This is a genomic window from bacterium, from assembly GCA_035945995.1.
Classification (GTDB): domain Bacteria; phylum Sysuimicrobiota; class Sysuimicrobiia; order Sysuimicrobiales; family Segetimicrobiaceae; genus DASSJF01.
This window is the reverse complement of record DASYZR010000063.1, coordinates 1-53082: the sequence shown is the minus strand read 5'-3', so window position 1 is coordinate 53082 and position 53082 is coordinate 1. Positions and strand designations below refer to the sequence as shown.

At 69.1% G+C, this 53082-nt stretch carries 49 protein-coding genes; 18 read left to right on the top strand and 31 right to left on the bottom strand.

What is annotated here, in order from left to right:
- Together VGZ23_06330 and VGZ23_06325 are read right to left on the bottom strand one after the other, a co-directional pair.
- A partial coding sequence (locus tag VGZ23_06330; protein HEV2357213.1) for a molybdopterin cofactor-binding domain-containing protein occupies nucleotides 1–2070 on the bottom strand: 2070 nt, incomplete at its 3' end.
- Nucleotides 2071–2075: 5 nt separating this feature from the next.
- Nucleotides 2076–2558 (bottom strand): (2Fe-2S)-binding protein, encoded by a 483-nt coding sequence (locus VGZ23_06325; protein ID HEV2357212.1) that lies wholly within the window; start codon nucleotides 2556–2558, stop codon nucleotides 2076–2078.
- A 396-nt stretch (nucleotides 2559–2954) separates the two neighbouring features.
- Between VGZ23_06325 and VGZ23_06320 the strand changes: the two genes are divergently transcribed.
- Entirely contained in the window at nucleotides 2955–4028 is a 1074-nt protein-coding gene (locus tag VGZ23_06320) for a methyltransferase domain-containing protein (protein ID HEV2357211.1), read from the top strand.
- Between the two features lie 45 nt (nucleotides 4029–4073).
- Here VGZ23_06320 and VGZ23_06315 read toward each other — a convergent pair whose 3' ends face one another.
- From VGZ23_06315 to VGZ23_06295, 5 genes are read right to left on the bottom strand one after another with little or no spacing between them, the layout of a single operon-like run.
- On the bottom strand, nucleotides 4074–5135 hold the full coding sequence (locus VGZ23_06315; GenBank protein ID HEV2357210.1) for a LacI family DNA-binding transcriptional regulator: 1062 nt from the start codon (nucleotides 5133–5135) through the stop codon (nucleotides 4074–4076).
- A 12-nt stretch (nucleotides 5136–5147) separates the two neighbouring features.
- A complete protein-coding gene (locus VGZ23_06310) occupies nucleotides 5148–6542 on the bottom strand; it encodes a hypothetical protein (GenBank protein HEV2357209.1) in 1395 nt (464 codons plus the stop codon).
- A gap of 36 nt (nucleotides 6543–6578) precedes the next feature.
- The gene (locus VGZ23_06305; protein HEV2357208.1) at nucleotides 6579–7421 is read right to left on the bottom strand and encodes a carbohydrate ABC transporter permease; all 843 of its coding nucleotides are present in this window, start codon (nucleotides 7419–7421) and stop codon (nucleotides 6579–6581) included.
- Nucleotides 7422–7427: 6 nt separating this feature from the next.
- Nucleotides 7428–8390 carry a sugar ABC transporter permease gene (locus VGZ23_06300; protein HEV2357207.1) on the bottom strand — a complete coding sequence of 321 codons (963 nt, stop codon included), beginning with the start codon at nucleotides 8388–8390 and terminating at the stop codon, nucleotides 7428–7430.
- A gap of 15 nt (nucleotides 8391–8405) precedes the next feature.
- Complete coding sequence (locus tag VGZ23_06295) at nucleotides 8406–9701, bottom strand: extracellular solute-binding protein (protein ID HEV2357206.1); 1296 nt, start codon at nucleotides 9699–9701, stop codon at nucleotides 8406–8408.
- Nucleotides 9702–9838: 137 nt separating this feature from the next.
- Between VGZ23_06295 and VGZ23_06290 the strand changes: the two genes are divergently transcribed.
- The 3 genes from VGZ23_06290 to VGZ23_06280 are packed head-to-tail and all read left to right on the top strand — an operon-like array spanning nucleotide 9839 to nucleotide 13028.
- Nucleotides 9839–10990 carry a Gfo/Idh/MocA family oxidoreductase gene (locus VGZ23_06290; protein ID HEV2357205.1) on the top strand — a complete coding sequence of 384 codons (1152 nt, stop codon included), beginning with the start codon at nucleotides 9839–9841 and terminating at the stop codon, nucleotides 10988–10990.
- A 33-nt stretch (nucleotides 10991–11023) separates the two neighbouring features.
- On the top strand, nucleotides 11024–12193 hold the full coding sequence (locus VGZ23_06285) for a dihydrodipicolinate synthase family protein (GenBank protein ID HEV2357204.1): 1170 nt from the start codon (nucleotides 11024–11026) through the stop codon (nucleotides 12191–12193).
- 4 nt (nucleotides 12194–12197) lie between these two features.
- Complete coding sequence (locus tag VGZ23_06280; protein ID HEV2357203.1) at nucleotides 12198–13028, top strand: sugar phosphate isomerase/epimerase family protein; 831 nt, start codon at nucleotides 12198–12200, stop codon at nucleotides 13026–13028.
- A 222-nt stretch (nucleotides 13029–13250) separates the two neighbouring features.
- Here VGZ23_06280 and VGZ23_06275 read toward each other — a convergent pair whose 3' ends face one another.
- The 7 genes from VGZ23_06275 to VGZ23_06245 all read right to left on the bottom strand — a co-directional run bounded on the left by VGZ23_06275 (nucleotide 13251) and on the right by VGZ23_06245 (nucleotide 20911).
- Complete coding sequence (locus tag VGZ23_06275; GenBank protein ID HEV2357202.1) at nucleotides 13251–14066, bottom strand: methyltransferase domain-containing protein; 816 nt, start codon at nucleotides 14064–14066, stop codon at nucleotides 13251–13253.
- Between the two features lie 9 nt (nucleotides 14067–14075).
- Complete coding sequence (locus VGZ23_06270; GenBank protein HEV2357201.1) at nucleotides 14076–14687, bottom strand: LysE family translocator; 612 nt, start codon at nucleotides 14685–14687, stop codon at nucleotides 14076–14078.
- Nucleotides 14688–14720: 33 nt separating this feature from the next.
- Nucleotides 14721–15314: a hypothetical protein gene (locus VGZ23_06265; GenBank protein ID HEV2357200.1), complete on the bottom strand. Its 594-nt coding sequence runs from the start codon at nucleotides 15312–15314 to the stop codon at nucleotides 14721–14723.
- Nucleotides 15289–17121, bottom strand: coding sequence for a PASTA domain-containing protein (locus tag VGZ23_06260; protein ID HEV2357199.1), 1833 nt, complete (start codon nucleotides 17119–17121; stop codon nucleotides 15289–15291). Before VGZ23_06260 ends, VGZ23_06265 begins: the two co-directional genes overlap by 26 nt.
- 413 nt (nucleotides 17122–17534) lie before the next feature.
- The gene (glgX, locus tag VGZ23_06255) at nucleotides 17535–19631 is read right to left on the bottom strand and encodes a glycogen debranching protein GlgX (protein ID HEV2357198.1); all 2097 of its coding nucleotides are present in this window, start codon (nucleotides 19629–19631) and stop codon (nucleotides 17535–17537) included.
- Between the two features lie 58 nt (nucleotides 19632–19689).
- Nucleotides 19690–20367 (bottom strand): hypothetical protein, encoded by a 678-nt coding sequence (locus VGZ23_06250; GenBank protein HEV2357197.1) that lies wholly within the window; start codon nucleotides 20365–20367, stop codon nucleotides 19690–19692.
- 130 nt (nucleotides 20368–20497) lie between these two features.
- On the bottom strand, nucleotides 20498–20911 hold the full coding sequence (locus VGZ23_06245; GenBank protein HEV2357196.1) for a hypothetical protein: 414 nt from the start codon (nucleotides 20909–20911) through the stop codon (nucleotides 20498–20500).
- Nucleotides 20912–21127: 216 nt separating this feature from the next.
- Between VGZ23_06245 and VGZ23_06240 the strand changes: the two genes are divergently transcribed.
- From VGZ23_06240 to VGZ23_06215, 6 genes are all read left to right on the top strand, one after another.
- Nucleotides 21128–22693, top strand: a complete 1566-nt coding sequence (locus VGZ23_06240) for a GMC family oxidoreductase (protein HEV2357195.1) — start codon at nucleotides 21128–21130, stop codon at nucleotides 22691–22693.
- 65 nt (nucleotides 22694–22758) lie between these two features.
- The gene (locus tag VGZ23_06235) at nucleotides 22759–24033 is read left to right on the top strand and encodes an ABC transporter substrate-binding protein (GenBank protein HEV2357194.1); all 1275 of its coding nucleotides are present in this window, start codon (nucleotides 22759–22761) and stop codon (nucleotides 24031–24033) included.
- Nucleotide 24034: 1 nt separating this feature from the next.
- Nucleotides 24035–24988 carry a sugar ABC transporter permease gene (locus VGZ23_06230; GenBank protein HEV2357193.1) on the top strand — a complete coding sequence of 318 codons (954 nt, stop codon included), beginning with the start codon at nucleotides 24035–24037 and terminating at the stop codon, nucleotides 24986–24988.
- Nucleotides 24989–24991: 3 nt separating this feature from the next.
- Nucleotides 24992–25825, top strand: coding sequence for a carbohydrate ABC transporter permease (locus VGZ23_06225; GenBank protein HEV2357192.1), 834 nt, complete (start codon nucleotides 24992–24994; stop codon nucleotides 25823–25825).
- Nucleotides 25826–25837: 12 nt separating this feature from the next.
- Nucleotides 25838–27160 carry a fucose isomerase gene (locus tag VGZ23_06220; GenBank protein ID HEV2357191.1) on the top strand — a complete coding sequence of 441 codons (1323 nt, stop codon included), beginning with the start codon at nucleotides 25838–25840 and terminating at the stop codon, nucleotides 27158–27160.
- The gene (locus VGZ23_06215; protein ID HEV2357190.1) at nucleotides 27160–29415 is read left to right on the top strand and encodes a TIM-barrel domain-containing protein; all 2256 of its coding nucleotides are present in this window, start codon (nucleotides 27160–27162) and stop codon (nucleotides 29413–29415) included. The genes VGZ23_06220 and VGZ23_06215 overlap by 1 nt, the downstream gene beginning before the upstream one ends.
- Nucleotides 29416–29464: 49 nt before the next feature.
- On the opposite strand, the gene VGZ23_06210 is transcribed toward VGZ23_06215, so the two are convergent.
- The 5 genes from VGZ23_06210 to VGZ23_06190 form a co-directional block, all read right to left on the bottom strand.
- Nucleotides 29465–30541 carry a 2-dehydropantoate 2-reductase N-terminal domain-containing protein gene (locus VGZ23_06210; protein HEV2357189.1) on the bottom strand — a complete coding sequence of 359 codons (1077 nt, stop codon included), beginning with the start codon at nucleotides 30539–30541 and terminating at the stop codon, nucleotides 29465–29467.
- A 42-nt stretch (nucleotides 30542–30583) separates the two neighbouring features.
- Nucleotides 30584–31471 carry an ABC transporter permease gene (locus VGZ23_06205; GenBank protein HEV2357188.1) on the bottom strand — a complete coding sequence of 296 codons (888 nt, stop codon included), beginning with the start codon at nucleotides 31469–31471 and terminating at the stop codon, nucleotides 30584–30586.
- A complete protein-coding gene (locus VGZ23_06200; GenBank protein HEV2357187.1) occupies nucleotides 31468–32391 on the bottom strand; it encodes an ABC transporter permease in 924 nt (307 codons plus the stop codon). Before VGZ23_06200 ends, VGZ23_06205 begins: the two co-directional genes overlap by 4 nt.
- A gap of 83 nt (nucleotides 32392–32474) precedes the next feature.
- Nucleotides 32475–34148, bottom strand: a complete 1674-nt coding sequence (locus VGZ23_06195) for an ABC transporter substrate-binding protein (protein HEV2357186.1) — start codon at nucleotides 34146–34148, stop codon at nucleotides 32475–32477.
- The gene (locus VGZ23_06190; protein ID HEV2357185.1) at nucleotides 34132–35394 is read right to left on the bottom strand and encodes an amidohydrolase; all 1263 of its coding nucleotides are present in this window, start codon (nucleotides 35392–35394) and stop codon (nucleotides 34132–34134) included. The genes VGZ23_06195 and VGZ23_06190 overlap by 17 nt, the downstream gene beginning before the upstream one ends.
- 133 nt (nucleotides 35395–35527) lie before the next feature.
- Between VGZ23_06190 and VGZ23_06185 the strand changes: the two genes are divergently transcribed.
- The 4 genes from VGZ23_06185 (at nucleotide 35528) to VGZ23_06170 (ending at nucleotide 40070) form a co-directional block, all read left to right on the top strand.
- On the top strand, nucleotides 35528–36268 hold the full coding sequence (locus VGZ23_06185; protein ID HEV2357184.1) for a GntR family transcriptional regulator: 741 nt from the start codon (nucleotides 35528–35530) through the stop codon (nucleotides 36266–36268).
- A complete protein-coding gene (locus VGZ23_06180; protein HEV2357183.1) occupies nucleotides 36265–37386 on the top strand; it encodes a Gfo/Idh/MocA family oxidoreductase in 1122 nt (373 codons plus the stop codon). Before VGZ23_06185 ends, VGZ23_06180 begins: the two co-directional genes overlap by 4 nt.
- A gap of 7 nt (nucleotides 37387–37393) precedes the next feature.
- A complete protein-coding gene (locus VGZ23_06175; GenBank protein ID HEV2357182.1) occupies nucleotides 37394–39094 on the top strand; it encodes a DUF885 family protein in 1701 nt (566 codons plus the stop codon).
- Nucleotides 39095–39257: 163 nt separating this feature from the next.
- On the top strand, nucleotides 39258–40070 hold the full coding sequence (locus tag VGZ23_06170) for an SDR family oxidoreductase (protein ID HEV2357181.1): 813 nt from the start codon (nucleotides 39258–39260) through the stop codon (nucleotides 40068–40070).
- 33 nt (nucleotides 40071–40103) lie between these two features.
- Here the strand turns inward: VGZ23_06170 and VGZ23_06165 are convergent, their stop codons facing one another.
- From VGZ23_06165 to VGZ23_06135, 7 genes are all read right to left on the bottom strand, one after another.
- The gene (locus VGZ23_06165) at nucleotides 40104–40661 is read right to left on the bottom strand and encodes a DcrB-related protein (GenBank protein HEV2357180.1); all 558 of its coding nucleotides are present in this window, start codon (nucleotides 40659–40661) and stop codon (nucleotides 40104–40106) included.
- Nucleotides 40662–40735: 74 nt separating this feature from the next.
- On the bottom strand, nucleotides 40736–41608 hold the full coding sequence (locus VGZ23_06160) for an ABC transporter substrate-binding protein (protein ID HEV2357179.1): 873 nt from the start codon (nucleotides 41606–41608) through the stop codon (nucleotides 40736–40738).
- A gap of 20 nt (nucleotides 41609–41628) precedes the next feature.
- The gene (locus VGZ23_06155; GenBank protein HEV2357178.1) at nucleotides 41629–42114 is read right to left on the bottom strand and encodes a dual specificity protein phosphatase; all 486 of its coding nucleotides are present in this window, start codon (nucleotides 42112–42114) and stop codon (nucleotides 41629–41631) included.
- A 3-nt stretch (nucleotides 42115–42117) separates the two neighbouring features.
- Nucleotides 42118–43779 carry an MFS transporter gene (locus tag VGZ23_06150; protein ID HEV2357177.1) on the bottom strand — a complete coding sequence of 554 codons (1662 nt, stop codon included), beginning with the start codon at nucleotides 43777–43779 and terminating at the stop codon, nucleotides 42118–42120.
- Between the two features lie 72 nt (nucleotides 43780–43851).
- Entirely contained in the window at nucleotides 43852–45105 is a 1254-nt protein-coding gene (locus VGZ23_06145; GenBank protein ID HEV2357176.1) for an RNA polymerase sigma factor, read from the bottom strand.
- Nucleotides 45106–45116: 11 nt separating this feature from the next.
- Nucleotides 45117–45479 carry a YciI family protein gene (locus tag VGZ23_06140; protein ID HEV2357175.1) on the bottom strand — a complete coding sequence of 121 codons (363 nt, stop codon included), beginning with the start codon at nucleotides 45477–45479 and terminating at the stop codon, nucleotides 45117–45119.
- Between the two features lie 96 nt (nucleotides 45480–45575).
- Nucleotides 45576–46283 carry an alpha/beta family hydrolase gene (locus VGZ23_06135; protein HEV2357174.1) on the bottom strand — a complete coding sequence of 236 codons (708 nt, stop codon included), beginning with the start codon at nucleotides 46281–46283 and terminating at the stop codon, nucleotides 45576–45578.
- 142 nt (nucleotides 46284–46425) lie between these two features.
- On the opposite strand from VGZ23_06135, the gene VGZ23_06130 reads away from it, so the two are divergent.
- From VGZ23_06130 to VGZ23_06115, 4 genes are all read left to right on the top strand, one after another.
- Nucleotides 46426–46854 (top strand): YciI family protein, encoded by a 429-nt coding sequence (locus VGZ23_06130; protein ID HEV2357173.1) that lies wholly within the window; start codon nucleotides 46426–46428, stop codon nucleotides 46852–46854.
- Complete coding sequence (locus VGZ23_06125) at nucleotides 46851–47207, top strand: YciI family protein (protein ID HEV2357172.1); 357 nt, start codon at nucleotides 46851–46853, stop codon at nucleotides 47205–47207. Before VGZ23_06130 ends, VGZ23_06125 begins: the two co-directional genes overlap by 4 nt.
- A gap of 10 nt (nucleotides 47208–47217) precedes the next feature.
- Nucleotides 47218–47631 carry a DoxX family protein gene (locus tag VGZ23_06120; GenBank protein ID HEV2357171.1) on the top strand — a complete coding sequence of 138 codons (414 nt, stop codon included), beginning with the start codon at nucleotides 47218–47220 and terminating at the stop codon, nucleotides 47629–47631.
- Between the two features lie 151 nt (nucleotides 47632–47782).
- Nucleotides 47783–48820 (top strand): sensor domain-containing diguanylate cyclase, encoded by a 1038-nt coding sequence (locus tag VGZ23_06115; protein HEV2357170.1) that lies wholly within the window; start codon nucleotides 47783–47785, stop codon nucleotides 48818–48820.
- Here VGZ23_06115 and VGZ23_06110 read toward each other — a convergent pair.
- The 5 genes from VGZ23_06110 to VGZ23_06090 form a co-directional block, all read right to left on the bottom strand.
- Nucleotides 48815–49777, bottom strand: coding sequence for an amidohydrolase family protein (locus VGZ23_06110; protein HEV2357169.1), 963 nt, complete (start codon nucleotides 49775–49777; stop codon nucleotides 48815–48817). The genes VGZ23_06115 and VGZ23_06110 overlap by 6 nt on opposite strands.
- Before the next feature lie 29 nt (nucleotides 49778–49806).
- Complete coding sequence (locus VGZ23_06105; protein ID HEV2357168.1) at nucleotides 49807–50628, bottom strand: carbohydrate ABC transporter permease; 822 nt, start codon at nucleotides 50626–50628, stop codon at nucleotides 49807–49809.
- Nucleotides 50628–51476: a sugar ABC transporter permease gene (locus VGZ23_06100; protein ID HEV2357167.1), complete on the bottom strand. Its 849-nt coding sequence runs from the start codon at nucleotides 51474–51476 to the stop codon at nucleotides 50628–50630. The genes VGZ23_06105 and VGZ23_06100 overlap by 1 nt, the downstream gene beginning before the upstream one ends.
- Nucleotides 51477–51574: 98 nt before the next feature.
- Nucleotides 51575–52867, bottom strand: a complete 1293-nt coding sequence (locus VGZ23_06095) for an extracellular solute-binding protein (protein ID HEV2357166.1) — start codon at nucleotides 52865–52867, stop codon at nucleotides 51575–51577.
- Between the two features lie 31 nt (nucleotides 52868–52898).
- Nucleotides 52899–53082 (bottom strand): argininosuccinate lyase (locus tag VGZ23_06090; GenBank protein ID HEV2357165.1); only part of this gene is annotated, 184 nt, incomplete at its 5' end.

Genomic DNA, 53082 nt, shown 5'->3' with positions numbered 1-53082 from the left:
CGTCGTGAGCACGGGATACGTATGCCAATCCACGCTGGTCACCCCGGCCGGGCCGAACCGCACTTCTTCCTTGAGGGCCCGGCTCACCGATTGAAGCAGATTCGCTTCGATCGTCCCCCGTAAGCCGTCCGGATTGACGATCAGTCCGCAGTCGTGCGCGATCACGAGACGGGTCACGCGGACCTCGCCGGTCGCCCGATTCACTCCCACCTCGGCGACCGTCGCGAGGCGGGTGTTGCCGCGGGGGGTGTAGGCGATCCCGCGCCCGGTGGCGAGGCCGGCGCGCGGCGCGTCCGCGCGAGGCGACGGGCGCGCGGTCCAGCGGGCCCGGTCCGCGGCGGCGCGTACCACGGCGATGTCCCGCGGCTCGCGCAGGTAACGCAGACGGAACTCCACCGGATCCGCGCGCAGGGCGGCCGCCACCTCATCCACGAACGACTCACCGCCGAACGTGGTCGCCGGTTGGCTCGGCGCCCGCAGGTTGGACGTCCGCAGCGGCGACGCGTCCTGCGGCCAGGGCACGACTTCCCCAATTTTGCGCTTGGACGCGAAGACGTAGTTCTCCTGAAGCGCGGGCGGCACGTCGACGCCACTCGCCGGCCGTCCCATCAACTGGCCGGCGAGCAGGTCGCCCGCCGTATCGGGTCTCGGGGACGTGCCGCTGCCGGAGAACCCGCGCGCGACGTAGTCCCACCCCAGCACGCCGCCGCGCGCGTCCAGGGCGGCGCGGGCGGCCATGACCACAGGAGGTCCTTTCGGATCCCAGCCCGTTTCATCGGCGCGCATCCACTGCACCCGCACCGGCCGTCCGGTGGCCTGCGAGAGGAGCGCCGCGTCGCCTGCGGCGTCGTCGCCGCCCGCGCGGCCGTAGGAACCGGAGCCCTGCACCCAGATGACGCGCACCGTATCGGCCGGGCGGCCGAGCAGCTCCGCGATCCCGTGCGCGAGCTGATGCGGATGCTGCGTGCTCGACCAGATCGTCGTGCTCCCGGCGCGCACGTCCGCCACCGCGCACGCCGGCCCCATCATCGCGTGCGACTGGAACGGCCATTCATAGCGGGCTTCGATTGTGCGCGCCGCCGACGCGAACGCCGCATCGACGCCGCCCGTCTCGGCCATGACCTTCCGGGTCGTCGGCGCCATCGCCCACATCGCGGTGTAGAGATCGGGCATCGCCGGCCAGCGCGCTTCGGACGTCGACCACGTGACCGCGATTTTCCCGGCCGCCTGGATCGCCTCCCATTCGGTCTCGGCCACGACCCCCACGAAGGTGCCCCTGGTGACGATCCTGACCGCTGGCGGCAAGTCCTGCCCCCGCTCGACACGGACGAGCCTGGCCTCCGGCACCGGCGGCCGCACGACGCGGCCGTGCAGCATGCCGGGCACGCGGACGTCGACGACGTACGTGAACCGGCCGGCCGCTTTCGGCGGGATGTCCATCCGGGGTACGGGCGTGCCGACGACCTTGTATTGATCCGGGGCTTTGGGCCGGACGGCGCCGGCGTCGGGCGTTCCGCCCGACGCTTTGAGCGTCACGTCGAAGCGCCGGCCGCCGATCAGGTCGCCGTACGCCGCGCCCTTCGCGGGGTCGTCGGTGCGCCGCACGATCCCGTCCTGCACGATCAGCCGGCCGGCGGGGACGCCGAGCCGGGCCGACGCGAGCTCCAGCAGGACGCGGCGGCCTTCCGCGGCCGCCTGGCGGATCGGCACGGCGCCCACCGAGATGGACGTGCTCCCGCCGACCCCGCCCTGATCGGGCGTCACCGCGGTATCACCCATCACCACCGAGACCGACCGCACCGGGACGTCGAGCTCCTCCGCTACGATCTGGGCAAACGCGGTGGAGACGCCCATACCGAGCTCGACCTTGTCCGTAAACACGGTGACGCTGCCGTCCCGCGCGATCGCCAGCCAGGAGTCGATCGGTCCTGGAGCGCGCACGGCGGCGGGACCGGGGGCGGCGTCGAGCGGCGCGCCGAGGAACGGCGGAATCCCAAACGCGACCACTACCGCCCCGGAGGTCTTCAGAAAGTCGCGCCGGGACAGGACGCGCGGACGGACGCGCCTCATCGCCGTCACCCTCGCGTCCGGGCCGCGCGCCGGACGGCCCGGAGGATCCGCATGTGCGCCCCGCACCGGCAAACGAGCCCCCGGAGCCCGGTCCGGATCTCGGCCTCGCTCGGATGCGGAGTCTTGGCGAGCAACGCGGCCGACGCCATGATCCAACCGTTGATGCAATAGCCGCACTGCATCGCCTGTTCGTCGATGAAGGCCTGCTGTACCGGGTGCGGCCGGTCACCGGTTCCGAGGCCTTCCAGGGTCGTGACGGGATGGCCGGCCGCGGCGGAGACGGCGATTCTGCACGAGCGGACCGCGGCCCCGTCGAGATGGACCGTACATGCGCCACACTGCCCAAGCCCGCAGCCGAACCGCGGTCCCTGAAGCCCGAGTTCATCGCGCAACACGTAGAGGAGCGGAGTGTCCGGGGACGATCGAATGCTATGTACGCTGCCGTTGACGGTCAGGCGGAGAGCGGTGACCGAGGAGGCACTGCTCATGGCGCTTCACCCCCAGCCGCGGAACAGGAGCGGGCCTGCGCCGATCCTGCCCGTCTTTCTTGCATTCTATCCTTGAGATTATGAAGATTTTGTCTCAAAGGAGCGCACAGGCGCTCCCGGGCGTGGACGGACCGGCGCGCTCTTGGTTAGAATCGGCGCAGGCGCGGCATACCGTCAGGCGGAGAGTTACCCGAACCCATGTCCCTAAAGCAACTCATGCCACCAGGATTGCACCGTGCGTACGGGCGCATCGCATCCGGGCGCGGGAGTTGGCGGGACCTTGTTCGGAGGACCGCGGTCAGGTCGATTGACCTGCGCCGAACACTGATCGGCGGCGAAGGGGCGTTCGACGCGGGGCGCTGGGCCGAGGCTACGGGGAACGCCCGTCGGGCATCGATGCTGATGCAAGATTCGCCGCACGCGCACCTGCTGGAACAGTACCGGACGCTGGGCGAGGAGCTCTTCGTTGGGAGCACCCTCGAGCAGACCCCGTACTTCAAGAACGCGGCGCAGGCGATCCGCCTGTGGGGAAGTTATTTCGGCCACCGGACGTCCGCGGGAATCGCCGCGCAGGCCCGCGCGTTTACACAGCTTTACGAACGGATCGCGCGCGGCGATGCGACGGAGGTGGAGTTCGCCCACCGGGGTCGGCATTCCGCCGCCGGATCCCTGCCGGTCGTCCGCGAATCGCTGACCTCCAACACCGTGCAGGTCAGCGACGGTCACCATCGCCTGGCCGTCGCCTGGGCCCTGGGACGCCACGAGACAGCGGCGGCCGTCGTGTCCCCGCGGTCGCCGACCGCGCTGCAATCCCTGGTGTTGGCCTGCGCGCAGACGCGGGGCCGCCGGGAATTGTACCAGCCGATCGAGGGCGTGGAATTTGACGGCACGTGGGACGTCGTGCGGCGGTGCGACGACCGGTTGACCCTGATGCTGCAATTCTTGGCGGCGGCCGGGCGCCCGCTCGCGACGTTGTCCGTGCTCGATCTTGGGTGCGCCTACGGCTGGTTCGTCAACGAGTTCTCCAAGCGGGGAAGCACGGCGATCGGCGTGGACGCGGATCCCGCGGCGTTGAAGGTCGGACGAACCGCGTACGGCCTGCGGCCGGAGCAGACGGTGCACGGTGACCTGCGGACTTACCTGTCCTCCTGCGGCCGGACGTGGGACGTCGTGCTGCTGCTGAGCGTGCTGCATCACTTCGTGCTGCGACCGAACGGGGGCAGCGCCGGGGACCTGCTCGGCGAGGTCGACCGGATTACCGGATCGTGCCTGTTCGTCGATACGGGCCAGGCACACGAACGATGGTGGCGCGGCGCCCTGCCGCGCTGGGACGACGACTTCATCGTCGAGTTCATCCGGCGGCACACCTCGTTTTCTCGCGTGGTGCGCCTAGGGGCCGACGTCGACCACGCCGGCCCCTACCGCGGCAACTACCGGCGCACGCTGTTCGCCTGCGTGCGGACGCCGTAGCCCTCCGGCGCCGGGCCGCCCCACCGTCGGGCGCGGACCCGAGGCTCAGCCCGCCCGCCGGCGCTGCTCGCGCCGTCCCGACGCGGTGCGCTCCGGCACGCGTCCGGTCGACGCGCGGGCAACCACCGACACCGGCAGGCGGCGTGACCGCACCGGTTCCCCGGCGAGGAGGGCGAGGGCCGCGTGCACGCCCTGCCATCCGATCTCGTACCGCGGGACGGCGACGGTCGATAGGGGCGGGTTCGTGTACGCGGCCATCCTGACGTCGCCGAAGCCGGCGACCGACACCGTCTGCGGCACGCGGATCCCCCGGCCGGCGAGCTCGTGCAGAACGCCGAACGCCATGACGTCGTTGGCGCAGAGGACCGCGGTGATCGCGGGGTCGCGGTCGAGAAGGCGCGAGACCGCCGCGGCGCCGCCCTCCGCGGTGAATTCCCCTGAAACGATCAGGTCGGGCGCAAGCGCCACCCCGCGTTCGGCCAAGGCGGCCCGGAAGCCGGCGACGCGGACCGTGCCGGTGCGAATCGAGGCCGGCCCGGCCACCACGCCGAGCCGCCGGTGCCCCAGATCCAGCAGGTGCCGGGCCATCGCGACGGCGCCGCCGCGGTTGTCGGCGGTGACGCTCGGCGCCCGGTACCCGTGCGGCGCCAGGGTCACCACGGCGCCCCCCGTCTTGCGGTACCCGTCCAGCAGCCGGCGCAACTCGGTGCCGTAGCGCCGGTCGTCGATGCCGCCCCCGCAGAAGAGGATGGCGTCGACGCGGTACGACAGCAGGGATCGGACGTACGCCAGTTCGCGCTGCGTCTCGCGATTCGAGCTGCAGACAAACATCTGATAGCCGTTCGCGTGCGCCGCGCCTTCGAGGCCACGCAGAACCTCGCCGAAGTACGGGTCGGACACGTCGTGCACGATGGCGCCGAGCGTGCGTGTGCGCGCCGTAACGAGAGCCCGCGCCACCATGCTGGGACGGAAATCCAGGATCTTCGCCGACCGCAGGACCCGCTCGCGGGTTCTCGCGCGCACCGGGTAGGACGACCCGGACAGCACGCGCGACGCCGTTGCCGGAGATACGCCGGCGCGCTGCGCGACGTCGTACACCGAGACCATCGTCGCGGGCCCCTAGGCGCGTCCGGACGCCGTCGGGTGCGACGCCGCGCGAGCCTGCCCCGCGCTTTGCGCGGGGCCGCCTCCTTCCGTGGCATGGACGAACGGCGCGTTGGCCGCCAGCAACTCGTCGAGCAATGGATCCACGATCGCGGGATCTCCGACCATCGGATCGACCGCCATCGCCGCCCGCGCCGCCGCCCGCCTCCCCGTGAGCGCCGCCTCGACGACGAGTTCCTGCCAGGCGAGATGCGGCGCGACCGCCGCGTACAGCGGAAGGGGCAGCGCCCCGACCGCCACCGGCCGGATGCCGAGGGCATCGACCTCGGCGACGCATTCCACGACCGCGTCCCGCGGCAGGTTGTCGATCTGCCCGCGGTTCGGGACGTTGACGACGAACCGGCCCGAGGGTCCGCCGGCCAGCGCGGCCATCACCGGCGCCAGGGTCTCCGCGGAATGCTGGAGCGTCGCCCGCTCGCCTGCGACGAAGCGCTCCGCCCACGCCCGCCGGGCCTGCCCGTTGGCCATCCGGTGCTCGACCGTAGTCAACAGCACGCCGTAGCGCGCGCCCCGGTCGGCGGCGTCGGAAATGAAGGACGGGAAGAACTCGGCGAGATGGCGATCGCCGGCCCCGAACAGCACGCCGAGCTGGTCGAACAGGGTCAGCTTGACGGCGAGGCGGTCTCTGAAGACGTCCCGGTGGGGCTCCGGGGCGTGGTCCCCCATGAACTCGAACGGACTGTGCCGGTCCAGCCACGCCCGCAGCGCCGCGATGCCGTCCTGGTCGCCAAGACGAAGGCCGAGGATCGCCGGGAGGTGATTGACGCCGGCGACCTCGACGGTGATCGTCTCGGCCGGCACCCCGAACCACGGCGCCAGCCGGTTGACGCGAAAGAGATCCACCTCGTGACAGAGTCCCACGGTGCGAATGGCGGTTGCCCGCGTGACGCCCCGGCAGATCGTCGTCATCGGGTTCGTCAAGTTCAGCAGCCAGGCACGGGGGCACAGTGCTTCCATCTCGCGGGCCACCTGCACCGCGAACGGGACGTGGCGCAGGCCGCGGGCCAGCCCCGCCGGCCCGACCGTGTCGCCGACCGTATGATGGATGCCGTGGCGCTGCGAGATGGCAAGGTCGCTCCCCATCGCGCGCAGGCCGCCGATCGCCACGCAGAGGATCACGAAATCGGCGTCGCGCAGCGCCTCGGCGCGCTCGGTGCTGGTGGTGATTGTCATCCGCCCGTCGAGTTGCTCGACGACCCGGCGGCCGGCCCGGGCCATCAAGGCCAGCGCGTCGGCGTCGATGTCGTGCAGGACCAGCTCCGCGCCGGCAAGCGCGCGGTTCATCGCCAGGTCCGCCACGAGCATGGGCGTCCACTGCACGCTGCCGCCGCCGATAAACCCGATCTTCATCGAAGTTTCCCTCCCGTCGTCCCGGTGATGCGGCCGCTATCCCCGCAAGCCCGTCGTGCTGATGCCCTGCACCAGGTAGCGCTGCAGCAGAATGAAGATCACGAACACCGGCGCAAGCGACAGCGCCGACATGGCGAACACCGCGCCCCAATCCGTCGCCCCGGCCGGATCGGCGTACGATCGGAGGGCCACCGAGATGGTGTACAGGTTCGGGTCGTTCAGGTAGATCAGCGGGTTCAGGAAGTCGCTCCAGGTGAAGTAGAAGGAGAAGATCGCCGCGGCGACGAGGACCGGCGTGATGAGCGGCAGCACCACCCGGAAGAAGATCCCCACCTTGTTGCAGCCGTCGATCGCCGCCGCATCGTCGAGCTCGGCGGGGACGCCGCGGATGAACTGCATGATCATGAAGATGAAGAACGCCTGGCCGCCCACCTTGGGGACCAGGAGCGGCAGGTAGGTGTTGAGCCACCCGAGCTTCGTAAACAGGATGTACTGCGGAACGATCTGGACTTCCACCGGCAGCAGCAGCGTCGACATCATCACCGCGAACCAGAACCGCCGCCCGGTGAACCGGATCCGGGCGAAGCCGTACGCCGCCGCGGCCGATGAGCAGACGGTCAGGATCGTACCGAGGCCGGCGTAGAAGAACGAGTTCTTGTAGAACGTGGCGAACGACACGCCGCCGAACCCCGCCCAGCCGCGGACGTAGTTCTCCCCGGTCGGCAATCTCGGGATGAGCGACGACACGTTGGTCCAGATCTCCGCGGGCCCTTTCAGCGAGCTGGCTAACAGCCACAGCAGCGGGTAGAGCATCACGAACCCGAAGCCGATCATGAAAGCGTGGTAGGCGAGGCCTCGGAGCGCGGTTCGTGCCGGCATCGTCGTCTACCCCTCGTCCTGGGCGTAAAAGACCCAGTAGCGGGAGGACTTGAAGATCAGCGCGGTGAGGCCGGCGATGACCACGAGCAAGACCCACGCCATGCCGGCGGCGTACCCCATCTCGAGATCCCGGAACCCCTTTTGGTACAGGTACAGGGGATAGAAGAGCAGGCTGTCGAGCGGCGAGCCCGTGCCGCCGGAGATGATGAACGCCGACGTGAACACCGTGAAGCCGAAGATCATCTGCACGACGAAATTGAAAAAGATGATGGGGCTGAGGAGGGGCAGCGTCACCCGCCGGAACCTCGCCAGGGTGCCGGCGCCGTCGAGCGCCGCGGCCTCGTAGAGCTCCGCGGGGATCTGTTTGAGCCCCGCGAGAAAGATGAGCATCGGCGATCCGAACTCCCACACCGCGAGCGCCACCACCGTCCAGATCGCCGTCGCGGGGTTTCCCAGCCACGCGGTGTGCGCCGGCATGCCGAGCGCCGCCAGGAGTGCGTTGACCACGCCGTCCGCGCCGAAGATCTGCCGCCACATCACCGCGACCGCGACGTTCGCCCCCACGATCGAGGGGAGGTAGTAGAGCGCCCGGTAGCCGCCCGCCAGCCGGCTCGGCCGGTTCATCAGCAGGGCGAGCGCGAGCGCAAACGCCAGTTTCAAGGGGACCGACGTGAACGCGAAATAGAACGTCTGCCTGACCGCGGTCCAGTAGCGCAGATCCTCCGTGAACATGCGCTGGAAATTTTCCAGGCCGACCCAGCGGAGCGTCGGCGAGAGGATGTTGTAGCTCGTGAAGGCCAGCCCGAGCGACGCGACGATGGGAATGACCGTGAAGGCGAGGAATCCGGCGAGCCACGGCGCGATGAACAGATAGCCCGCGAGGGTTTCGCGCCGCAGACGCAGGCGGCGGGCGCCGCGGTCGGTCGCCGGTCCCGTTCGGCGCGGGGCCTGCAGAAGGTCGGTGATCACGCGATCCCGGGGCGCCTACGACCTGGCCAGCACCTTGTTGCCCTCGGCCTTGAGGATCCGGGCGCCTTCCTCCGGCGTGATCTTTCCGAGCAGCACCGCGTCGCGCACGAGCGGTGTGAAGACGTTGTTCTCGAACGGCCCCTCGTTCCGCGGGTCGGGCGGCGGGAGCGGGCTGCCGTCGGTTTGGACGCGGGCCACGTAGCGGAACGTCTCGAGGTCGATCGGCTTCAAGAGCGGCTTGAGGGCCTCCTGGACTTTCGGCGCGATGGGCACGCCCCGCTCGGCCAGCAGCACCCGGTTGGCTTCGATCGAGTTGGTGAAAAAGTCGATGACCGCCGCGCTCTCTTTCGGATGCTTGGAGTGCGACGTGATCGAGAAGAACTGCGACGGCTTGAGGTAGTTCGACGGCCGGCCGCCCTTGGGCCGCGGCAGATGCGTGACCGCGTAGTGGCGGTCCTTGCCGCCGGCCGCATCCTCGGCCACGACCTGGTTGCTCCACTGATATGACGTCGCGGCCTTGGCCGGCACGATCGGCTGCGCTTCGATGTTGTCGTGATACTCGCTGATCTCCTGCTGGCGGGAGGGAACGGCGCCGGCCTTCTGCAGGCGCAGCAGCATCTTCAGGTACTCGACGAACGGCCCGTCGTCGACGGTGATCGACCGGCCGTCCTTGGCGAAGACCCACTGTCCCTGCCCGATGTAGACGGATTTCCACATTTGGGGATCGGAGAGCGCGTAGCCCGAGCCGAAGATCGCCGCCTTATCGTGGATCGCCATGCAGATCTGCTCGAAGTCCTGCCAGGTCCACCGTTGATTGGGCAGCGGAACGCCGGCCCGCTTGAACGCATCGACGTCCAGGAGCATGGACTGGGAGTTGTTGCCGAGGTTGATCGCGTACAGTTTGCCGCCGATGCGCCCGCCGTCGATGCTGACCTTCGGGACCCGGGCGAGGTCGATCGTGCCGTCTTTCACGTAGTCGTCGAGGGGGATCATAAGGCGGTTGGCCACCCACTCGTCGAGCCGCGCGTAGTCCTGCTGGATGATGTCGGGCAGGTTGCCGCCCGCGGCCATGGTGGCGAGCCGCGTCCAGTAGTCGTTGAACCCTGTGAACTCGTAGGTGAACTTGATCCCGGGGTTCTTCTCCTGGTACATCTCGAGCACTTTGATGGTCCGATCGTGCCGGGTCTTCGATCCCCACCACATGATGCGAAGCGTGAGCGGGGTCTGCGCCGCCGCGCGACCGAGCAGGGCGCCGCCGGCCGCGGCGAAGGCCGTCAGACGAAGGAACGCTCGCCGCCGAAGCCGTTGCATACCGTTCCACCCCCTCGCAGGTCCCCACGGGCATTGGGTAGAAATCGGTTTCTATCCCGGCCCCGAATCTCCTGTCGTCTCGCTGTGGCGGGCGGGGAAACACGCGTTCGTGGCGGGGCGGACGAAGGAGTTCGGGCATGGCGCGGCAGACGGTAGGCATCATCATGAACGGCGTGACCGGCCGCATGGGCACCAACCAGCACCTGGCACGGTCGATCATGGCCATTCGCGGCCAGGGCGGCGTCGCGCTGGCGGACGGCGACGTGATCTGGCCGGAGCCGATCCTCGTCGGCCGCGATTCCGAGAAGCTGGCCGCGCTGGCCGGTCGGTTCGGGCTCGAGCGGTGGAGCACCGATCTGGACGCGTGCCTGGGGGATCCGGCGGCGCACGTCTACTTCGACGCGCAGGTCACGTCCGCCCGCGCCGAGCCGACCCGCCGCGCGATCCGCGCGGGGAAGCACGTCTACGTCGAGAAGCCGCTCGCCGAAGACCTCGAGACCGGCCTCGACCTGGTGCGGCTCGCGCGCACCGCGGGCGTCCGGACCGGGATCGTGCAGGACAAGTTGTTCCTTCCGGGCATCCGGAAACTCCGGCGGCTCGTGGACGGCGGCTTCTTCGGACGGGTGCTCGCCGTCCGGGGAGAGTTCGGGTACTGGGTGTTCGAAGGCGACTGGCAGCCCTCTCAGCGTCCCTCCTGGAACTACCGGACGGCGGACGGCGGCGGCATCATCGCCGACATGTTTCCGCACTGGTGCTACGTCCTGGAGCGCCTCGTGGGGCCGGTGCGGCGCGTCGTCTGCGCCGGGGCCACGCACATCCCACGGCGGGTCGACGAGCGCGGCGAGACGTACGCCGCGACGGCCGATGACGCGGCGTACGCGATCTTCGAGGCCGGCGACGGGATTGTCGTCCAGTTCAACTCGTCGTGGTGCGTGCGCGTCTACCGTGACGAGCTGCTCAGCATCCAGGTGGACGGCACCGACGGCAGCGCCGTCGCCGGATTGTGGACGTGCCGGACGCAGCACCGCGCCAACACGCCGAGGGCCGTATGGAATCCGGACGAGGCGCCGCAGACCGCCTACCGGCAGCACTGGCTCGACGTGCCGGACAACGAACCGTTCGACAACGCCTTCAAGGTACAGTGGGAATTCTTTCTGCGGCACGTGGCCCGCGACGAGCCCTTCCCCTGGTCGTTCCCCGAGGGGGCGAAGGGCCTGCAGCTGGCCGAGGCCGGGATGCGTTCGTGGCGCGAGGGGCGCTGGATCGAGGTTCCGGCGCTCGCGCTCTGACGGTCGCCGGTAGGGGAAGACGTGGAGGAACGCATGGTCCGCGCGGCGGTGACGCTGCCTCGCGAGGACGGGACCCTGAGCCGCTACGAGCTGGGGCCCGCCTCGCCGTTCGGGGCGCCCGGTGTGGCGCTGCGAACCCGCGTGGCGTACGCGGCGGTCCACGTCGTCGCCGATCCGCTGGCCGAGAACACGCCGGACTCGGTCGCGCACCTGGACTGGGATGCGACCCTGGCCTACCGCCGGTATCTCTGGTCACTCGGGCTGGCGGTGGCCGAGGCGATGGACACGGCCCAGCGGGGAATGGGCCTGGACTGGGACGCGTGCCGCGAGCTCATCCGGCGGACCGCGGCCGAGGCCCGGTGCGCCGGGGGGAGGCTCGCCTGCGGCGCGAACACCGATCAACTGCCGGCCGGCGCACGGGTGGGCCTCGACGAGATCCAGGGCGCGTACGACGAGCAGTGCGCCTTCATCGAAGATGAAGGCGCCGCGGTCGTGCTCATGGCCAGCCGGCACCTCGCGTCACGGGCCAGGGGCCCCGAGGACTACCTGCGGGTGTACGGACAGGTTCTCTCGCGGGTCCGCCGTCCCGTAATCATTCACTGGCTCGGCGAGATGTTCGACCCCCAACTCGCCGGGTACTGGGGGTCGCACGACCTGGACGCGGCGACCCGGACGTTCGTCGAGATCGTGAGCGAGCACGCGCCCAAGATCGACGGGGTCAAGATCTCCCTGCTCGACCGCGGCCGGGAGGTCGACGTGCGGGGGCGGCTCCACGCCGCGGGAGTCCGCGTGTATACCGGCGACGATTTCCACTATCCGGAGTTGATCCGCGGCGACGGCCGCCTCCATAGCCACGCGCTGCTCGGTATCTTCGACGCCATCGCGCCCGCGGCATCCGCGGCAATTCAGGCGCTCGATCGCGGCGACACGGACGCCTACGAGGCGATCCTTGCGCCCACGGTCCCGCTCGCGCGGCATATCTTTCAGATACCGACCTGCCACTACAAGACCGGCGTGGTGTTTCTCGCGTACCTGAACGGGCACCAGAGCCACTTCCGCATGGTCGGCGGGCTGGAAAGCGCCCGCTCGGTCGGCCACCTCGCCGGGATCCTCGTGCTGGCGGATCGCGCCCGGCTGCTCCGGGACCCCGAGCTCGCCGCCGATCGCTTCCGGAGAGTTATGGCGGTGGTGGGGGTCGACTAGGGTCATGCCGGCCGCTCCGTCCGACGACGGCGTACGCCTCAGCCTGAACCAGATGACGATCCCCGCCTGGAGCGTCCCGGAGGCGGTGGAAGGATGCGCCCGCCACGGCCTTCGCTGGATCGGGTTGTGGCGCGAGAAGGTGGCCGAGGTCGGCGTCGCGAGAGCCGCCCGTGCCGCCCGCGAGGCCGGTGTGGGGGTCTCCAGTCTGTGCCGCGGGGGATGGTTCCCCGCGCCGAGCGAGGCGGAGCGGCGCGCGCGCATCGCGGACAACCGGCGCGCGATCGAAGAGGCGCGGGACCTGGGCACCGACACCCTCGTGCTGGTCTGCGGGGGGCTCGGCGGCTGCGACCTCGAGGCCGCGCGGCGTTGGGTGGAGGACGCCGTCGCCGATCTCGCACCCCATGCCGCCGCGCACGGCGTCCGGCTGGCGATCGAGCCGCTGCATCCGATGTTCGCCGCGGATCGCTCGGTCATCACGACGCTCGCGGAGGCGAACGCGATCGCGGCGCGATGCGCCGGCGCCCCCGTCGGCGTCGTCGTGGACGTCTACCACGTGTGGTGGGATCCGGCGGTGTGCGCGGAGATCGCGCGCGCCGGCCGGCAGATCTTCGGGTTTCACGTGAGCGACTGGATCACACCGCTCCCGGACGTCCTGCACGGACGCGGGATGATGGGCGACGGCGTGATCGAGTTGCGCCGGCTCAAGCGCGCGGTCGACGCGGCCGGCTACACGGGGCCGGTCGAGGTGGAGATCTTCAATCGCGCGATCGCCGCGATGCCCGGGGACGACGTGCTCGAGCTCATGAAGGCGGGCTACCGCACATACGTCGCGTGACCTGTGTCTAGTCCCAGTTGTACGTGGGCACTAGACCAGATATATGCGCGGTCAAAACGGCCATGGCGGGAACGAACAGACGACCTCCGAGTACGTGCTGCTGAGCATCGGACTGATATTTGTTTTGGTCATGGTCGCCGCCGCCTTGGGTCAGATGATGCACTACACCCTCGCACACATCAGCGCGTGGGCCGCCGGTCTGACCGCGCCCGCAACAGGACCCTACTGACTCACGCGGCCCCAAGCCGTCGTCACGATGAATCCCTGCGATACGAAGTTGGGCGCATCGAGAAGCGCGAAGTATGCCTCGATCTCCGCCGCCGTCGCCAGGCCGGCGTCGACGATGTCTCCCCGGAGCTGTTCGACCGAGAGCCGCTTCCACAGTACCGGTTCAGTACCCGCGTAGAGCAGAGACACGCGCGCGTCGGCCTGGACGTCGGCGAGCCCGAGCGCGCGGAGCATTCCAAACAGGTGACGGCCGCAGTACATACTGCCCCGTGCCGCCATCACCCGGTCTTTTCCTTGCTCGATTTTCATGAACAGGGCATTGCTCGCGGCATCCGTGGGGGACACGAGCGCGACCGAGATGTTGTCCGCTCCCTCGCACACCAGCCAGCCACCCGGCCTGAGCGCGGATCGCATCCGCCGGAGCGCCCTCTCGCGCTCCTGAATGTGCTCCAGCACGAGTCGCGAAAGCACCAGATCGAATCGGCCCTCCGGAAGGTCGTCCGAGACGATATCGTGGCGACGCACGTCCAGATTGGGCGCCGTCAGTGCCGCGAGGAAACGGGTATCCAGGTCGGTCGCCATGACCTGTCCGGTCGGACCCACCCGCCGGGAGAGCCACTCCGCGATGGAGCCCCCGCCGGCCCCGATTTCCAGGCAGCGCCAACCTTCTCCCACGCCGAGCGCCTCGAGATGTCGAAGCGTGCCGGGATCGAGGAGCTGCTCAAGCCCGCGCAGCCGCCGCCGCGCGTGGGCCCACGCGTTATCGAACGCGTAGTCGCGCGGCGCCGCGGGGCCCTCCGGCGGGGTCACCGACTTGCTTCAGCGATCGGCAAGCGCGAGTTTCACGCCGAGCGCGACAAACGCGCCGGCGAACGTGCGGCGCATCCACGTCAAGACCCGCGGGCGCGCGATAACGTGCCGGCGAATCGACGCCGCGAACAGCCCGTATCCGACGAAGACCACGAACGTCAAGAGCATGAACACGCTGCTTAGCCCGAGCATGCGCAGAAGCGGATGCGGTTCGCCGGTGGTCACAAACTGCGGCAGGAAAGCAAAGAAGAAGATCGACAGTTTTGGATTGAGGACGTTGATCAGGACAGCGGTGACGATCACCTGCACGACCGAACGGGTGCCGGCCTCCTCTTCCACCCGCAGCACGCCCCGCTCCCTCAACGCGTTCCACGCCATGTAGAGCAGATAGATCACGCCGAGGTACTTGAGGGTCTGGAATGCCGTGGCACTCGCGTGCAGGAGCGCGGCCAGCCCCAGGATCGCCGCGGCCATGTGCGGGAGAATGCCGAGGGTGCATCCGAACGCCGCCACGATGCTTGCGCGCGGCCCACGCGACAAGCCCGCCGCCAGCGTATAGAGCACACCCGTCCCGGGCGCGACGACGACGATGAGCGACGTTATCAAGAAATCGATGCTCACGCCGGCCCTCTTCGCCCGGTGACGGCGGGTGTCCTACGGGCTCACCCCGCTCGAGCCGTCACGGGGAGCCACGGATATCCCGTCCCGCAGCGGAATGGACCCCGGTAACTGAAAGGTCCTGGTCTTCCGCTCGGCGATGGCGATGTTCTCGCACTTCACGCTGCCACTACCCTCGCACGATCCGACCCGGATCTCCCTGATCTTGCCGTCTCGAATGCTCACAACCGCGCCTTCCAGCGTCAACGCCAACGCGATGTCGAAATCAACTTTCCCCATCACCTTGTCGTCGACCAGGATTTCAAGATAAGGCTTGTGCTCGGATCTGATGGTGTGAGTCGCGAGTGGGACTTCGATGACCTCGTCGGGAGCATATTTCTTTGGGTCCGCATACTTGCGAAGGACCTGATATTTGTCCCATGCGCCCGCCGCGATCTCCGCGAACGGAATATCCATCAGTTCATCAATCGAGCCGATAATGCCGCCGCGAACGCCGGGCCACGCGCCCTTGGGGCCCCGGAGCGATAGGGCGGACCTGAGGGCCGCGACCTCCGGGCTGGATTCTAACCGATCCTGGGCAACGTCCGAGCTCGCGAAGAACCCCCTAAGGGTGACCGACGTCGGTGACATGTCCGCTCCCTCCATTCGTGCTCAGCAGATCTTCTGGTCGCTCGATGTCCTGTTTCCCCGCGTCTACGACGGGCCTGAGGCGAACATCGCGGTCGAGGATCTCGACAGGGTTCCCCAACTCTTCGGCGTTCAAGTCGATCCCCAGAGTCCCAAGAGGACGATGCGGTTGGATCCGAACGCGGCGCATGAACCGCACTTTGCGAACGCGCCGCACCCTCGCCGCGACGGCCGACGCAGTAATCGCGAGGAGGGTGCCGGCGAACGCCGGCGGCCACTGAATCGGACCGGGGATCGTTGTCGCCGCCAAGACAATGCCGACCGGCGTGTCTTGCCGCGCGACCGTGTGCGCAACCGGATGCTGCGCGATCACTGTTCCCGAATGCGCGGTGGACACCACCACGACCGAGGTAATGGAATCGACCGCAAAACCGGCCGCCGCGAGTCGAGCCTTGGCCGCCTCGACCGTCAGTCCTCGAACGTCCGGGACCGCTCGGACAATTGGCGTGGCGTATGTTACGTTGACCGCCGTATCCGGTGCCCTCATGCTGCCGGGGGCGGGATCCTGAGATACTATCGTGTCTCGGTCCTGAGTCGACTCCTCGGGCGCGGTCGATCCGAGCGCAAACCGGGCACCTGCGAGTCGGGCTTTGGCCCCGTCAATAGACAGCCGGCGAACGTCCGGAACCGGCCGGAGAGGGATCGGCACCGCGTAGATCACATTGACCGGCGTCCCCGATGCCCTGAGACTGCCCGGAGCGGGATCCTGAGATACGACCGTACCCTGATTTTGATCCGATGGTGTCGGTGCGGTCGATCCGAGCGTGAAGCCGGCACCTGCGAGTCGGGCTTTGGCCGCCTCGACTGTCAGTCGGCGGACGTCCGGAATCGGCGGCGGGGTCCGCATTACACTCTCAATAGGTGGCTTCGGACGGGGCGGCAGCGGCACCGCGTACGTCACGTCGACCCGCGCACCCAGCGTCCTGAGACTGCCCGGAGCCGGTTCCTGAGACACTATCGTCCCTTGAACCTGCTTTGACCGCGCCGGCGCGGTTGATCCGAGCGCAAAGCCGGCGTCTGCGAGCCGGGCTCTGGCCGTGTCAACCGACAGTCCGCGAACATCAGGTATCCGTGGGAGCGGTATCGGCACCGCGTAGACTACGTCGACCCGCGCACCCAGCGTCCCGAGACTGCCCGGAGCCGGCTCCTGAGATACTATCGTCCCCTGATCTTGCCTTGACTGCGTCGATGTGGTTGATCCGAGCGCAAAGCCGGCGTCTACAAGCCGGGCTCTGGCCGTGTCAACCGGCAGTCCGCGCACATCCGGAACCGTCCCGACGATCGGTATGGCGTACGTCACGTCGACCCGCGCACCCAGCGTCCTGAGACTGCCGGGCGGGGGGTCCTGAGATACGACCGTGCCCCGGTCCTGACTCGACGGCATCGGCGTGTACCGCCCGAGGATGAAACCTGCATCTGCGAGTTTGAGCCTCACGGCACCGACCGAGAGGCCCCGAACGTCCGGGACCGGACGAAGTTGTGGAAGAGGCTGCCATGGAATGACCGGCTTGGGCACGACGGGTGCCGGCTGGACCGGGCCCATTGTCAAAATGACTGTCGTCCCGACCGCGACCCGCTCCCCTTGGTAGGGGTGCTGCTCAGTCACTGTAGCGTCCGGTGACGTTGCGCCCCTCGCGACCGCGCAAAGTTCGCGCTGCTGAGCGACGGCGCGCGCCCTATCGAAAGGCATGCCTTGGACCGGGGGCACTACAGCCGTTTGTGGAGAAAATCGCCCGAACGGCTGACCCATGGTCACGCTGACGATTCCATTGTCGGCGCCGCCGCTCTGGGAAATTACGACGTCATCCGGGTTCCTGGTGCCGGACGGCCAAGCGGCGTTTATCCGAAGATTGCGCAGGCTAAGGAGACACCGCGCTTGAGTGTAGGATAGACCCACGACCCGAGGCTCGTTCGTCGCGAGTAGGGTCTGCGCACGTCCCACCGTCTGTGTTGCGCAGGTCAGAAGAAGCGTTGCCAGCACGCAGCAACCAAATTGCCGAAGAATGCGCCTCCCTAGTGTCCCAACTCCGACGTTGGCGTTCATGCCCCCTCGCCACCGATCCGGCGTTGGTGCGCCAATCAGATCGGGTCGATAGCGCCCAGCACCACCATGCAACGCCACATCGGTTCGACGCTATGATCCAGCTCACAATCCCGCCCAAGTCACTTCGAAATCAGCGCGACAATGCTGCGCCCTTCCACCGAGCAGACGTCCCCCTCAACCGCAACCTCACGGCCGGGATCGACGAAGTCGCGGGGCGACGGTTGGGCCGTGTCGATCACTCTGAACCACCGCCGCCCGCCCACCTTCGGGATGTCGAAATCAAGGCGGTCCCAGAACATGTTGAGCATGACGTGAATGTCCGGATCGTCTCCGACGCCTCCCAGGGTCATCCCCAGCGCGCGGGCGTTCGGATCGGACCAGCCGGGGCTGTTCAACCGGCAGCCGTGCCAGGCGACGTCCGGCAACCCGCGCGCCGTTGCGGCACCGGTGAAGAATTGACGGCTGCGCACGACAGCGTGACGTTTCCGGAATTCGATCATCCGCGCCCAGAACCGGAACAAATCGCCCCGTGTGTCCAAAAGACTCCAATCGAGCCAACTGATCTCGTTGTCCTGGCAGTAGGCGTTGTTGTTCCCCCTCTGGGTGCGCCCAATCTCATCTCCCGCCGCAAACATCGGGACCCCGCGTGAGAGGAGGAGAATGGTCGCGAAATTCTTGATCTGACGAGCCCTGAGCGCGTCGACCGCAGGATCGGTTGTGTCGCCCTCCGCCCCGCAGTTCCAGCTCAGGTTGTCATCGATGCCGTCTCGGTTGCCTTCGCCGTTCGCCTCGTTGTGCTTCGCATCGTAGGAAACCAGGTCACGCAGCGTGAAGCCATCGTGGCAGGTGATGAAATTGATGCTGTTGACGGGAAGCTGTCCCCGGGCTTGATAGATATCGGCGCTGCCGGCCAGCCGGCCGGCCGCGGCGCCGATCTGTCCGGGATCTCCCTTGACGAACCGGCGGATGTCGTCGCGATAGCGCCCGTTCCACTCCGCCCAGCGATCGCCGGGAAAGTGCCCGACCTGGTACAATCCGGCAGCGTCCCAGGCCTCGGCGATCACTTTCGAGTTCGCCAGTTCGTCGTCGAGCTCGATCTGCCAGATGACGGGAGGATGCGCCGCGGGGGTGCCGTCCTCTCCCCGCGACAAGATCGATCCCTCGTCGAATCGAAATCCGTCCACATGCGCTTCACGCACCCAGTAGCGGAGCGCGTCCACGATGAGTTTTTGGGCAACCGGGTGGTTGCAGTTGAACGTGTTCCCGCACCCGGAGTAATCGCAATAATACTGTCTGTCCGCGGGCACGAGCAGATAATGGACGCGATTGTCGATGCCTTTGAAGGAAAAGACGGGCCCCTGATGGTTCCCTTCATCGGTGTGATTGAAGACGACATCGAGAATGACCTCGATGCCGGCCCGGTGCAGCGCTTTCACCATGTCACGGAACTCCCGGAGATGCGCCCCGATTTCGGGAGCTACGCAGTACGCGGATTGCGGCGCGAAGAACCCCAGCGTGCTGTAGCCCCAATAGTTCGTGAGCGGCGCGCCGTCGACGGTGCGGAGTACGTCCGTCTCGTCAAAGTCAAAGACCGGCAAGAGCTCGACCGCCGTCACGCCCAAGGTCTTGAGGTACGGGATCTTCTCGACGACGCCGGAGAACGTGCCCGGATGCCCGACCGCGGACGAGGGGGACCGGGTGAATCCCCGCACGTGCAGTTCGTAAATGATCGTGTCCTCCATGGGCCGGGCGAGGGGCCGATCGCCTTCCCAGTCGTACCCCGACGAATCGATCACCACCGACCGCATGGAGGTGGCGAGATTATCGTCGGGTCCGCAGGCATTCGCACGGTTCCAAAGGGTGTTCGTGTTCCCCCGGGCGTAGGGATCGATCAGCACCTTTCTCTTGTTGAAACGATGCCCTTCGCGAAGCTCTGACGGGCCATCCACCCGGTACGCGTAGTGTGAGCCCGGCCGGAGCCCGCGGACGTAGACGTGCCAGAAGTGGAAGGTCTTGTTGACGTTCGGATCCAGGTGGACGACCTGGCGGGGCTCGGGATCATCGTGCCTCTCAAACAGGAGGAGATCGACGCCTGTGGCGTTTTCCGAAAAGAGCGAGAAGTTGACGCCGCTCCCGTCGGGATTGGCCCCCGGAGGATGCGGCGACCCTCTTTCTACCAGGAATGCCACGTTCCCGCCACGCAGGGACGTCGGCACGGGCGGCCCCCCGGCCGCGGGTCAAGAGGCCATTGAGCGAGCACCTCGGGCAACCAGGCTACCCCCCGTTGCCGGCCGTATCCGAGGGCGCCGTGCTCTCATCTTGTCCGTCATCCGTGATATGCAGCCGGTAGAATTTCAGACCGGCGTGTCGATAGAATTGTTCCATCTCGCTGTCGGAGTCCTTATCCGGCGTGTTCAGGATCTCCGGATCGCGGGCGAGGTCCTTCCAAAGCATCTGCTGTTCGTCCTGATTGAGCTCGTACCCATAGCGGTACCCGAGCACGAGCGCCGAGTTATAATAGTGCTGCGCCGGCGCGCGAAATTCGAGCTGGTAGTCCGATTCATCGTCCGGGGACCATTCCGCGAAGTGTGCCTTCACGAAATCCGGTGCTTCATGCGACACTCCCAACGCCACGCCGTAGGCAAAGCCGATTCCCGAGCGGCGCTCCTTGATGGCCTTTGCCGCCTCAGCATACCCGAGGCCGAGAGCCGCGAATTCTCCGGCGACGCCTGCCGCGGCACCCAGCACCGGCAGGGCCACTCCTGCGGCCGTACCCTCAATCATCGACGCAATCGTCGTGCTGAAAGCGCCGACTCCACCGGCGCTTGTCACAATCTCGATAACAACCTCAACCCCCTCGACGATTTCTGCAGTCGTGTGGACCCACTCGATGCTGTCGGACGCCGGGTCGGTCATGGCCGCGTCGATAGCCTCTTTGAGCGACTGCAGCATGGTCCCGCCTCCTCCTTCTATCTGCGGCGCCGTGCGCCGTGGTCACCGAGCGTTGTACCATTAAATAGACCAAGCCGCTGTGAACGGCTTCACAACGGCTTGGCGTGGCGGTGCGCCGCGATGCGCGGACTCAGCCCGCGGCGAGCACCTTTGCCGCCCGTTTCACGTCACGCGGTTTGACCCAGAGGATGGCCCCGAACCGGCCGGCCCCCGCGACGACGGCGCTCGTGGCCGTCACGTTGATCTTCGCGCCGCCGAGCTTCGCGAGCGCGTCCACCAGCGCGCCGGTGCGGTCCTCGCCCTCGATCACGAACGCCTTCTTCGGCCCCGTGATCTTCCATTTCGCCGTCCTGGCCGCGGCCCTGAACGCTTCTGGATCCGACGGTACGAAATCCACTTGGGCACGGCGGCGCGCCGGAAACGCGTGCACCGCGATGAGATTGACGCCCGCCTCCTTCAACACCGCGAGGGCTCGGGCGCCCTCGCCGGGCCGGTCGCCCTGCACGATGTAGAAATAGTCCACCAACCGGATCGTGTCGGCCATCGGTCTCGCCCCCCACCTCGTGCGCGCCACGCGGACACTTTTACCATAGTCCCTTCCGGGCCCGCTGACAATCCGATCCGGTGTTCGTGGCGGCTCCGGCGGTTGCACAAACTTAACCCGCTTGTCCTTCCTGTGTGGTAACTAAGGAGGCAGCGGAGCCCGCCGCGCCCGCGGCTGCCGGCGGGGCCGGCCAAACGTAGTCGAGGGAGGACGCGCGTGTCTGAGACGCGGCACTTCGACGTGATCATCATCGGCACCGGCGCCGGAGGCGGAACGCTGGCGTACCGCCTGGCGCCGTCAGGCAAGCGCATCCTCCTCCTGGAGCGCGGCGACTGGCTGCGGCGGGAGAAGGACAACTGGGACTCCCGCGCCGTGTTCGTCGAGGCGAGGTACCGCGCCGATGAGACCTGGTACGACGGCCGCGGCGGCTCGTTTCATCCGGGCATCCATTATTGCGTCGGGGGCAACACCAAGATGTACGGCGCGGCCCTGCTGCGGCTGCGCCGTGAGGACTTCGGAGAGATCCGCCACCACGGCGGGATCTCCCCGGCGTGGCCGCTCGGCTATGAGGACTTCGAGCCCTACTACACGGAGGCGGAGCACCTGTACTGCGTGCACGGCCGGCACGGCGTCGATCCCACCGAGCCGCCGGCGAGCGCGCCGTACCGGTATCCGCCGGTCAGCCACGAGCCGCGCATTCAGGAGCTCGCGGACGGTCTCGAAGGGCTCGGGTACCATCCGTTTCCGCTTCCCCTCGGCATCCTGCTCGACGAGGAGCACGGCGTCCCCACCCATACGAGCGCGTGCGTGCGGTGCAGCGCCTTCGACGGGTTCCCGTGTCTGGTCAACGGCAAGGCCGACGCGCAGGTCATCTGCGTCGATCCGGCGCTGCGGTATCCGAACGTGCAACTCCTCAGGCGGGCCTACGTGCGCCGCCTGGAGACCGGCGCGTCCGGGCGGGAGGTGACCGCCGTCCACGTCGACCGCGACGGGGCCGAGGAAGCGTACTCGGCCGGCATCGTCGTGGTGGCGTGCGGGGCCGTGAACTCGGCGGCCCTCCTGCTGCGGTCGGCGAACGAGAAGCATCCGCGCGGGCTGGCGAACCGCTCGGACGTGGTCGGCCGGCACTACATGCGCCACAACAACTCGGCGGTCCTGGCGATCTCCGCCACGCCGAACCCCACCGTCTTTCAGAAGACGCTCGGGCTCAACGACTTCTATCATCGGGCCGACGATTGGGACTACCCGCTGGGGCACATCCAGATGCTGGGGAAGTCCGACGGGGAGATGATCAAGGCCGAAGCGCCGGATTGGGCGGTCTGGAAGCCGGGGTTGCCGCTCGAAGTCATCGCGCGGCACTCGCTGGATTTCTGGCTGACGTCCGAAGATCTTCCCGATCCCGAGAATCGGGTGACGCTCACCGCCGACGGCGCGATCGTGCTGCACCTCAAGGAAACCAACATGGAGGGCCATCGACGGCTCCACGCCAAGCTCCGCGCGATGCTGGAGGGCGTGGGGTGCCACGACCACCTGCTGCCCCGCGCGCTCTATCTCGGGAAGAACATTCCGATCGGCGGCACAGCGCATCAGGTCGGGACGGTGCGGTTCGGACGCGATCCCGCCTCCTCCGCCCTGGACGTCAACTGCAAGGCGCACGATCTCGACAACCTCTACGTCGTGGACGGCAGCTTCTTCGTGTCGAGCGGGGGCGTAAACCCCGCGCTCACCATCATGGCCAACACCCTGCGGGTGGGCGACCATCTGCTGGACCGACTGCGCTGACGGGCGGCCCGGGAGGACCGAACGGGCCCGTCGAATAGCACCGGCGCCGGACGAAGGAGGGGACCATGAACGCACGCACGCTGGCTGTGCTCGTAGCGGTGGCTGTGCCGATCGCGACGATCTCCCCGCAGACTCAGGCCCAAGCGCCGGTGACCATCACCTGGTCCACGCTGGGACAGGGTGGTCAGGCAGTCTCAGACGTCTACCGGCCGTTGGCGCAACAGTTCGAGCGGCAGAACCCGGGCATTCGGGTGAATCTGCAGATCCTGCCCGGGACCTCCGGCGAGCAATACAACCGGTACGTGACGCTGTTCGCGGCCAAAGATCCGTCGGTCGACGTCCTGGCCATCGACGTGATCTGGCCGGCCCCGATGGCGGCCGCCGGCTGGCTCGCCCCGCTCGACCGGTGGTTCACGCCCGATAAGCGAACGGTCTTCCTCCCCGGCGCGATCCGCGCGAACACCATCGGGGGCAGGCTCTACGGCGTGCCGTGGTACACCGACGCCGGCCTCCTCTATTACCGGAAGGATCTCCTCGCGAAATACGGGGCGAAGGTCCCGACGACGTGGGAGGAGCTTATCGCGACCGCGAAGCGGATCACAGAGGGCGAGAAAGACCCCCAACTCGCCGGCTTCCTGTTTCAGGGCGCTAAGATCGAGGCGCTCGCGGACTTCTACTACGAAGTGCTGTGGAGCAACGGCGGCGACGTGCTCGACCCGGGCGGCAAGGTGATCGTCGATAACGCCAAAGGCGTCGCGGCGTTGAACTTCATCCTCGATCTGGTCCGCAAAGACAAGGTTTCGCCGTCGGGGGTCGCCACGCTCTCTACCGATGATTCGCGCATCGCGTTCCAGGAGGGGCGCGCGGTGTTTCTTCGGAACTGGACGTACGCCTACGACCTGTTCCAGGGGAGCGGCTCCAAGGTCGCCGGCCAGGTCGGCATCGCGCCGCTGCCCAAGGGGGCCGCGGGGCGCAGCGCGTCCACGCTCGGCGGATGGCAGCTGGCGATCAGCGCGTTCTCGCGCCACAAGGAGGCCGCCTGGAAGTTCGTCGAGTTCATGACGGGCCGGGTGGCCGAGAAAAGCATGGCGTTGCAACTCAGCACCGTCCCGACGCGGAAGGACATCTTCGACGACCCGGAGGTCAAGCGGCGCGCGCCTCAGGCGCCCGATATGCTCAAGGCCGTGCTCAGCGCGACGCCTCGGGCGCAGATCGCCGATTACCCGCGGATGTCCGCGATCATCCAGACGAACCTGCAGGCCGCGCTCACGAACCAGATGTCCGCGGACGATGCGGTCAAACGGATGGCCCGGGAGATCCGGTCGCTCTTGAGCCGGTAGCGTGGCCGGGCAGCTCGGGCGGCGCCTCGCGGTCGCGGAGGCCGGCGGCCCCGCCCGGATGCTGCGCCGTTGGACGGCCGGCGAGCTGACCGAAACCGAGCTGGCGATCGTCCTGCTTCTTCCGTGCCTGCTGTTCCTCGGAATGTTCGCGTTCTACCCGATCGTCAACGCCTTCTGGACCAGTCTGCACCGTCTGCGACTCGACCAGCCGCAGGCGGGCGTGCCTTTCGTGGGGCTGCGGAACTTCACCCAGGTGCTCCGGGATGCCGAGGCCGGGCACGCGATCGGGGTCACGCTCGCCTACGTGGTCGTGACGGTGGCGGCGCAGTTCGCGCTCGGGTTGGGGATCGCCCTCGTCGTCAACCGCACCGTGCGGGCCAAAGGTGTCGTGCGGGCGGTCACCCTGCTTCCCTGGACGCTGGCGCCGGCCCTCGCCGGCCAGATGTGGCGGTGGCTGTTCAACGACTCCGCGGGCGTGATCAACGATCTGCTGCACCGCGCCGGCCTCATCAGCCGCCCCGTCATCTGGCTCGGGGCGCCGCATCTCGCGTTCGCGGCGGTCGCCACCGCGGCCTCATGGGGAGCGGCGTCCTACATGGCGTTGATTCTGCTCGCGGGGCTGCAGAGCATCCCCGAGGAGTTGTACGAGGCCAGCAGCCTCGACGGCGCCTCGCCGCTGCGGGCCTTCTTCGCCGTGACGCTGCCGCTGCTGCAGGGTGCGATCCTGGTCTCGCTCGTCCTGCGGACGCTCGGGGCCCTGCAGGCGTTCGACATCATCTTCCCGATGACCGGCGGCGGCCCCGGCAACGCGACGGAGACGTTCGCCTTCTATGTGTACGAGAATACCTTTCAGTTCCTAAACTTCGGGTACGGCGCCGCGCTGTCGGTGATCCTGCTTCTTCTGGCGCTGGGGTTTGCCGCGATGTATTATCGCGCGCTCGCGCCGCGCGACTGAGCCATGGCCGGCCGGCGCCCCCTCGGCAGGATCGCCTTCGCGGCGCTCGTCGTTCTGGTCGTCGCCTACTCCGTCGGCCCGTACGTCTGGACGCTGCTCACCTCGCTCAAGACCGAACGCGAGCTGTACCAGTTTCCGGTGACCTACCTGCCGCACGCGCCGACCCTGACCAACTACGTCCACGTGTTCAGCGGGAATCCGTTCGGCCGGTTCCTCCTCAACAGCTGCATCGTCTCGATCACCTCGACGGTGCTCTGCCTGTTCCTGGCGGTCTTCGCCTCCTATGCGTTCGCGCGCCTCAGGTTTCCCGGGAGCCGGATCGTCTTGCTCGGGATCCTCACGGTCGCCATGATTCCGTTGATCACGGTGATCGTGCCGCTGTACGTGCTCGTCCGCGGGCTGGGGCTCTTGAATACCTACGGCGGCCTGATCGGTCCGTACATCACCTGGTCGCTGCCGGTCGCGATCTTCATCCTGACGGCGTTCTTCCGCGAGATCCCGCGCGACCTCGAAGAAGCGGCGTCGATCGACGGGTGCAGCCGGGTGGAGACCCTGTGGCGGATCATCGCGCCGCTCGCGGCCCCGGGACTCGTCACCGCGGGCATCATCGTGTTCGTGAACACCTGGAACGAGTTTCTGGTCGCGCTGACGCTCACCAGCAGCACCGAGATGCGCACGATCACCGTGGGGATCGCGCTCTTCCAAGGCGAGTTCGCGTTCCCCTGGGGCGTGATTTCCGCGGCGGTGCTGCTGGCGACGATCCCGATCGTCGGCGTGATCCTGGCCGGGCAGCGGCTCGTGATCCGCGGGCTCACCGCGGGCGCGGTGAAAGGGTAGGGCCAGCCCGGGATGATCAGGGTGGGATACGTCCCCATCGTCCGGCCCCTCTTCCGGGGCGCCCGGATGGGGTTGTGGGAGGCGAGCCGCCGCACCCTCGCCGATCTTGCTCCGCGGCTCGGCTTTGAGTTGGCCTACGCGTCCGAGCCCGCGACCGACGGTGCCCAGGCGCGCGCCTGTGCCGCCGAGGCGCGCCGCGCGGATCTGGACCTGCTTCTGGTCCAGCACGTGACGTTCGCGACCGGCGACGTGGTCACGCCGCTGCTCGATGTGCCGGTCCCGCTCGCGCTGTGGGCGCTGCCGGAGGCGACGACTGCGGGGCCCCTTCCGCAGAACGCGCTGTGCGGACTCAACCTCAGCATGAGCCTTCGCCGCGCCCGCCCCGCTCCGCTCGTCTGGCTGTACGGTGCTCCCGACGACCCCGTGGTGCCGCGCCGGCTCGACCGGCTCCTGCGTGCCGCGCGCGGGTGGCGGGCGCTCACGCGCGGCCGGCTCCTGTGGATCGGCGGGGCGGCGCCCGGGTTCTTCCGGTTCGATCAACGGCCGGCCCTCTCCATACGCGTCGACCAAGCCCCGCTCGAGGCGGTGTTCGAGACGCTCTCCCGGATTCCCGACGACGAGGTGGACGCGCGTCTCACCGAACTCGCCGAGCCGTCCGACCTCCCGATCGAGACGCTCCGCCGATCGGTCCGGCTCGAGCTCGCGCTCGCCGCGCTCGCACGCGGATACGACGGTGTCGCTCTGCGCTGCTGGCCCGAGCTGCCCGACACCGCGGGCACCATGGCGTGCGCGGCGTTCGCCTGGCTGGGAGACCGGGGGGTCCCGATGGCCTGTGAAGGGGACGCCTCAGGGCTTGCGGCGATGGTGGCGATGGCCGCGGTCACCGCGCGGCCGGCGGTCCTGCTCGACCTGACGCACGTGCAGGGGGAGGACCTCATATTCTGGCACTGCGGGAACGCGCCGCGCGCCTGGGCGGCGGGGGAGACCCGGCTCATCGCCCACTTCAACCGGGGCGTTCCCGCGGTGCGCCATATGCGGCTCCGGCCGGGCCCGGCGAGCGGCGTGCGGTTTCTCGAAGAGGCGCAGGCGGTGGTCTACGCGGGGACGGTTCACGCGGGCCGGGACGGGTACGACGGGGTGACCGGGACCGTTGGAGACCTGCGGTGGGGAGGGACGGCGATCTCGGCCCGCGAGTTTGTCGCGAGCGTGCTCAACCACCGCATCCCGCACCACTTTGCCTGGGGCATGGGCGACGTCGAAGACGTGCTGACTGAATTGTGCGCGTGGCTCGGCCTGCGGGTCCTCCCTCCGTCGACGGAGGGCGCGATTCGGTAGTGCGGTACGATCCGTTTCGCGCGTTTCGCCGGCTCGAATCGCTCCGGCTCGAGGCCACGACGCGCCACGCGGCGCGCTTCGCGACCGACGCGGGTCCGCTCGAGGTCGCGTCGTATGCACCGGGGATTCTCCGCCTGCGATGGGGGAGCGGCTCCGGGCCCGACTACGGCCTGCTGGCCGCGGCCCCCACCCCCGTCGACCTGGAGTGCCGCGAGACGGGCGACGGGTGCCGCGTCGCCGCCGGGGACGTCGTCCTCGAGCTTCGTCCCGCCCCGCTGCGCGTGCGCCTGCTCCGTGAGAATCGCGTCGTGCTCGAGGCCGCGGACGACGGCCACATCCACGGCGGACTCCGGCTTCCGGCGTTCGGCGTGTGCGAGACGGCACGCCCGCCGGCGTCGGTGGCGGCGTTCGCCCTGGGGAGCGGGGAAGCGGTGTACGGGCTCGGCGAGAAGTACGGCCCGCTGAACCGCCGCGGGCAGCGGGTCGTGTCCTGGAACGAGGATGCCTGGGGCGTGAACGCGGAGGCGTCGTACAAGAACGTGCCGTTTGCCTGGAGCCCTGCCGGGTGGGGCGTGTTCATCAATACCCCGGCCCGGGTGGTGCACGGCGTCGGCTACCCGGAATGGTCCCACCGGGCGTACGTCGTCCTCGTCGAGGAGCCGGGGCTCGATCTCTTTCTCCTGACCGCAGAGACGCCCGCCGGCCTGCTGGACCGGTTTACGCACGTCACCGGCCGCGCGCCCGTCCCGCCGCGGTGGAGCCTGGGCGTGTGGATGTCGAGGGCCTTCTACCGGACGGCCGATGAGGCGCTCGACGCGGCGAGAACGCTCCGGCAGCGGCGTATCCCCTGCGACGTCCTTGTGCTGGACGGGCGGGCCTGGCTCAAAGTTGAGACCCGCTTTGCGTTCGAGTGGGACCCCGACCGGTATCCGGATCCCGGCGGATTCATCCGCAACGTGAAGGCGCTCGGCTTTCGCTTGTGCCTGTGGGAGTACCCGTATGTTTCGATTCACAACCCGCGCTTCGCCGAGCTCGCGCAGCGCGGGTATTTTCTGCGCGACGCGCAGGGCGCGCCGTACGTGTACGCGTGGGACGACGAGCCGTTCGGATCCCTGCTCACGCCGCTTCCGCCGAGCGGGCTCGTGGACTTCACGAATCCCGACGCGTATGCGTGGTATCGCGACGCGCACCGTCCGTTGTTCGAGGCCGGCGTGGACGTGATGAAGACCGACTTCGGCGAGCAGATTCCCGAGGACGCGCGCGCCCACAACGGCGAGCGGGGGTCGCGCCTCCACAACGTGTACCCGGTGCTCTACAACCGGTGCGTGTACGAGTCGACCGCCCGCTACGCGACGGGCGGGGCGATCGTCTGGGGACGCTCGGGATGGACGGGCAGTCAACGGTACCCGGTGCAGTGGGGCGGCGACCCGCAGGCCGATTGGGAAGGGCTCGCGGCGAGCATCCGGGGCGGGCTCTCGTGGGGCATGAGCGGGGCCCCCTACTACAGCCACGACATCGGCGGGTTCTTCGGTCCGTCCCCGGCGCCGGAGCTGTACGTGCGCTGGGTGCAGGCCGGCGTGATGTGCTCGCACACGCGGTTCCACGGCACGACGCCGCGGGAGCCGTGGCACTTCGGCGAAGAGGCGGAGCGGATTGTCCGAGGATGGCTGGAATGGCGGTACCGGTTGCTGCCCTATCTCGAGTCGTGCGCGATCGCGGCCTCGACGACGGGCCTGCCGGTGATGCGCGCGATGCCGCTCGCGTTCCCCGACGACCGGCCGGCCGCGGCATTCGACGAGCAATACATGCTCGGTCCGTCACTACTGGTCGCACCGGTGGTGCGGCCCGGGGGACAGGCGCGGATCTACCTGCCGGCGGGGACGTGGTTCGATCTCTCCGATGCCCCGCGGTTCGACGCCGCGCGGGGCAGGCGGACCCTTCGCGGACCGGCGACGATCGAGCAGCGGGTGCCCCTCGACCGGATGCCGCTGTACGGCCGGGACGGGTGTCTCCTGCCGCTCGGGCCCGCAGCGCAGCACGCGGGCGAACTCGAGGCCGGTGCGGAGCTGTCGGAACTTGTCGTGTTTGGCCTGCCCCGGGTGGAACTCGCGCTGTCCGGATCCGCGTTCGAGCTGACCGTTCGTGGGGACGGTTGCCGCATTCATCCCCTGGCCAACCGCGTGCGCGTGTCCCCGCTGGGGGATGTGCGGGTGGAGCGGCGTGACGGCGGCGTCGATTGCCTGACGGTCGAGTGAGCGCCGCGTTCGAGGGGCCCGCGCGCGGTGGACCGACGAAATCGTGCGTCTACGGCAGGGCGGCGCCGATCCGCCGCGCGTACGCCGTCAGCTCGTCGACGTTGTGCCATCCCAGGTCGCGCCGGCCCGCTTCGACCTCGCCGAGCATCTGCACGATCCGGGCGTTGAGCGGGACCGGCACGCCGTATTGGCCGGCGACGCAGGCGACGGTGAGATAGGCCGCCTCGCTCCTCCGCCGGCGGTAGACGATGTCCCAGTGAATGCCGCTCGCCCGCTTGACGTACCGGTACCCGCCCGGCCCCGCCGTCACCTGGTGGCCGCCGAGGTGCTCGACCAGACGGTCGTAGGCGGCGAGCAGCCGCGCCGTGCCGGCCGTGGTGTCCGGCCGGTACAACGCCGGCTCGAACCACGGGTCGGCCTGGATGTGAACGCGCGCGGCGTCCGCGACCCGCATCGCCTCGCGAACCGCCGCGCCGGCGAGCCGCTGCATGTCCCGGCGGCCCAACACGTTCACGATCGTGTCGTCGACGAGCGCCGTCGGAACGATCTGCGAATTGTACACTTGCTTGGTCCAGACCCGCCCGACGATGTCCGTCAGCAGCTCGCATACGTTCGGGCCCAGGCCGAGGAGGCGCGCCGCCTCGCGGACGCGCGGCGTCAGGGCGCCGTCCAGCTCGCCGACGTACACGATGCCCTCGTGCACGGCCTCGAGCACGCCCGGCTCCAAATACGCGCCGCCGTAGTCCGGCAGGGCGCCCATCGTGCGCCCGTGGCCCACGATGCCGGCAATCGTCTCCTCGTTCATCCCGTTTTGCAGCGAGACCACGCACGCCGCCTCACCGAGCCGCGGGGCGATGCTCCGCGCCGCCGCGTCCGTCGCCTGCGATTTGCACGCCAGGAAGATCAGGCCGTCGAGCGGTTTGGCGAGCTCCTCGGGCGTGCACGCGCGCTGAGGGCCGATCGACGCCGGCCCGTGCACGCCGTTGATTGAGATCCCGCGCTCGCGGATCGCCCGCACGTGATCGGCGTTCTCATCGATAAACAGGACCTCTTCACCGGCCCGGGCCATGTAGAAGCCGGCGAGTCCGCCGATCGCCCCGCAGCCGACCACCGCAATCTCCGCCACCGCCGCCGCACCTCCCCGGTTGGTTGCCTGTGTTGAGCGTGCCTACAGTTTCAGGCGCGGGTCGAGCGCGTCCCGCAGGCCGTCGCCGAACAAGTTGACCGCGAGCACGATGGTCACGATCGCGAGCCCGGGAAACGTAGACAGCCACCATGCCGTGTCCATGAATGCCCGGCCGTTGCTCAGCATCTCCCCCCAATCGGGCGTGGGCGGCTTGACGCCCAGCCCGAGGAAGCTCAACGCCGCGCCGGCGATGATCGCGCTCGGGATCCCGAGGGTCACGAGCACGATGACCGGAGCGGCGACGTTGGGCAGAATGTGGCGGAAGAGGATGCGCGCATCCCCGCAGCCGGCGACGCGGGCCGCCTCGACGTACTGGAGCTCCCGGACGGAGAGCGTGGCGCCCCGGACCACCCGGATGAACACGGGCATGCCCGAGACGCCCACGGCGATCATGGCGCTGCCCAGGTTGGCTCCGAGGACCGCGATGATGACGAGGGCCAGGAGGATGCCCGGGAACGCCAGCATGACGTCGACCGTCCGCATGATGGCCTGGTCGACCGGGCCCCGGTAGTACCCTGAGAGCAGTCCGAGGACCGATCCGCCGACGACCGCGATCGTGACGGCGACGAGGCCCATGGCCAGCGACGTGCGGGCGCCGTAGAGAATCCGGCTGAGGACGTCCCGGCCGAACTGGTCGGTCCCCAGCAAGTGCCGCGGACCCGGCGGCTCGAGCGACGCCGAGACGTTGAGGGCGATCGGGCTGGCCGGCGCGAGCGCGGGCGCCGCGACCGCCGTGGCGATGACGAGGAGGAAGATGATCCCGCCGGCCGCCGCGCCGCGGTTGGCGAGGAGACGACCGAGCGCGTCCCGCCACATGCCGCGGACGCGGCGCCGCCCGGCGGCGGCGACTGGTGCCGTCCCGGCGCTCATTCGAACCGGATACGCGGGTCGATGAACGCGTAGGAGAGATCGACCAGCAGGTTCATCCCGATGTAGGTCAGCGCCAGCACGAGCACGACCCCCTGCACGGTGGGGAGATCCTTGCTCTGGATCGAGTCCACCACGAGCTTCCCGAGGCCGGGCCGCGCGAAGACCGTCTCGGTGATGACCGCCCCGCTGAGGAGGCTTCCGAACTGGAGTCCCATCGCGGTGATGACCGGGATGACCGCGTTGGGAAGCGCGTGGCGGAAGACGACGGCCATCCCCCGCAACCCCTTGGCGCGGGCGGTCGTCAGATAGTCGAGCCGTAGGACCTCGAGGATGCTCGAGCGGACGAGCCGGGCGAGGGTCGCCGCGCTGAGTAGCGCGAGCGACACGCTGGGGAGCACGAGGCCCCGCAGCCCCGGCGGGCTCGTCGCCGGCAGTACCTGGAAGTGGACGGCGAAGAGCATGATCAACAACAGCGCGAGCCAGAACACCGGCACCGAGACGCCGAAGAGCGCCACGACCATCGACAGGGTGTCGAAGACGCTGTTCCGCGTGAGGCCGGAGAGAAGGCCGAGCCCGAACCCGAGGACGATCGCGAGGAGCATCGCCGCGAGCGCCAGTTCGATCGTGTTCGGCAGCCGCGTCGCGATCTCGACGGTCACCGGCCGGCTCGTCTGGAGCGACCGGCTCAAGTCCCCGTGCAGCGCCTTCCAGGCGAAGTCGGCGTACTGGACGTAGATGGGCCGGTCGAGGCCCATCACGTGGCGGATCGCGGCGAGGCGCTCCGGCGTGGCCGTCTGCTCCCCGATGTAGATCGACGCGGGGTCTCCCGGGGTGAGGAACAACATCAGGAAGACGATGGCGGACGTCAGGAAGACGGTCGGGACCGCCAGCACGAGGCGGGTTTGGAGGTACTTCAGCATGCGCGGACGGCCGCTACGGGCCGAAACGCGGGGAGAGGGGGCCGGCGCGCCCCTCCCCCCGCGCGGTCAACGCGAACGCCGGCTCACGTCGTAAGCGCCGCGTCGTAGAGAAGGACGTTTGTCGCCGACCAGTCGAGCCGGACGCCGCTCACCCGGCCTTTCCGGGCTGCGAAGATGTTCAGCGGATCCGAGAACGCCACCATGATCGACTCGCGCAGCGTCTTCATCTGGATCTGCGCGTACAGCTGCTTGCGCCTGATCGGATTGGTCGTCGCCGCCGCCTGATCGATCAGCATGTCCATCTCGGCGTTCTTGTACCGGTTGCGGTTCGTGCCGCCGTCGGCGTTCTTGGAATACAGGAGGATCCGCACGACATCGGGGTCGGGGTCCGTCTCCCACCAGAACTGCAGATGGTGCTGACCCTGCCGCACCGCGCCGAAATATCCGGCCGCGGAGAGGCCGTGCAGGTCGATCTTGACGCCGATCTGCGCGTACATGCTCTGGAGAAAGGTGGCCATCGCGGTGAAATCGGTGTTGTCCGCGCGATAGTAGAGCCCGAGGACGAGATCCGCGCCGGCCTTCTGGCGGACGCCGCCCGGGCCCATCTTCCACCCGGCCTCGTCGAGGAGCGCGCCGGCCTTCTTCGCGTCGTAGGTGTAGACGCCCCGAGTCGCCGGATCGAAGCCGAACGTGGCGGACGTGATGACACTGCTGGCCGGTTTGTAGACCCCCTGCCAGACCGCCTTGATCATCGCCGTCTTGTCGACCCCCCATTGGAGGGCCTGGCGCAGCCGGACGTCGTCGGTGGGCGTCCGCGTGACGTTGATCATCATCGTCCAGCCCGACCCGGCGAGTTCCCCTTGGAGCAGCTGGACCGTCCCGTCGTGCTGGAGGTTCCGGTAGTCCTGCGTCGGCACGTCCTGGATCACCTGGACCTCGCCCGATCGGAGGGCCGCCAGCCGTGTCGACGCCTCGGGGATGATCTTGAAGCTGATCGCGTCGAGATGCGACGGTCCCTGGTGGCCGAACATCGACGGGGCCCACCGATAGTCCGGGTTGCGCACCAGCCTCACGACGCTGTCGGTCGTGTAGGAGTCAAACCTGAATGGCCCGGTGCCCACCGGGTGCGTGCCGAAGTCCTTCCCGTACTTCTTGACCGCGGCCGGCGACACCGGCGCGAGGACCGACTGCGCCACCGAGCTCAGAAACGGCGCGTAGGGCTCCTTGAACTTGACGACGACCGTGTACGGATCGACGACGGTTGTGGCCGCATACGGGCCGATCATGGAGAACGCCGACTGCGACTTCAACGCGGGGTCCACGACGCGATCGAACGTGAACTTGACAGCGTCGGCGTCGAACGGCGTCCCGTCGTGGAACCGGACGCCCCGGCGCAGGTGGAACGTGTACTGGTCCGCGGCGGGGCTGACCTCCCACCGCTCGGCCAGCCCGGGGACAAAGACCCCGGCCTTGGTTTCCCAGATAAGCGGGTCGAAGATGTGGTACGCGATGCGGCCGACGTCGGTAAACGTCGTCACGTTCGGATCGAGCGTGTCGAACCGGTTGGTGAGGCCGTAGAACAGCTCACCCCCCGAGGCCGCCGCGGAGGCGCGCGCGGGTACCTTGCCGAGCCGGCCGAGCGCCGTCGCCGCCCCTGCGCCGAGCGCCGCCTGCAACAGCCGCCGCCGCGACAGGCGCGGGACAGACGTTCGCCTCCCGCCTTGCCGTTTCGGCACCTCGCTACGCGGGACTCCCATCATTCCCCCTCCCCTCCGGAACTGTCGGGATCTCGCCGAGATCGTTCTCTTGGAACTCCCGCTTGGCACGCTCCGCCGCCTCGGGCCTCGCCAGGAGATCGATCGCCGTCATCGCCTCGATCTTGGCCGCCGCGAGCGCCGCCTCGAATGCCCGGGGCGTGCGGCTCGCGGCCACGGCCTCCGGGGTATGGGCGGTGACCCCGCCCGGCCACGTGGCGGTGCTGAAGTGCGTCGCGGGCACGCGGTGCGAGACGTTGCCGAAATCGGACATGCCACCCATCGTGACGCGGGCGGCGAGATCGATGCCGAGGCGGCGGGCGTTGTCCACGGCCAGCGCCGTCACGGTCTCGTTCAGCTTCATGCCGCGCTCCAGGATGCCGTACTCGACGGCGAGCCGGGTGCGGGTGGCGAGCGCGGCGCCGCGGGCGCAGTCGACGACCATCTCGCGGAGCTCGACGAAGTCGCTTTCGCCCTCGAAGACCCGCACCACGAAGCGCGCGGACGCCGTCACCGGAAACGCCCGGCGCCCGCCGCCGTCGAGGATGCTTCCGGTGACGCTGACGTCCGGCCGGAAGTGCTGGCGGAGGAGGTTGACGTTCTGGAACAGCGCCAGCACCCCGTTCAGCGCGTCGATCGCGAGCTCGGGATGCGCCGCCGCGTGGGCGTGTCTGCCTGTAAACGTAAACACGAGCCCCTGTCCCGTGCGCATCCGTTCCAGCACGTTCGCCTCCGCGCCCGGGTGAAAGATCAGCGCGGCGTCGAGGCCGTCGAAGACGCCCGCGCGCAGCAGGAGCGTCTTTCCGGACGGACCTTCCTCGGCAGGCGTGCCATGGACCCGCACGGTGCCGGGAAGATCGTCGAGTACCGCGGCGAGGCCGAGCCCGGCGCCGACCCCGGAGATCGCGAGCAGATTGTGGCCGCAGCCGTGGCCGAGCTCGGGAAGCGCATCGTACTCGCTGAAGACGGCGACCGTCAGGCCTGGCCGGGGTCCGGAGCGCTTCGCGGTGAAGGCCGTGTCGAGGCCGCCTGCCGCGGACTCGACGTCGTATCCCGCGTCCGCGAGCAGCGCGCCGAGCCAACCGCAGGCCCGGTGCTCCTGAAAGGCGATCTCCGGATGTTCCCAGATCTGGAGGGAGACGCCGACCAGTGCCGGGGTCATCTCGTCGATCCGCGTGCAAGCGCGTTTCTTGAGATCGGCGATTCGCTCAGGGTCGAGCGGCATCGTGTCCCCGGCCGGTGCGGTCAAGAAACACGCTCCCCAAAACGCGTTTGCCAGGCGCTGATCCGGATGATACCTTCGAGATTGTCGACAGTCTACAGTCGAGATTTCCGGTTCTTCAGCACAGACAACCTGTATGCCTCCATTAGCGAGGTCGTCGATGACGGTTGAGACGCCGAAGCTTCGCAGGCCGAGCCGGCTCCGCCTGGTGGACGACGTGTGCAAGATCCTGGAGGACGCGGTCTTGTCGGGACAGGTGCATCCCGGTGAACGGCTGTTGGAGGCGTCGATCGCCGCGCAGCTTGAGGTGAGCCGAACCACCGTGCGCGAGGCGTTCCTCATGCTGGAGCGGCGGGGACTGGTGCTCAACCAGCCTCGCGGCGGGACGTTCGTCACGCGGCTGTCGCCCGGCGACGCCTTCGATCTCAAAGTGACCCGCGCGCTTCTCGAAGGCTTCGCGGCGCGGCTCGCGTGCCCGCGCATCGACGCCCGGCTGATCGCGGATCTCGAGGATCTGCTGCGAAAGATGGAGGCGTGCCGGCTGCCGGACGAGTTCCCCGCCGTGCTCCAGATCGACCTCGCGTTCCACGGCCGGCTGCTCGAGCGGGCGGGCTCGCGCCGCCTGTCCGATCTGTGGGCGGGTCTGAACGGGCAGATCGGCGCCTTGATGCTGCTCGCGGTCGAGCGGCGCCACGCCACGATCGGCGACCTGGTGGACCTCCACCGGCGGCTGCTCGAGGCCATCCGGTCGCGGAATCCCGACACGCTGCAGAACGCCGTGATCGAGCACTACGTCGGCGCGCCGCCCCCGGCGGACGCCGGCGCCGCGGCGGCCGCGCAGGTGATCGCGGCCCTCGCCGGAGCCCCGCGCGCGCCGGAGCCTCCGGAGAGCGGGCGATGAGAGACAGCGCGCTTCGGATCGGCGTTCTCGGTGCGGGCAACTGGGCCCGGGCCGCCCACATCCCGGGCTGGCAGCGCGATCCGCGGGCGGCGGTCGCCGTGCTCTGCGACGTGCGGCGGGAGCGCGCGGCGGAGGCCGCGGGTCACTTCAACATCCCGGAGGCCACCGACGATTGGCAGGCCGTCGTCACGCGGCCCGACCTCGACGTGATCGACATCGTCACCCCGTCGCACACGCACCTCGAGCTCGCGCTGGCGGCGCTCGAATCCGGGAAGCACGTCCTGTGCGAGAAGCCCGTGGCCTACGATTTCCGTGAGACGCGCCGCGCGGCCGCCCTGGCCCGGCAACGGGGGCTCCTGACAAAGCTGGGCTTTACCTTCCGCTACAGTCCCGGCGTGCAGTACGCCCGGTCGCTGATCGAGGAAGGGTTCGCCGGCACGCCGTTTATCTTCAACGGGTACGAGCAGAACTCGCAGTGGCTCGACCCGCAGGTGCCGCTGCGTCAGGTGGACCACACCGCCGAGCAATCCGTCCTCCAGACCTCCTCCCTCGAGGGATACGGCGCCCCGATCATCGACATCGGTCACGAGTGGGTCGGGGCCGACTACGCCCGGGTCGTGGGGACGATGCGAAATTTCGTCCCGGAGCGGATGGTGCGGGCGACCGGCCGGATGATGCGCATGAACATCGATGACGGCGACGTCTTCATCGGGGAGTACACGAACGGAGCGATCGGGTCGATCCAGACCGGGTTCGTCACGATCGGCAACTATCCGGGGATCGAGGCGCGCCTCTACGGCAGCCGGGGGGCCCTGATCTGCCGTCTCGTCGAGGAGTTCGGCGTCGCCGAAACGATCAAGGCGGCTACGCCCGACGCCGTCGAGTTCAAAGAACTGGAGATTCCCCAGCACTTCTACCCGCCGAACGGCCATCCCCGCGAGTCGTGGCGGTCGCTGTTCTACGCCAACCTGATCCGGGACTTCGTCGACGAGATCCACGCCGGGGGCGCGCGCAACCAGGGCAACTTCGAGGACGGTGCGTGGGTCCAGGAAGTGATCAACGCCGTCGAGCGCTCCTACCACGAGCGCCGATGGGTGTCACTTCCGCTCGACGGGTAGCCGCGGCGTGGCCGCCGCCGTCCGGGCCCCGGCGCTCGGTGCCTGGCTCGACGATTTCTTCGCCTCCTACTACCGCCGCCGTCCGGTGAACGCCACGTTCACCGGTGTGCACGCCTACGATCACCGTCTCCCGGATCTGTCCGAAGACGGCGCCGGCGACGCCGTCGCAGACGTGGAGACGCTGCTCGCACGGCTCCGGACGCTCCCCCCGGAGGCGCACACCGTGGTCGACGCGCTGGACCGGCGGCTGGCTGAGGGATACCTGCGCATCCGGCGTTGGGAGTTCGGCTCGCGGCACTTCCATCGCGGCAATCCGTGCGAGTACACCGGCGAGGCGGTCTTTGGAGTCGTCGGGCTGTTTCTGCGGCCGTTTGCCCCGCTCGAGGACCGGTTCCTGCGCGCCTTCGCACGCATGGCGGCCATTCCCGCGTTTCTTCGCCAGGGACGCGCGAACGTGCGCCGCGCCCCGGCGGCCTGGGTCGCGCGGGCGATCCGGGAGTGCGACGGGGCGCTCGCGTTCTTCGGAGACGGCATCGACCTGCTGCTGCGGGATCGCGCGGGCGGCGTGACCCCGCTCGAGCGCAGCCTGGTGGACGGCGCCCAGGCCGCGTTTGCGGAGTTTCGCGACTACCTGGCCGGCGACCTGGCCCCGCGGGCGACGGCGGACTACGCGTGCGGGGGAGAGGCCCTGGCGCTCGTGCTGCGCGAGGGACACTGTCTTGCGGAGAGTGCCGGGACGATCGCGGCCTACGCCCGGGACCGCATGGAGGCCTGCGAAGCGCAACTGCACGAGCAGGCGGCGTTCGGCGCGCGTACCTGGCGCGAGGCGCTGGCGCCACTGGCCGACCGGCACCCGCCGGCCGACGCGTACTACCCGCGGTTCGCCGAGGTCTGGGCCGCGGCCCGTGCCGCCGCGGACGCGCACGGGCTCGTGACGTGGCCGGACGCGCCGATTCGGTACGGGCCCCAGCCGGCGTGGGCGCGGGGGGCGGCGCCGTCGCTGTACTTCCTCGCCTACCGCTCGCCGGCGCCCTTCGACCGCCTGCCCGTGACCGACTATCTCGTCCCGCCGGTCGACGCCGCGATGGCGCCCGACGCCCAGGCGCGCCGGCTCCGCGAGACAAACGACAGCGTGATCAAACTCAACCACGTCATCCACCACGGCGGGCTCGGCCACCACGTCCAGAACTGGTACGCGGCCCGGGCGGCCTCGCGCATCGGACAGGTCGCGGCGGTGGACTGTGCGTCCCGGATCGCGATGGTCTGCGGCGGGACGATGGCGGAGGGCTGGGCGTGCTATGCGACCGACCTGATGGAGGAGATCGGGTTCCTCGATCCCCTCGAGCGATACGCGCAGGTCCACGCCCGGCTGCGCATGGCCGCGCGGGCGCTCGTCGACGTCCGCCTGCACGAGGGCGCGATCACGCTCGACGACGCGGCCGCGGTGTATCGGGACCGCGTCGGCATGACGCCGGCCGCCGCGCACGCGGAGGCGGTGAAGAACAGCATGTTTCCCGGCGCGGCCCTCATGTACCTCGCGGGGACGGATCGCCTCCACGCGCTGCGGCGGGCGCTGTCTGCCCGGGCGGGGTTCGACCTGCGCGCGTTCCACGACCGCGTCCTCGCCTTCGGATCGATCCCGGTCACGCTGATCGCCTCGGCGATGCAGACCGCAGGGGCCGGCGCGATGACGGAGGAGGCTCGGTAATGGACGCGGCGGCCGCTTCCACGGTGATCCGGTGCGGGACGCTCGTCGACGGCGCCGGGTTCAAGAATCGAATCGGCGAATAAACCGCGGATCGCACCGATGAATCCGGGCGGCTTCGGGGCCGCCGCGGTGCCGGCCGATGCGTTTCACCGGGGAGGGTGAGATGGACGAGTTTTCGGGAAGGGTCGTGGTCGTGTCCGGGGCGGCGCAGGGGATCGGCAGCGTGATCCTGCGCCGGTTCGTCGAGGCGGGCGCCCGCGGGGTGATCGCCGACATCGACGAGGAGCGCGCCGCAACACGGGTCCGGGACCTGGCCGGGCGGGGCGGCGACGTCCGCTTCATCCGCACCGACGTCCGCGACGGCGCCCAGGTGAACGCGATGGTGGATCGCGTCGCAGACGAATGCGGGCGGGTGGACATCCTCATCCACGGCGCCGGGGTGGGCGTGCACAAGGAGATCGTGGACCTCACCGACGACGAGTGGGATCTGCAGGTCGACGTGCAGCTGCGGGGCGCCTTCTTGTTGAGCCGGGCGGTGGGCCGCCGGTTGATCGCGCAGGGCGGGGGCGGCCGCATCATCTTGATCGGCTCGACCTCCGGGAACAACGCCCGCGTCACGGGCGGCCCTCATGCCGCGTCGAAGGCGGGCGAGATCCAGCTCGCGCACGTCATGGCGATGGAGATGGGACGCCACGGGGTCACGGTCAACGTCGTCTCCCCCGGCCTGACCGACATTGCCGGGCTCTCGCGGTCGACGCAGACCCCCGAGTATCAGCGCGCCTTCATCACCCAGGTGCCGCTCGGCCGGCTCGCGACGCCGGATGAGATCGCCGACGCGGTGCTGTTCTTCGCGTCCGACCGGGCGCGGTTCGTCACCGGACAGGTGCTCTGCGTCGACGGCGGCTACTCCGCGGGGAAACTGGCGGTGCGGGGGCCGAGCGTCGACGCCTTCTACGGACAGATCGGGGAGCGGTAGGCCCGCGGTCCGCCGTCGCGCTCCTGGTGTGACTTATCCGGGGCCCCCGAGGCGGAAGGTGCCGATGATCTGGGTGAACAGCGTGGTGTCCTCGCGAAGGCGAGCGCTGTCGTTGCGCGTGCTTCCGGTCACGACGAAGCCCGTCGGCCCATTCGTAAAGTACACCTGGAGCTGGTACAGCGTCACCCCGGTGTTGGTCTCCCACGTGAAGTAGCGGTAGTAGGCCGGCTGCCCGGCGACGGTGACTCCCGCCTCTTGCACGACCGTGTAGTTGTGAAACGTCACCTTGGCCAGGCGGTTGGCGGCCGTCGCATAGGCCTCGGGCGACATCGTCTGCGAGAGGGGCTCCACGACGACGTTGATGGTCGGCCGGTAGCCGGCCTGGGCCGGCCCGGCCGCGAGGAGGGCGATCATTCCCTCGGGCTTCGTGACGATCTGCCAGTCCGCCGGAAAGCTCATGCTGAAGCGCTTGTGGGAGTCGGTGACGGATTGCGGCAACGGTGCCTGCGCGCTCACCTGCGCCGCGGCCAGGCCCGCCGCCGCGCAGGCGAGCGCTGCGAGACCAGAGACACGGATCAGGTTCCGGCGCACGGCAGCCCCCCTCGAGAACGCACGACTACCGGGCTAATGAATGCCCCCGCGCGGGCCGCCTTAGACTTTTGGGATCATCCGCGCAGGTCGCCGGCGATGAGCTCCCGCGCCGGAAACACCCGTGGGATGACATTGTAACGGGCGGCGACGGCGATCAGGGGATCGATCAGGGCCGGATCAAGCGTCTCGCCATACCGTACGCGATGGTCGCCGAGGGCATCCAATCCTTTCGGCGTCAGGTGTGTATGCTTCATCAGAATTTGACCGGACTCGGTTTGATGCGCATTTGCCCACCGGCCGGCCTGCACGATGGCCTCCGCGAACCGGCGGGCGACGTCGCGATGTGTCTCGATCCAATCGGCCCGGGCGTACCATCCGGCGCCGATGAAGCGCGGTGCGATCGCGTCGGTCGGGCAACCGATGATCCGCTTCGTCCCATTCTTCTGGACCGGAACGTCGGTGAGCGACGTGCTGACGGCATCCACCTCTCCCTGCTCGAGCGCGTCGGCATGTCGCTCTCCCGGGAGATGCACGAGCCGGATCGTGTTCGAATCGCCGCCGTGTTGATCCACCCACGCCTTGGCCCCGACGCCGACAAGACTATTGGTGACCCTCACGCCGATCTTCTTGCCGTTGAGATCCTTCCCGGTATGATACGGTGAATCCGCCCGCACGATGATCGCCAGCGACCGCCTCCCCGCAGAAAACAACTGACCCGGAGCGATGAGCCGCAGCTGCGCGCCGCGCGTGAACGACGCGGCAAGCGCGAACAGATTCGAAAATCCGACGTCGATGTCGCCGGTCGCCGCGGCCGCCGCGATCGCAGGCCCGTCCGACATCGGCCGGATGTCCACGTCGATGCCGGCCCGCGAGAAGAACCGCTGATCCTTGGCATAGAAGACTTGGGCGCCATCGTCAATCGGGAGTGTTCCGGCGCGCACCGACATCACGGCCTCCTCATCGCATCCTAGGCCTGCGGCTTCACGTTGCCGGCGGCCGCGCCGTCGGGCGGCCTCCCGGGAGCCGGAAGCGCCTCCAGATAGGCGGTGAACACGGCGTTGCCGAGGGCGCCCGGCCGGCGGCGCCGCACGAGGTCGACCGCCTCGCGGCCGCTGATCCCGAGTATCTTCATCGCCACAAGCGCGTTCAGGAGGCCCGAGCGGCTCTTGCCACGGTGGCAGTGGACGAGCACCCTATGGCCGAGCGCGATCAGGCTGACCACGGCGTCGACCAGGACGTTCATGATCCCCATGTCGGGCAGGGCGGCGGTGTCCTCGATCGGCCAGAAGATGTACAGGATGGAGTTGGGCACGGTCGGCACGCCGGGGTCCAGGGTGCCGTAGAGATCGATCACCGCGTCGATGCTGCGCGCGTGAATCGACTGCCACTCCGCGGCCTCTTCGGGGGCGCCACTCTGAAAGAGCCGGCCGTCGAGAATCTCGAAGATCTCCACGGATCACCTCCGGTCGGCGGCGGCCGGTGCCGCGGCGGACGCCGCTTCCTCCGCCACCCCGCGGCACCGGCGCCACGTCGGATCGGGGGAGACGACCTTCGGCGCCGGGCGTCCGGCCGCGGGGGTCCGGATCCCCGCGGCGTTGATCACGGCACCGGCGAGCAGCAGGACCGCGCTCGCGAGCATGGTGAGGTGCAGCGCGTCGGTGGACGCCGCGCGTGCGGCGTCCCGGATCGCCCCCGGGACCGAGGGTCCGGGCATGTTGAACGGTGCGACCGTCTGGCGAAGCGCCTCGCCGGCGACGGCCGCACCCGGGACGCGGGCCGCCAGCGCGGAGTAGAAGTGGGCGGTCACGACGACGAAGAGGCCGGCGACAGCCAGCTGGGGGCCCACGTCCGAAATCGCCGTGTTGATCGCCGACGCCACGCCCGCGTGCTCCACGGGGACCGAGGCCATGAGCGTCGTGGTGAGCGGGGCGACCATCACCATGGCGCCGAGCCCGAACGCGACGACGCCGGGGAGCACGTCCGTGAGGTAGCCTACCGGCGGCGCGAAGGTGGACGCAACCGATAGCTGCAGCGTCCAGGCGGGGCTCCCCGCGGGGATCCGCGCCAACCAGAGGACGCCCACGGCCATGAGGCCCGGCCCCGCGGCCATGAACCAGCGCGCCCCGTAGCGCGCCCCAAGCGCGCCGAATCTCGCCGAGAACAGCGCCATGAACAGCGCGCCCGGCATCGTCGCAAAGCCGGCGCCCGCGGCCGAATACCCCAGTGTCCCCTGCAGGAACAGCGCGAGAAAGTAAAACGTCACAGACAGCGCGGCGTAGATCACCAGAGTGGAAATGTTCGTCACGGTAAAGTTGCGCGACCGGAAGAGCGCCGGAGGGACCAGCGGATTCCGCGCGCGCAGCATCCACACGGGGAGCAACACCGCGGCCGCGGCGCCGACGCCGAGGGCGGCGAACGCCGCCGGGCTCTGCCATGCCCGCTGCTCTCCCGAAATCGTGCCGATCACAAGCCCGCCCACGGCCAGGGCTGTCAGTACCGTACCGGGTACGTCGAAGCGTCCGGTCGCGTCCGTGTCCCGGCTTTCGCCCACGTACCGCGCGGTCAACCACAGTGCCGTGAGCACCAGGGGGACGTTGAGCAGGAACACGGCCCGCCACGATACGTCGTCCACCAGCAGGCCGCCGACAAACGGACCGAGGATGGCGAGCCCGGCCGACGCCCCGGACCAGATGCCAAAGGCGCGGCCCTGTTCCTCGCCGGAAAACGTCGCCGTGATGAGCGCGAGCGACCCGGGCACGAGCAGGGCTCCGGCCACTCCCTGCGCCACCCGGAACACCACCAGCCATTCCAGGCTCGGCGCCAGGCCGCTAAGGAGCGACGCGGCGCCGAATCCCACAAGCCCCAGACCAAATATCCGGCGCCGGCCGTAGAAGTCCGTCAGCCCGCCCGCGAGGATCAGGAACGCGCTTTCCGCGAGGAGGTAGCCGTTGTAGACGTAGGACTGCCCTTCCAGGACGCCGAGGAGATGCGCGGGCAGGTCATGTCCGATCCGTGGGAGTGCGACGGTCACGACGCTCGAGTCCAAGAAGACGATCGACGACCCGAGGATCGCCGCCCAGAGCGTCCCACGCTTGTTGGTCACGACCGGCGCCCGCACGCGCGCATCCACACCGACGATTCTACCTGACCGGCGCGGTGTTGCGCGGCGGCCGTCCGGCGGCCGCGCTTCTCACTCCGGCAGCTCGTTCAGGCGCCGTTGCAAGAATCGCCGCTCCGGCTCCTGGTGCGCGAGTTCGAGGGCCCGCTCGTAGGACGTGCGGGCGTCCGCCCATCGCCCGAGCCGCCGGCACAGGTCCGCACGCGCGGCGTGCGCGAGATGGTAGTCGCCGAGATCGCCGCGCGCCAGCAGCGCGTCGACGAGGGCCAGCCCCGCAGCGGGACCGTCGCGCAGCGCCACCGCCGCGGCGCGGTTCAGCTCGATGACGGGGGAGGGATGGATCTGCACCAGGGCATCATAGAAGCCGACGATTCGGGCCCAGTCGGTCGCCTCCGCGGCCGGTGCTTCGGCATGCGTCGCCGCGATCGCCGCCTGAAGCGTGTAGGGCCCAATCTGGGACGCCGACAAGGCGCGTGCCACGAGCGCGAGCCCTTCGGCGATGTGGTCCCGGTTCCAGAGCGTGCGATCCTGGTCGTCGAGGAGCCGGAGCTCGCCGTCCGGTGAGGTCCGGGCCGCGCGGCGCGATTCGTGGAGCAGCATGAGCGCGAGCAGTCCGGACACCTCGGGCTCCGGGAGCAGCTCCATGAGCAGCCGTCCCAGCCGGATCGCCTCGCCCGAGAGATCGGGCCGCACGAGCGACGGACCCGACGACGCCGCGTATCCCTCGGTGAACACCAGGTAGACGACGCGCAATACGCTGTCCAGCCGGCCGGGCAGATCGTCCGCGGACGGAATCCGGTAGGGAATGCGCGCGTCACGGATCTTCCGCTTCGCGCGGACGATCCGCTGGGCCACCGTGGGCGCGCCGGTGAGGAAGGCGCGCGCGACCTCCTCGGTCGTGAGTCCGCAGACCTCGCGCAGGGTGAGCGCCACCTGAGCCTCCGGCGGCAGCGCCGGATGGCAGCACGTGAAGATCAGCCGCAGCCGGTCGTCCTCGACCGCGTCGAGGCGGGCGGCGGCGCCGTCTTGGGCATCGGTGCCGAGTTGTTCGGTCACCCGGGCAAGCGAGGCGTCGAACCGGGCCCGCCGGCGCAGGGTGTCGATGGCCTTGAAGCGGCCGGCCGACACGAGCCAGGCTCGGGGGTTCGCGGGCACGCCGTCGCGCGGCCACTGCTCCACCGCCGCCGCGAAGGCGTCGTGCAGCGCCTCTTCGGCGAGATCGAAATCACCGAGCAGCCGGATCAGGGTGGCGAGGACGCGGCGCGACTCGGAGCGGTACACGTCCTCGACCGCCCGGCGCGCCGCCTCGGCGGTGTCTGCGTTCATCACAACGGCGTTCACCGGTCCTTCCGATCGACGTCCGGGATCGGCCGCACCTCGATACTACCCACTCTCGCCCCGGGCATCTTCGACGCCACCTGAATCGCCTCGTTCAGGTCGCGGGCATCGATCAGGACGAACCCCCGCAACTGCTCCGGCGCGCCGGCGGCGGGACCCTCGGTGGCGAACAGCCGGCCGTTTCTGACCCGCACGGTCGTCGCCGCCCGCGCGCGTTCGAGGACCTGCGCCGCGATCAGGTGCCCCCGGCGTCTGAGCTCCTCGTTGCAGGCGGCGGTTTCGCCCGTCAGGGCGTCCCACTCGGCCTCGGACATGGCGTCCAACTTCGCGTCTTCATTGTAGAGCAGGCATATATATTTCATAGCCCCCCTCACGCGTGGCGGATACGCCCATGAAGTAATCGGCTGAGCGGGCAAAAATCGACAACGGGGGGGCGCCGGGCAGGAGGAAACGTCACCCTACGACGTGGCGGTGATGAGGTCGCGGAGGTACCCGGTGGCGATCTGGGCCAATTCTCGCGCGGTGCCTTGATCGGAACCGCGTGCTCCCCGCCGGTGAAACGCATGATCGCCGCCGGGAACGACGTGCAGACGGGCCAGGGGGTGCAGTCGCGCGACCACCGCCTCGATCAGGTCGAGTCTCGCCAACGCGTCGTTCCCGCCCTGGAGGAAGACCATCGGGACGCGAACCTGAGCCAGATGGGCGTCGCGGAGACGATCCATCTTCCCCGGCGCGTGAAGCGGATAGCCGAAGAAGACCAGAGCCGCCGCCGGACAGTCTCGACCCTGGGCCGCCGCCAGCATCGACGCGATCCGTCCCCCCAGGGATTTTCCGCCGATCACGACCGGCAGTCCGCCTGCGCGGCGCAGCACTTCGGGCACGATGGCGTCCCACGTCGCCAGGAGCGCCGGGGGACGATCGGGCATCCGCCGGCGCGCGTCCATGTACGGGAAGTTGAAGCGCAGGACGGAGATGCCGCCGGCCGCGAACCCGTCGGCCAGCCCGGTCATGAACGGATGCTGCATGCCCGCGCCCGCCCCGTGCGCGATCGCGGCCACCGCGATGGGCCGGTCGGCCGGTGTCCACAGCGTGGATACCGGGATTCCCGCGGAGCCGAGCGTGAGGCGCTCGAACGCGTGCGTCCCGCCGGCGTCGGGCGTCATCATCGCCACTGTACCCGGACACCGTGCGGCGGACAAGCGCCCCGCCGCCTCCGCGAGGGCCGCCGCGTCGCATGCCGGCGTGTCGATTTCGACGGTACCGTTCGACTAGTCTAGTGAGAGAGAAACCTTAACCGGAGGGATGATGATGCGATTCATGCTGCTGATGATCCCCAAAGGGTACGAGAAGGCGGCGCCGGACGCGGCGCCGAGCGCGGAAGCGGTCGATGCGATGATGAAGTACAACGAATCGCTCCGCAAGGCGGGTGTGCTGCTCGCGCTCGACGGACTTCACCCGCAGTCGACGGGCGCCCGGGTCGTATTCGCCGGCGGGAAACACATGGTGACGGACGGACCGTTCATCGAGACCCGCGAGGCGCTCGGCGGGTACTGGATGATCGACGTGCCGTCAAAGGCCGAAGCCGTCGCGTGGGCGTCGCGGTGTCCCGGGGACGACTGCACGATTGAGGTCCGCCAGGTGTTCGAGCTCTCCGAGTTCCCCGACGACGTTCAGAAGGTGGCGGCCAAGTACCCCGAGATTGGGGAGCACGTCCGGCAGCGGAAGGAGCAGAAATGAAGTACATGCTGTTGGTGTACGGTGACGAGCAGGCCTCGGATGAGGCCGAGCGGGAGCAATGTTATCGGGACTCCGCGCAGCTCGCGAACGACATCAGGTCGACCGGGCGGTATCTCGTCGCCGCGCCGCTCCATCCCGTGGCAACGGCGACCAGCGTCCGGGTGCGCGACGGCCGGCGGCTCGTGACCGACGGCCCGTTCGCGGAGACGCGCGAGCAGCTCGGCGGCTACTTCATCGTTGACGTTCCGGACCTTGACGAGGCGATCGAGATCGCGGGCCGGCTGCCGGGCGCCCGCCTGGGGACCGTGGAAATCCGACCGATCATGGAGATCCCCGGCCTGCCGGCGCACTAGGGGCGGGGAGATGGACACCAGCGTCGCGTGGACGCGCTACCTGGTTCCGGTGGGCCGCGCGGCGTTTGCGGCGGTGTTCGTGTGGTTTGCGCCGCTCGACTTCACGCCGCAGGGCGTCGCGTGGGCGGCGCAGCAACACGTGCCCGTTCCGAACGTCCTGGTCCCGTTGGCCGGGCTGATCGGGATGGCGGGCGGGCTGAGCGTCGTGCTCGGCTATCGGGCCAAGCTCGGCGCGTGGCTCCTCGTGTTGTTCCTCGTGCCCGTGACGGGGTTCATGCACAACTTCTGGGCCATTCGGGATCCGATGGCGGCGCAGCTGCAGGAAGGGTTCTTCATGGCGAACCTCTCGCGAATCGGCGCCGCCTTGCTGATCGCCTACTTCGGCGCCGGGCCGCTCAGCATCGACGCCCGCGCCGCGCGTTGACCACCTCCGGGGCCGGGTGGCGCCGGCGCGGGGACTCCGGCCGGGGTTCCATTCCCGCCCCCCCCCGAATTTGATATGCTGGCCGCGGGTCTCGAACTCTTGCCTTCTATCAACTCGTCGACCCGTGCCGCCGGAGGTGACGGAGACGTCAATGGAGGGGAGTCGGCCCCCCCGCACCGCGCCGTCGGGGGACGCCGGTTCCGATAATCTGCTCGCGTTTCTCGCCGGTCTCGCGACGGAGCTGGCCGCCGTGCTGGAACTGCCGGCCCTGCTCGACCACATCATCGAGGCCATGCGGGTTTCGCTCGGGTTCGAGTCGTCCGCCGTCGCGCTGCTGGAGCGCCGCGGCGACGAGGAGGAATTGATCGTCAAGGCGGGCTCGGGTCTGCGCCACGGCCTGTCCGGCCTCACCTTCAAGCGGGGTGAAGGGCTGGTCTGGGAAGTGCTCGAGACACGGTCGGCGGTGCTGATTCCCGACCTGCACGCCGATCCCCGGATCAGGCGAAAGGATCCGGGGGTGCGCTCCGGGATCTACGCGCCGCTCGTGTCGCGCGGCCATCCGCTCGGCGTGCTGAGCGCCTACCGGCCGGACGTGGACGCCTTCGCGCTCCCGGACCTGCAGTTGCTCACCGTGGTGGCGCGCTACATCGCCGGCGCCGTCGAGCTCAGCCAGGTACATGAGGCGCTGCGGGTCGCGGCGGCGACGGACAGCCTGACCGGGCTCGCCAACCGGCGTGCCTGCATGGAGCGTCTCGGCCACGAAATCGCGCGCTGCGCACGGACGCAGCGCCCGCTGACCCTGGCGTTGGTCGATCTCGACGGGCTCAAGGCCATCAACGACACACACGGCCACGCCGCCGGCGACGCCCATCTGGTCGCGGCGGCCCGGGCGCTCCGCGGACCGCTGCGGTCGATCGACTTTCTCGCCCGGCACGGCGGCGATGAGTTTGTGCTGTTGTTCCCGGAAACCGGGGAGGCCGACGCCGAGATCGCGCTCAGACGGCTCGCGGACGTGTGCGTCGCCGGTCAACACGCGACGCCGATTCCGCTGGGGTTTTCGTGGGGCGCGGCGACGTGGCCGGTCGACGGCATGACGGCCGACGACCTGCTGCGGGCCGCCGACGCGCGTCTCTATCGGATGAAGCAAGACCACGGACGGCTGACCGACACACGCCCGGAACGGTCATAACCCTACCCGCGGCTCCCCGCGGTCGGGAAGCGCGATGCGCAGCAGCCGGGCCGCGTTGCCGGCGAAGATCGCCTCCATCTCCGCCTCGCCACAGCCGGCGGCCCAACAGGCGCGGAACTGGTCCTCGAGGTAGCGGACCGCGAATCCCCGAGGGAACCACGAGGAGTCCGTGCCGAACAGGATCCGCCCGGCGCCCACGGTCTCCCGAAACGTCCGGAACAGGCCTTCCAGGGTGAGCGGGTAGGGCATCCACCGCATCCATTCATTGGAGCCGGACGTGTCGACGTGGACGTTGCCGCATACCCACGCCAGGTGCAACAGCTCCCGCGGATAGCCGCAGCCGAAATGCGGCACGATGAACGGAATCCCCGGGAAGGCACGCGCCACATCTTGAAGAACGAGCGGGCTGATATTGGGGTGCGATACGATGCCCTGGTAGCGCAGGGGCCCGAAATGGATGAGCACGGGAATGCCGAGGCGCTCGGCCGCGTCCCACACCGGGTAGAGCCGCTCGTCGTCGAGGCGTCCGGACAGGAGCGGCGCGATGAGTTTGTAGCCGCGCAGACCGAGCGTCCGCACCGCCCGCTCGAGTTCCGCGGGGGCCTCCGGATGGAACGGATCGTGATGGGCGAAACCGACGAAGCGATCGGGGTGGCCCGCGACGACCTTCGCCAACCGCTCGTTGCCGCCGCCGGTCACGAACACGATCCGCACGAGTCCGTGGCGCGCGACCTCGCCGGCCCAGCGCCCGGCCATCTCTTCGTCCGTGCCCGGCGCCTCGGGGTCCGGAAACCCCCAGGCGCGCCGCCAGCCGCGCTGGTCGGCGCGCAGCCACGCGGACACCGCTTCCCACTTGCTTTCGCCGTGCCGCGCGACGTAGGCGTCCCGCGCCGGATCGCCTCCGCCGCGGACGGGGAAGTGGGCGTGGCAGTCGAGCACCGGGACCGGCAGCGTCATCGGCGGTGTGTTCGAGGCGGTGGGTCCGCTCACCCGCGCAGCCCTGTGAGCACGACGCCTTCGATGATATGCCGCTGCAGCAGCACGAACACGGCCAGCACCGGCAGGACGGCCAGGGCGGAAGCGGCCATGATGAGGTGCCAGTGCGAGCCGGCCTCGCCGCTGAACAGCGCGATGCCCACCGGAAGCGTCCGCATCGCCGGCGTCTGGATCACGATGAGCGGCCAGAGGAACGCGTTCCAGTTGCCGAGGAACGTGAAGATGCACAACGCCGCGAGCGCCGGACGGACCAGCGGGAGCGCGATGTGGGTGAACAGGCCGAATTCCGAGAGTCCATCCATCCGCGCCGCGTCCAGCAGTTCGTCGGGGATCCCACCCATGAACTGGCGCATCAGGAACACCCCGAACGCGCTCATCAGTCCGGGGAACATGATCCCCCAGTACGTGTCGATCCAGCCGAACCGGGCGCTCATCGTGTACCAGGGGATTACGAGCATCTCGGTCGGGATCATCAGCGTGCTCAGGATCACGGTGAAGACCACCGTCCGGCCGGGAAAGCGCAGCTTCGCGAGCGTGTACCCGACGAGCGAGTCGAAGAACGCCACGCTGGCCGTCGTTGCCGCGGCCACGGCCAGGCTGTTGCCGAACCACCGCGGGAATTGCGTCGCGAGCAGCACCTGCCGGACGTTGTCGAGCGTCGGTGCGTGCGGCCAGAAGTGCAGTTCGAAGATTTCGCGCGGGCCCTTGAGCGCCGTCGCGATCATCCACGCGAACGGAAACACGACGAGCACGCCGCCCGCCGCCAGCGCGAGATAAGCCCCCGCCCGCTCCGCGTGAGACCGGGCGGCCATCAGTATTCCACCGGCCGCGTGAGGACCGTGAGCTGCACGATGGAGATGGCCATGATGACTCCGAACAGCACGACGGTCGCGGCCGCGGCCTGTCCCATCTGAAACCGCTGGAAGCCGAGCGTGTACACGTAGAGCACGACGGTCTCGGTGCTCCCGAGCGGTCCGCCCGGGTCGTTGAACGTCATGTTCAGCACCTGTGTGAAGAGCTGCAGGTAGACGATGGTTCCGTACACCGCCGAAAAGACGAGCGTCGGGTTGAGGAGGGGCACGGTGATGCTCCGGAAGAGCCGCCAGCCGCCGGCCCCGTCGACGGCCGCGGCTTCGTAATAGGTGCGCGGGATCGCCTCGAGGCCGGCGAGGAAGAGCACGACCTGAAACCCGAGGTACTCCCAGACCACCATCGCCGCCACCGCGTAGAGCGCGAGGGACGGCGTGCGCAGCAGGTCCGGCACCGCGAGCCCCACGGCGTCGAGGAGATGTCCGAGCGGTCCGAACTGCGGAGAGTACATCCACTGCCACACCCACGCGGCCGCCACGACCGGCGTGACGAAGGGGACGAAGTACAGCGCCCGGAAGAAGGCGCGGAACCGCACGATCCGGCGGATCAGCAGCGCGGCCGCGAGCCCCAGCACGAGCTGCGCGGGGACCCCGACCGCCGCGTAGCGCACGGTGTTCCAGATCGCCTTCCCAAACAGCGGGTCGGCCCAGATCTCCCGGAAGTTGGCGTCGCCGACAAACGGCCGCTCGGTCGAGACGATGTTCCAGTGATGCAGGCTGATGTTGAGCGCGGTCGCGGCCGGCGCGATCCGGATCGCGAGAAAGAACACCATCGGCACGGCCAAGAACACGTACGCCCAGACCGCCCGGCGCGCGCCGAGGCCGAGGCGCCTGCCGCGGCGGCGGAGGGCGTGCCCCCCGCCGCGTCCGCGCGCGGCCGTCGCGGGCCCTACGGGTGTTTCGCCTGCTTCGCCCAGAACGCGTCCAGGATCTTTTGCTCTTTGCCCGCCGCCGCGTCCAACGCCGCCTTCGGATCCATGTGGTTGAGCACGACTTCGTTCACCGCGTCGACGAGGACGGTGCGCTGCGCGGTTTCGTCGACGAAGAACGTGGCGTGCGCGAAGGGCAGGCTGGCGATGAACGGGCCGTACACCGGATCCTGCGCCAGTTTCGGGTCGGCGGCGAGCGCCTTGGCGGCGGGGATCTCACCGACCTGCTGCAGCCAGGTCCGCTGGACTTCGGACGAGGTGATGAACTTGAGGAACGCCACCGCGGCCGCCCGGCGCGGGCCGATGGCCCTGCGCGTCAGGCCGTGCACCCAGAACGATCCGAAATTGCCGGGGGTGCCGCCGGCGGTCCGCCGCGGCAGCAGCGCCACACCCCAATTGAACTTCGCCCCCGACCGGACCGTGCCGATCGCAAACGACCCGTCGATGATCATGCCGGCCCGGCCGGCCAGGAACGCGTCGCGGTAGCCGTTGCTCCCCGGGAAGAAGTCGACCGCGCCCACCTTCTCCTTTGTGACGAGGTCCGTGTACCACCGCAGCGCCGCGGCCCCCGCCGCGGTGTTGTACGTCACCCGCCGGCCGTCCGCGCTGTACGGTGATGCGCCCCACTGGCGGAACAGCACCTCGCGCAGCAGGCTGTGATCCTGGCCGTTCGGCGCGATGCCGAATCCCTCGGTCGTGATGCGTCCGCGGGAATCGCGCTCGGTCAGGCGCTGCGCGTCGGCCGTGAACTCCTCCCACGTCGCCGGTGCCCGCGTGATCCCGGCGCGCTGGAACAGATCGCGGTTGTAAAATATCGCGAGCGTCCGGACCGCCGTGGGCAGCGCCCAGAACTTCCCGTCAAACTGGGCCGCCTTGACCATGGGCGCGAAGTCGCGCTCGATCTGGGCCGTAGGAAAGGCATCGGCCGGTAGCGGCTGGAGGTAGCCGCTGTCCACGTACAACGGCAGCCAGCCGTAGTACAAGTTCACGACGTCCGGACCCTGGCCGGCGGGGACCGCGCTCGCGACCTTTTGATTGTAGGAATCGTAGGGGAACGTCTGCTGCACGACGTGGATGCCGGGGTTCTGGCGCTCAAACTGCGGGATCAGGGCGTCCAAGGTCTTGACCTTGCTCTCGTAATAGTACTGCCAGTAGGTGATGGTGACGGCGGGCTGACTTTGCGCCGCGGCCGCCCCACCCAACGCGACCGCCACGACGAGCGCGAGCCAGGTTCTCGTTACGATCCTGTGCATGGCCGAAGCCTCCTCTGACCGCGGGTTCGGATCACTGCCGCCTAGTATCCTCGAGCGTGTCGGCGACGGCCTGTTCGCGCCGCGCCCTCGCCTCGGCGGCGCGTCCGCGCGCCGCCTGGGTCTCCGCCCGGCTGGCCGCGAGCGACGCGCGGGCCGAGCGCAGCATCGCGTCCATGGCACGGGGTCCCGGCCCGCCGTCGACGTCGCGCCGGGCC

What these genes read in the sequence shown, in the direction of transcription:
- VGZ23_06325 (HEV2357212.1), bottom strand. Translation starts at nt 2,558, where the DNA reads ATGAGCAGTGCCTCCTCGGTCACCGCTCTCCGCCTGACCGTCAACGGC.
- VGZ23_06320 (HEV2357211.1), top strand. Translation starts at nt 2,955, where the DNA reads ATGCTGATGCAAGATTCGCCGCACGCGCACCTGCTGGAACAGTACCGG.
- VGZ23_06315 (HEV2357210.1), bottom strand. Translation starts at nt 5,135, where the DNA reads ATGGTCTCGGTGTACGACGTCGCGCAGCGCGCCGGCGTATCTCCGGCA.
- VGZ23_06310 (HEV2357209.1), bottom strand. Translation starts at nt 6,542, where the DNA reads ATGAAGATCGGGTTTATCGGCGGCGGCAGCGTGCAGTGGACGCCCATG.
- VGZ23_06305 (HEV2357208.1), bottom strand. Translation starts at nt 7,421, where the DNA reads ATGCCGGCACGAACCGCGCTCCGAGGCCTCGCCTACCACGCTTTCATG.
- VGZ23_06295 (HEV2357206.1), bottom strand. Translation starts at nt 9,701, where the DNA reads ATGCAACGGCTTCGGCGGCGAGCGTTCCTTCGTCTGACGGCCTTCGCC.
- VGZ23_06290 (HEV2357205.1), top strand. Translation starts at nt 9,839, where the DNA reads ATGGCGCGGCAGACGGTAGGCATCATCATGAACGGCGTGACCGGCCGC.
- VGZ23_06285 (HEV2357204.1), top strand. Translation starts at nt 11,024, where the DNA reads ATGGTCCGCGCGGCGGTGACGCTGCCTCGCGAGGACGGGACCCTGAGC.
- VGZ23_06280 (HEV2357203.1), top strand. Translation starts at nt 12,198, where the DNA reads ATGCCGGCCGCTCCGTCCGACGACGGCGTACGCCTCAGCCTGAACCAG.
- VGZ23_06265 (HEV2357200.1), bottom strand. Translation starts at nt 15,314, where the DNA reads ATGTCACCGACGTCGGTCACCCTTAGGGGGTTCTTCGCGAGCTCGGAC.
- VGZ23_06260 (HEV2357199.1), bottom strand. Translation starts at nt 17,121, where the DNA reads ATGGGTCAGCCGTTCGGGCGATTTTCTCCACAAACGGCTGTAGTGCCC.
- VGZ23_06250 (HEV2357197.1), bottom strand. Translation starts at nt 20,367, where the DNA reads ATGCTGCAGTCGCTCAAAGAGGCTATCGACGCGGCCATGACCGACCCG.
- VGZ23_06245 (HEV2357196.1), bottom strand. Translation starts at nt 20,911, where the DNA reads ATGGCCGACACGATCCGGTTGGTGGACTATTTCTACATCGTGCAGGGC.
- VGZ23_06235 (HEV2357194.1), top strand. Translation starts at nt 22,759, where the DNA reads ATGAACGCACGCACGCTGGCTGTGCTCGTAGCGGTGGCTGTGCCGATC.
- VGZ23_06225 (HEV2357192.1), top strand. Translation starts at nt 24,992, where the DNA reads ATGGCCGGCCGGCGCCCCCTCGGCAGGATCGCCTTCGCGGCGCTCGTC.
- VGZ23_06220 (HEV2357191.1), top strand. Translation starts at nt 25,838, where the DNA reads ATGATCAGGGTGGGATACGTCCCCATCGTCCGGCCCCTCTTCCGGGGC.
- VGZ23_06205 (HEV2357188.1), bottom strand. Translation starts at nt 31,471, where the DNA reads ATGAGCGCCGGGACGGCACCAGTCGCCGCCGCCGGGCGGCGCCGCGTC.
- VGZ23_06200 (HEV2357187.1), bottom strand. Translation starts at nt 32,391, where the DNA reads ATGCTGAAGTACCTCCAAACCCGCCTCGTGCTGGCGGTCCCGACCGTC.
- VGZ23_06195 (HEV2357186.1), bottom strand. Translation starts at nt 34,148, where the DNA reads ATGGGAGTCCCGCGTAGCGAGGTGCCGAAACGGCAAGGCGGGAGGCGA.
- VGZ23_06185 (HEV2357184.1), top strand. Translation starts at nt 35,528, where the DNA reads ATGACGGTTGAGACGCCGAAGCTTCGCAGGCCGAGCCGGCTCCGCCTG.
- VGZ23_06180 (HEV2357183.1), top strand. Translation starts at nt 36,265, where the DNA reads ATGAGAGACAGCGCGCTTCGGATCGGCGTTCTCGGTGCGGGCAACTGG.
- VGZ23_06170 (HEV2357181.1), top strand. Translation starts at nt 39,258, where the DNA reads ATGGACGAGTTTTCGGGAAGGGTCGTGGTCGTGTCCGGGGCGGCGCAG.
- VGZ23_06160 (HEV2357179.1), bottom strand. Translation starts at nt 41,608, where the DNA reads ATGTCGGTGCGCGCCGGAACACTCCCGATTGACGATGGCGCCCAAGTC.
- VGZ23_06145 (HEV2357176.1), bottom strand. Translation starts at nt 45,105, where the DNA reads ATGAACGCAGACACCGCCGAGGCGGCGCGCCGGGCGGTCGAGGACGTG.
- VGZ23_06140 (HEV2357175.1), bottom strand. Translation starts at nt 45,479, where the DNA reads ATGAAATATATATGCCTGCTCTACAATGAAGACGCGAAGTTGGACGCC.
- VGZ23_06135 (HEV2357174.1), bottom strand. Translation starts at nt 46,283, where the DNA reads ATGATGACGCCCGACGCCGGCGGGACGCACGCGTTCGAGCGCCTCACG.
- VGZ23_06130 (HEV2357173.1), top strand. Translation starts at nt 46,426, where the DNA reads ATGCGATTCATGCTGCTGATGATCCCCAAAGGGTACGAGAAGGCGGCG.
- VGZ23_06125 (HEV2357172.1), top strand. Translation starts at nt 46,851, where the DNA reads ATGAAGTACATGCTGTTGGTGTACGGTGACGAGCAGGCCTCGGATGAG.
- VGZ23_06120 (HEV2357171.1), top strand. Translation starts at nt 47,218, where the DNA reads ATGGACACCAGCGTCGCGTGGACGCGCTACCTGGTTCCGGTGGGCCGC.
- VGZ23_06115 (HEV2357170.1), top strand. Translation starts at nt 47,783, where the DNA reads ATGGAGGGGAGTCGGCCCCCCCGCACCGCGCCGTCGGGGGACGCCGGT.
- VGZ23_06110 (HEV2357169.1), bottom strand. Translation starts at nt 49,777, where the DNA reads ATGACGCTGCCGGTCCCGGTGCTCGACTGCCACGCCCACTTCCCCGTC.
- VGZ23_06105 (HEV2357168.1), bottom strand. Translation starts at nt 50,628, where the DNA reads ATGGCCGCCCGGTCTCACGCGGAGCGGGCGGGGGCTTATCTCGCGCTG.
- VGZ23_06095 (HEV2357166.1), bottom strand. Translation starts at nt 52,867, where the DNA reads ATGCACAGGATCGTAACGAGAACCTGGCTCGCGCTCGTCGTGGCGGTC.